The sequence below is a fragment of the uncultured Clostridium sp. genome (assembly GCF_947039605.1).
Lineage (GTDB): Bacteria > Bacillota > Clostridia > Clostridiales > Clostridiaceae > Sarcina.
In genome coordinates this window covers 1-46,050 of record NZ_CAMQZG010000028.1, presented here as the reverse complement: position 1 = coordinate 46,050, position 46,050 = coordinate 1, and the positions used below count along the sequence as shown (strand labels likewise).

The following is a 46,050-nucleotide window of genomic DNA, read 5'->3' as shown; positions in this document are numbered from 1 at the left end:
AAGCATAAAAACAAGCATAATGACTTAGAAAATAAGGATGCTAATAAAGATAAGAATGAAAAAAAATCTGAAAAAATAGAGCACAAAAGTTCAGGAGAGAAAAAAGAAAAAACTAAAGCAGAACTCGCAGGGGAAACTTTTTATGAAAAACCTATAAAGGGATATAAAAATTGTAAGCCTGTTCAAAGTACAACTAAACAATATTATTTAGATAAAGGATATATTGATTTTTTAGTTCAGTATGAGGGTGATATTGTTGGGAGGATTGAAAAATATAATGATTTTGCATCTGCATTTACAATAGATGAAAGTTATGCAATAGTTTCTGCAGTTCAAAGTAGAGTTGGGTTTATAACTAATCTACCTGAAATTATTTATGTAGATAGTGGTGGAGTATATACTATTGAGAAGATTACCCCTACAGAAGCATCAAAGGCTATGAGTTTTCAGTATAATCCTTATTTGAATTTAACTGGTCAAGGGACTTTAATTGGAATTATAGATACAGGGATAGATTATCTTAATAATGAATTTATAAAAGAAGATGGTACAAGCAATATAGTTAGGATTTGGGACCAAAGCCAAGAGGAGATTAATACGAGTGATGAAGTTGTTTTTGGTGTGGAATATAAAAAAGAAGATATTGATAAAGCATTACAACTTAAAGCACAAGGTAAAGACCCTCATTCTTTAGTTAGTGTAATTGATAGAAATGGACATGGAACATCTATTGCAGGTTTAATTGCAGGTAGAGGAAATGAGAGTGCTACTAAAGGGATTGCTATGGATGCGAGTATTGCAATGGTTAAGTTAAAGCCGGCAGATGAGGGCTTCAAAAAGTTTTATGCTAGTAATAAATATACGGAGTATCAATATAGGAATACTGATATTCTTCTAGGAATTAGATATTTATTTGGAGTTGCAAAAGAATTAGATAGGCCTATGGTAATTTATATACCTTTAGGGACAACTGTTGGGGGGCATGATGGAAGTTCTGTAATAGAAAGGTATATTGATGATTTATCTGATTCTAGTGGGATATTATTTGTGACATCTACTGGAAATGAAGGGATTGGAGAAAATCATACATCAGGAAAGATTGAAAAAGTTGGTGATAAAAAGAATATAGAATTAGAGGTTGGAGAGAATCAAGATTCTATTTTTATGACGATATATGCGAGTGCTCCAGATAAGCTTGGAATTTCGGTTACTTCACCCTCAGGAGATTTATTTGAAAATATAAATCCTAAGCAGAAAAATGGAGTTAATCTTAATTTTATTTATGAAGGTACTAGCATGACTATTTTATTTATTGAACCATCAGAACTTACAGGAGATCAAGTTATAGTTATTACGGCTGAAAATTTGAGACCGGGAATTTGGAGTTTTGAACTTATAGGTGAGTATATTGTTCATGGAAATTATGATTCATGGCTTTTGCAAAGAGAGCTTTTAGATACAAATACTAAGTTTTTAACTCCAACACCAAATACTACAATGACAATTCCATCAACAGCTTATAATATTATAAAAGTTTCTAGCTACAATCAAAATAATAATGCTTTAGTTTCAAGTTCTGGGAGAGGACAGACAAGAGATGGAAGGCAATGCCCACTTATTGCAGCAGGGGGAGTTCAAGCAATTCTTGGAGCACCAGGAAATTCTAAAAAAATGATGTCAGGTGGAAGTGTTGCTGGAGCTGTAGTTGCAGGGTGTTGTCTTCAACTTTTGCAGTGGGGGATAGTTGATGGAAATGATAGAAGTATGTATGCTACAAAAGTTCAAAGTTATTTGATGAGGGGGACTAATCAAAGAAGTGGTGATAAGTATCCTAATAATCAAGTTGGGTATGGAACCATAGATATGAAAGAGCTGTTTAATAATATGAGTGGGTCTGCACTTGGAAGTCCTAAAGATTTTTCAGATGCTGAATTTGGAATTAAACATCTTACTAGGAGTGAAAATATGAAAAATAAGGAGTTGTCTGAAAAGGAATTTAACTATGGAAAGTTATTTATTAGAAACTCAGAAGATTAATCACTCTTAAAATTAAAGTGCATAAGATAAATAGATAAAAATTTTTAGGGGATAGAAATTTGAGTAAAAAAGGTAGACTTAAATGTGAGTGTTATAATGGCAATTCTATAGAGCCACTTATTAATGCAAAAATAACTTTAAGTGATGATAATAAATCTATAAATAAGGTTATTTATACTAATAGTTCAGGAGGGACAGAGCCTATAATTCTTGATACACCAGATATTTTAGCTTCTCAAAAACCAGGCTCAACACCTTATAGCTTATATAATATTTTAGTGGAGAGAGATGGTTTTGCACCGCTTCAGGTAAATGGAGTACAAATCTATCCAAATAGAATAGGTATTCAAACTTGTAATATGACACAAACAGATCAAAGATGTGATAGAGCAGATGTTATAAATATAAAACCTAACAGACTTGTGGGGGGGGATTTTCCAAAAAAAATTCCAGAAGATGAAGTTAAACCTCTTCCAAAACCTTCTGATACGGTTGTTTTGCCAGAGCCAGTAATACCACAGTATATTGTGGTTCACACAGGGACTCCCAATGATACAGGAGCACCAAACTATACTGTGGCTTATAAAGATTATATTAAAAATGTCGCTTCAAGTGAAATTTTTGCTACTTGGCCAGCAGCTACAATTAGAGCTAATGTATATTGCATAGTTTCTTTTACTTTGAATAGAATTTATACAGAATGGTATAGAGGTAAGGGCAAAAACTTTGATATTACAAATGTAACTGCTTATGACCAAGCTTTTGTTTATGGAAGAACTATTTATGACAATATTAGTGATGTTGTAGATCAGCTTTTTGCTACTTTTGCAAAAAGATATAGTCAAAAGCAACCATTACTAACTCAGTACTGTAATGGAACAACTTCAAAATGTCCAGGGTGGCTTACTCAGTGGGGAAGCAAATATCTTGGAGATCAAGGAAAAACACCTTATGAAATTTTAACTCATTATTATGGGTATGATTTAGACCTCATAACAGCTAAAAAAGTTAAAGGGATTCCAAAATCTTTTCCAGGATATGCATTAAAACTTCATTATACAGGTGAACCTGTTAGGACTATACAAACACAATTAAATGCAATTTCACAGAATTTTCCTTACATAGGTAAGGTAGCAATTGATGGTATTTATGGACAGGGTACTCTAGAGGCAGTTAAGAGATATCAACAAACATTTAACCTTCCTGTGACTGGTATAGTTAATTATGGGACATGGTATTCAATTTCTAATAGCTATGTTGGAGTTACTAAAATTGCAGAACTTAGAGGCAGTGATGATTTAGATGAACATGGAATCTTTATTCCACCTATAATGACTGATTTTGCAGAGAATGTACCAAGAATAGAATATTAAAAAATAAGGGATGTGCTTTGACTAGCACATCCCTTTATATAAATTAAAAGTGAATTATAAATTAGTGTCCTTTCTTTAGGAAGAATCTAAAGCATTGGAATATAAATACCAAACTTAGACATCCAAAGATAGGATAGATAGTTTCTATAAGGTTAGAAAAACCAAATTGTGATATAGGAATTGCAAGTAGAACTATTCCTACAACAGCTTTTTTAAAATCTATGTTAAATGTTTGTTTTAGAGTTTGTCCTATTGAATAAACATCTGAAACTTCTGTAGAAAACATTTCTGCAAGAATTATTCCAAGAAGCATTATTTGAATAGGCTTACCAAATCTATCAGCTACATATAAAAGTGGAATTTCATACTCATAAATATATGGTTGATTGACTAAAAGTATAAGGTTTATGGCTATACATAGGAATGTTAAAATTCCAGCACCAAGACAAATACCTTTAAGCATGGTTTTTCTATTACCGTATTTTGTACTTATTGGGACAATCACTCCTGTGCAACACAAAACATTATAGCCAGCATAAAGAATTGTAGAAACTACCCAGCCACTTGAAGTATTAGATTCTGTTCTAAGAATTTCTAATGGATTTAAACTTTGACCAGAGAAAAATACATAAAGTATTGTAAGTGTTGAGATTACAAATATAAGTGCAGGAACTATAATTCCATTTATCTCTACAAGGCCATTTGTTCCTCTTAGTAATATTAAAATTGCTATAGTTGCCATTATAAGTGTTCCTATTATTTTTGGTATCCCAAAGAACTGATTTATAATTGCCCCACTTCCGGCAAGTATTATTGATGCACTACACATTAAGTAGATTGTAGTTACAATTCCTGTGAGTTTTCCAAATATATTAGGGCTTACAAGGTTCATAACATCACTATAAGATTCTAGTTTGTTTTCTATACTAATTTTTGAAATTATAGAGCAAAGTAGCATATAAAATAATCCTGTAAATATAATTCCAAATACACTTCTAACACCATAAGTTGTAAAGAACTCTGTTATTTCCTTACCTGAAGCAAGTCCTGCCCCAACTATTGTACCTATAAAAATCGTAGCTATTTGAAAGACTTGTTTTGCATCTTTCAATTTAATTCCCCCTTGATAAAGTATTACTACTCTAAATATACAATTACATAATTATCTTTATTCTTATTTTTTGTAAATAGTTTAAATTTTAGGAAGAAAAATTTTATGTATATCTAATATTGATTTATATTTTGGAAAATATGTACCTTAAAAGTGTAGTATAATAGAGTAGTTTAATAGAATAATAGATTCGAGTTTTGCTTAGAATCTTTGCATAAAGGTAAATAGAAAATAGAAAATAGAGATAAACACAAAGGAAGGTTTTTATATGATGAATGAAGATAAAAAATGGGGAGATAAAAGGTATAATAGCTTTAACTATTTCCTAAGAGATAAATTTGGTTCAAAAGTTTTTAAGATTAGTTTAGATGGTGGTTTTACTTGCCCGAATAGAGATGGTAAAGTTGCTAGAGGTGGTTGTACTTTTTGTAGTGCTAGAGGGTCAGGAGATTTTGCAGGTGAGAGAATTGCACCAATAAATGAGCAGTTTGAAGATGTTAAAATCATGATGAAGAAAAAGTGGAAATCAGCAGATAAGTATATTGCTTACTTCCAAGCTTACACAAATACATATGCACCAATTGATGAGCTTAGACAAAAATATGAGGAAGCTATTTCAAAAGAGGGTGTTGTTGCACTTGCTATAGGGACTAGACCTGATTGTATAAGTGAAGAGGTTCTTGATTTACTTGAAGAGATAAATAAGAAAGTTTATGTATGGCTTGAAATTGGACTTCAGACAATACACCAAGAAACAGCGAATGCTTTTAATAGAGGGTATGAGCTTGAAGTTTTTGATAAGGCTGTTGAAGGGTTAAAAAGTAGAGGTATAGACGTTGTTGTTCACTCAATCTTTGGACTTCCAGGAGAAACTAAAGAGATGATGATGGAAACTGTTGACTATATAGTTAAGAAAGATGTTAGGGGAATTAAGTTCCACCTTCTTCACCTTATGGAGAATACAGTTATGGTTAAGGATTATGAAGAGGGAAGACTTAAATTCTTAACACAAGAAGAGTATATAGATTTAATTTGTGAGGGTATTTCAAGAATACCTGAAGATTTAGTAGTTCATAGACTTACAGGAGATGCCCCAAGAGATTTACTTATAGGGCCAATGTGGAGTTTAAAGAAATGGGAAGTTCTAAATGATATTGATAAGACATTAGAAGATAGAGGGATTTATCAAGGTAAAACTTATAATCCTAATAAATAGAATTTAAAGGGAGGTATGCGAAGTGATTTGCATATCTCTTTTTTCATTTAACTTAATTGTATGTTAAAATTATTTTATAGATAATCAAAAGATAAATGGGGGCGTTAAAATGAAAATAGATGTAGTTATATCAGCTGATTATATTAATCAGGATTTGCTAAAAGGTAAGTCAGTAGTAGTTATAGATATGCTAAGAGCAACTTCTGTAATTACAACAGCACTTGCAAATGGGGCAAAAGAAGTTATTCCAACTTTAACTGTTGAGGAAGCTTTTGAAATTAAAAATAATATTGGTAGTAATGTTATTTTAGCTGGGGAAAGACAAGCTAAAAAAGTTGAAGGATTTGATTTATCAAATTCACCACTTGAGTTTAAGTCTGAAATTGTAAAAGATAAAATTGTTGTTTTAAGCACAACTAATGGGACAAGAGCTTTAACTCTTTCAAGTAAAGGTGATAGAGTATTTGTTGCTAGTGTTTTAAATGCTAAGATGGTTGCTAAAAAACTTTTAGAAGTTGGTAAAGATATAGTATTTATTAATGCAGGAACTAATGGAAACTTTTCAACAGATGATTTTATCTGTGGAGGATATGTTGTTTCTGAATTGTGTAAAGAGATAAGCTGTGACTTAACAGATATAGCTAAAATATCAAAAGAAATATACGAAAATAATTCTAATATCAGAGAGTATGTAAAAAAGGCTACTCATTATGAAGTCCTTAAGTCATTAGAACTTGAGGCTGATATAGATTTTTGTTGTAAAAAAGATATATTTGATATTGTACCTGAATTTATTGACGGAAAATTGAAATAAATATTTAATTAAGATAAAAGAAATTTAGGTTATAATGAATTTATATAAAATAAGATGAAATTTTAGGAGGGTATTTAATGTTTTTAAATGCGTTAAACAAGAAAGAATCAGTAGCTTTTGTAAATTTAATATCAGAGTTTGCAATAGCAGACCATAAGTTAAACTTAGAAGAGAAAGCTCTAATAGAAGAAGCTTGTGAAGAAATGGGACTTGCTGATGATGGTTTAGAGTCAATGGAACTTGAAGAGGCTATAAAAGCCTTTAAAGATAGTTCAGAGAGAGTTAAAAGAATAATTTATTTTGAGTTAACAAGATGTGGTCTTGTTGATGAGAGTTATGATATGACAGAAGTTGAGTTTTTAAATAATATTTCAGAAGAGTTAAATATAGCAAGAGCAGATAGATTTGCATTTGCAGGATATTTCTTTAAATATACAGATACAGACAGATTAAATTCAGATGAGGCAAGATCAGATGCCGCTGCAATTATAGATCATAGAAGATAATTTTTACTAGAGAAGATAGACTTAATTGTTTAGCTTCTTTTTTTTATATTGAATTTTAAAAAAATGGTATATAATGGAATCATAAGGTTTGAGGAGTGATAAATATGGAGTTTAAAAAGGTAAGCAATAGGTCTTGGTTAACTTTATTTGGGTTATATATGCTAGGGAATTTTATTGTTCAGGTCTTTTTTAAGGAGACTTTTATAGCAGATATTCCACTGTTAGGATTTGTTTTATTATTTGCTTTTTATGTAGTAGCTAATAAAGTTATTAATAAGTATTGGCCATAAATTAATTAAAGTTAAGGGGGTGATAGTAGTGTTTTTACTTGATATTGCAATTGCTATGATAATATTTTTTGCAACTCAGAAGTTAATTTATACGGAGAGTGTTTTAGCAAAAATAAAAAAATCTAAGTTTTCAAAACAAAAATATTTAGTAATAAGAACTGTTGTAATAGCAGGTGGTTTGGTGGTAATAAATATTTTGCTTATAAATGTGAATATGTATTTTTTAATACCATATATATTTATGTTTCTTGTAACAGTAGGTATTGAAATGAATAAGATTAGTAAAGAGATAGGTTAAAATAAGATATGAGTATAAAGTCTTAGTTATAAAAAATAACTAGGACTTTTTTGTATTAATAATTCTAAAAGTGATAAGATAAACTTAAAGAGAGATATATTTAGGGAAGAGGTGAATTTTATGAAAAGAAATGCAGCACAAAGAGAGTTTAAAAAGCTTCAAGGTCAGTTCAAAAAGATAGAAGAAATAGCTTATAATTCTGGGATAAAAGCATTGATTGAACAGGATATTTCTGTGAGAAAAAAACTTCAAGTTATTTTAGAGATAGAGGAATTTAATCTTAAAGGGTATGAAGATTTATATGAGGGGTATTTAGGGCTTTTAACTCATATTTCTAATAGAATTTTAGATGATTTTAATAAGAAAAATGATAGTCATTTTAAGTTTAAGGACGTAGTTAGAGAAAATTATAAAAATCTTATAAATTCAGGGATTAGAACAGTTTTAACTAAGGAGTATATTCCAAAAGTTATAGCAGAGGAATTTGATGATGCTTTTCCTGATAATCCAAAGGATGAATATCATTTAGCTAGAAGAATGCCAAGAAAGTTCTTTATCCATTTAGGTGATACAAATACAGGCAAAACTTATAATGCTATGCAAAGGCTAAAAGAAGCTAAAAAAGGGATATACTTATCTCCACTTAGGATTCTTGCTTTAGAAATCTATGAAAGACTAAATAAAGAGAATGTTGTTTGTAATCTTTCAACTGGTGAGGAAGAATATTTAAAGGATAATGCGACGCATGTGAGTTGTACTATTGAGAAGGCTAATATTAAAAAGCAGTATGATATTGCAGTTATTGATGAGATTCAGATGATTGATGATATGCAAAGGGGAGATGCTTGGACTAGGGCAGTTCTTGGACTTCCAGCAAGTGAGATTCATATTTGTGGTGCTTTAAACAGTAAAAAACTGCTTACTAAAATTCTTGATGCTTGTGGTGAGGAGTATGAAATTAAAGAGTATGTTAGACGTGTACCTCTTGAAATTGAGACAAAACCTTTTAGTATAAATGATGCCCTAGAGGGTGATGCTATAGTTCTTTTTTCTAAGAAAAAGGTGCTTGAAACTGCACAGACTTATTCAAAGATGGGAATTAAGGCAAGTATAATTTATGGTGATTTACCACCAGAGGTTAGAAAAAAACAGTACGAACAGTTTATAAATAAAGAAACTAAGATTATTATTACAACAGATGCTATTGGAATGGGAGTAAATCTGCCTATTAGAAGAGTTGTATTTTTAAATACTAAAAAGTTTGATGGTGAGGAGTTTAGAGAACTTAAATCACAAGAAGTTAAGCAAATTGGTGGTAGGGCTGGTAGAAAAGGAATTTATGAAACTGGCTATATAGCAACTATTCAGGGTTGGAGTAACTTTGTGAGAGAGAGAATAGAGGAAGTTGATGATGTTATAAAATCAGCAGTTCTTGGACCATCAGAGGCTATTTTAACTGTTGAGGGGCTTAGACTTCGTGAGAAACTTGCACTTTGGAAAGAGAAAGATACAAAACAAGATTATTATAGAAAGATGGATATTACAGAGTATCTATTGGTGCTTGATAAGGTTAAAAAGTATAAACTTACAGATAAAATTGAGTGGAAACTTTTAAAGGTAGCTTTTGATGTTTCACAGGATGATTTAGTAAATACATTTTTAAATTTTATTGATGAAGTATTTATTTTAAAATATGATGCACTTTTAAAACCTCAATGTTTAAGTGAGAACCTTACAGAATTAGAGTTTTACTATCAAAAGGTTAATATGTATTATTCATTCTCTAAAAACTTTAATTTAAAGATTGATATGGATTGGGTGGTATCAGAAAGAATGAGAGTTAGTGAGGAGATAAACAAGATTTTACTTGGATTATAGATAAAAATAAAGCAAAGAAGCACCTTTAGAGTAAGGTAGTTCTTTGCTTTATTCTATTTAGTGAATGAATTTATAATCATTCCAATAATTACAATGATGACTCCAACTAAGGCTAGTCCAGTTGGAAGACTTGATCCAATGAAAAGCATAGAACCTATTATAGTGAAAATAACAGTTCCCGCCTGAGTAGCTTCAACTCCTGCAAGTAATGACAGGTTATGTTTTGCTTTATCTGTTGCAAAGAAGAATAAAACAGTAGCTATAACACCAGAGAATATTGCAAGTATAAGGGCTTGTACAATGCTTTCTTTAGATAAAGCACCAGAATTATTGTAGCCTACGAATGCAAAGATTATTGCAAGTGGCATACTTACAAGTGCAACTCCAAAAGAACGTTGAAAACTATTTATATCTTTTCCAAAGGTAGCCATAAGTTTTCTATTTCCAAGAGGATAAAGAAAAGCAGCAATTATAACTGGTACAAATCCTTTTAGCATTTCTATTAATGTGATTGACTGAGATTCTGAGTATTGCATTAGTAAAACTCCAACTAAAACTATTCCAGAAACAAATAATCTTTTAAGTGGAATTTTACCTCTTATTTCTTTTTCACCATCAGAAGTTTTTACAATAGTGAAAAATAGTGGTGATAAAAGTAGTCCTGCAATTATAGTTGTTTGCCAAGTCCCTGAAACAAGCCAAGCAGGAGAAAATTCAGTAGCAAAACTTAGTAGTGAGTAAAAACCTATTCCAGCAAGGTTTCCCCAAAGCATCCAAGTCCAAAAATTATTTTTAATAGATGAAAGTATACCTTTAAGTTCTTTTCTGAAAAATACAATTAGAAATAAAAATGGAATTGCGAAAACAAATCTTAATGATGATGTCCATGCCCAGTTAGCACCACCAACTCCCATTATTTTAGTTACAACAAAAGTTGCAGAGAAGAATATAGATGAAATTAACCCAATTAATATAGCGACCATAAAATAACCCCCAATAATTTATTTTTCTTAATGTATATAATAATATACCTTTGATTAATACTTGTAAAGTATAATATACAAAATAATACTTAATGTATATTATAATTTACATTTAAATTGAGTTTTAGGTTGAAAAGATATATTATAGATATAAGAAGAGTTTGAAGTTTAAAAATAAGGAGAAATTAAATGATATTAGAAGAATTGTCATCTCAAAATTTTATATCAAGTATGGGAAAAGTCGTAAAGACAGTTAGATTAGAGCAAAATCTGAGTTTAGAAGAACTTGCTAAAAGAACAGGAGTAAGTAGACTTACACTCGCAAAAATAGAACATGGTGATGCTAATCCATCTATAAATATTATGTGGAAAATATGCAATACGTTATCTATCCAATTTACTGATTTATTTGATGTGAATGAAGAGATAGTTATGTCTAAAGCATCAGAAAGTCAAGGGATAGAAGCTGATGATAAGTCATTTAGAATAGAGTTTATGTTTAGAGAAGAAAGTAAAAGTCCTACGGAGTTTTTTAGAATATATCTATCTAAAAGCAAATCAATTTTAACAGAGAAACATAATAAAGGGTGTGTTGAGGTAGCTACTGTTATGAGGGGAAAGGTATTAATTAAAGTTGAGGATGAAGAATTTATTTTAAATGAATTTGATTCTTTAAAGTTTAATGCTGATAAAAATCATGAGTATAAAAATATTTCAGATGGTGAAGCTGTGATAAATACAAGTGTAATTTATAATAAATAACATTAATTGATGGTAGAAAAAACCAATTGAGGGTAGAATAAGAGTATAAAGTAAATTAAATTGGAGGATTTTAAGATGTTTAATAAATTTGCAGCAGATGCACTTGGTTTATCAGATATAGGGAAGATTATAGATTCAAAAGATTTTGATAAAGTAGAGTCGGATGATTATATTTTTAGTGAAGATGGAGAGAAGATATTCTTTCTTATAAAATCAAAGTCAGATGAATATTGTTTTACAGATAGAGCACTAATTCATGTTGATGGTGCTAGTGCAATTAGTAAAAAGAAAAATCTTTATAGATATGAGTACTTTTTACATGCAATATCAGAGGTTACACTTGAAACAGCAGGAACTATTGATTTAGATGTTGAAATTAAGTTTAGTGTTGGAGAAAAATATCTTTCAATTGATGTTGATAAAAAGCAACTAGAACAGTTAAAAGATTTATATAAAGCTCTTTTTGCAATATCAATGACTCAAAGAAGTAATAGAATTTATTTAGAAGAAAGTCATAAAAGTTTAGATATTGCAGTTAAATCTTTAGCAAATGCTAGAAATAATACTCAAAATATGGGTGTGGATTTTAAGAATATAAATGAATATGCTTTTAGTTGGATGAATGCTAATAGAGATGCATTTACAAAGAAAGATTATTCAGATATTTTTGAAAAATATCTGAATAACTAAAAAAAGGCAGCCGTAATGGTTGCCTTTTAAGATTAAAATAAAGCGACTAAGATAGAACCTACTCCAATCATTATAACTCCAAGCATAGCTTTTATTGATAAAGTTTCCTTAAAGAATAAAAATGCTATAACTACAGTTAAAACAACTGATAACTTATCTATTGGTGCAACCTGAGTTACCTTTCCATGCTTTAAAGCTATATTCATAAACCACCATGATAGTGCCCCACAAATACCTGTTAAAACTAAATATATTAAATCTTTTTTATGAGTTAAAAGGTCACCCATACTAGAAAAATCACCTTTAAAACTTGAAACGGCTATAAAAAATATTGCCATTATAATTGCTTTGATTGTCCCAGCTAGTGAGGGACTAAGGTTATGAACCCCAAGTTTTGTAAATATAGTTGCGAAACTTGCTGTCAATGCTGCAAGTAATGCGTAAATTAACCATGTCATAAATATTACCTCCGTATTAAAAACATTCTCTACTATACTCCTTTTAAACTAGCTTGTACATAATTTTGCTAGTAGAAATATATAGAAACACACATATATATGTTATTATTGAAGATAGAATTATTGTTAGAAAAGGATGATGAAAATGAATTTAATTACACTTGAAAATATAAGTAAAAGTTTCTCTGAGAGAATTTTACTAGATAAAATATCAATTGGTATCAATGATACTGATAAAATTGGAATTATCGGAGTGAATGGAGCTGGAAAGTCTACATTCTTAAAGATAGTTGCAGGCGTAGAAGAAGTAGACGCGGGAACTGTTGTAAAGGGAAATAGAGTTAGAATAGAGTATCTTTCACAGAATCCAGATTACGATGAAAATGCTACTGTTATAGAACAAGTTTTTAAAGGTAACTCACCTGAAATGAAAGTTTTAAGAGAGTATCAAAGCGTTTTAGATGAGCTTGAGAAAAATTATGATGATGAAAAGGTACATACAAAACTTATAGATATCCAAGTTAAGGTTGATGCTTTAAATCTTTGGGGAATTGAAGCAGAGGCTAAAATGGTTTTAACAAAGCTTGGAGTTAATGATTTCTCAGCTAAGGTTTCAACACTTTCAGGAGGGCAAAGAAAGAGAATAGCACTTTCTTCAGCACTTATAACTCCTTGTGAGTTATTAATCTTAGACGAGCCTACTAACCATCTTGATAATGCTACAATTTCATGGCTTGAGGAATATCTTAATGCTAGAAAAGGTGCTCTTTTAATGATTACTCACGATAGATATTTCCTTGATAGAGTTACTAATAGAATTCTTGAAGTTGATAGAGGTAGAGTATTCAGTTATGATGGTAACTACTCAATTTTCCTAGAGAAAAAAATGGAAAGAGTAGATAGAGAAAGAACTGTTGAGAGCAAAAGACAAAGTCTTCTAAAAAAAGAACTTGCTTGGGTTAGAAAAGGTGCGAAAGCTAGAACTACAAAACAAAAAGCTAGAATTCAAAGATATGATGATCTTGCAAGTCAGGAGAATTTCAAAGAATATGAAAATGTTGAAATTTCAGTAATGGGAACAAGACTTGGTAAAAAAATTCTAGAATTCCATGGAATTTCAAAGTCATTTGATGATAGAGAACTTATCAAAGATTTTAACTATATAGCTGTTAAGCAAGATAGAATTGGTATTGTTGGAGAGAATGGAATGGGAAAATCAACATTAATCAAAATGATTAATGAAGAGATGCTTCCAGATACAGGTGAAATCATAAAGGGTGAAACTGTTAATATTGGATACTTCTCACAAGATAGTGATGAAATGAATCCAAATATGAGAGCTATAGATTATATTAGAGAAGTTGCAGAATTTATTTCAACAGAAGATGGAACTAAAATTTCAGCTGGTGAAATGTGTGAGAGATTCTTATTTGATGGAACAATGCAGTATACACTTATAGAAAAATTATCAGGTGGAGAAAGAAGAAGACTTCAGCTTTTAAGAGTTCTTATGGGTGGACCTAATGTGCTTCTATTTGATGAGCCAACTAATGACCTTGATATCGAAACTCTTCAAATATTAGAAGATTATCTTGATGGATTTGGTGGAGTTGTTATGGTTGTATCTCACGATAGATATTTCCTTGATAGAGTTTGTAGAAAAGTATTTGCTTATGAAGGAAATGCTGTAATTAGAGAGTATACAGGGAATTATAGCGATTATTTAATTTGCAAAGAAATTGAAGATTTAAATAAAAAAGAAGAAATAATTTTAAAAGAGAAAAAAGATAGTAAGAAAGATAGTAAAAAAACTAAGTTTTCATACAAAGAACAAAAAGAGTATGATGAAATCGAAGCAGATATTGCAAAAATTGAGGAAAAGATAGAATCTTTAGATAATCAAATGGCAACATCAGTTAGTGAGTATTCAAAGCTTCAAGATATGATGAAATTAAAATCAGAGGCAGAAAAACAATTAGAAGTTAAGTATGAAAGATGGGAATATTTAAATGACCTTGCAGCTAAGATAGATAAAAATAAAAAAAATTAATAAATATAGATATAAAGCCACTTCGTAAGGAGTGGTTTTATTTTTTTACCATAAATTTATATAGTTAACTACTTAAAGGGGACACAAAAATATTATTTATAACATATAGAATATAGTGAAAACAAGAATACATTTATATTTTAATAAATATGTATTTTAATAAAGTATGAAAAAAAGAGGGAAAAAATTTTGCAAAGTTATAAGTATCCTAGATTTGTAGATAAAAAAAATATAGAGATGATTCAAGAAGAAAGAAGTGAAAGAATTTTCAAAATGTCGATACCTCTAAGTTTTGAGGGTGATAAGTCAGTTTTAGTTGTTACAAGAGCGCCAAGTATAGATATAGCATATAAAATATTGAAGTATGTAGAGTTAAAGAGACATGAGGAATTTATAGGGGTAAATAGAGTTGATATAGTATTTATATTTCCAGTTATTGAATATGACGAATATTATTTAGCTGAAAAACTAGAGGAAAGGGGTGAGAAATTTTTATTTGGTGATGATGGGTTTTATGATAATATGGGTAATCGAATAAAAAATGATGAGCTTATATTTTACTCAATGATGGAAGCAAGTTATATTGTATTTGCATGGGGAGATATTCCAAAAAGTATTATAGAAGTTGGAAATGAGAGGGTTAGATATATTTTAAAAGGTTATAAAATGATAAAAAATAATTGCCTTGATATAAAAGAAACTTATAGAATTGGTTCAAATAGAAATAATATTCCAAAGCACTGCATGATGTGGAGAAGGTGTGATGGAGTATTTAGATTTGATGTTTAAATATAAACGAAAAAAACATGAGTTGCACAAACTCATGTTTTTCTACTAATAGGGAGATACAAAATTAATTTAAAGGAATCAATTTTGTAATATATTAAAGATTTTTATTAGAATAATCTAAGATTAATTCTTCTATTTTATCTTTACATCTTGTGCCTTTGCATGATCCAATACCTGCGCCAGTAACTTTTTGTACCTTTTCGTAAGTATCTGCACCATTTGCAATAGCATCTTTAATTGTCTTTCTTGAAATTGCTCTGCATAAGCAAACTTTTGTAAGTTTATCAAGCACCGCTTGACGTAACTCTTCATTGTTATTATCATTCATACTTTTATTCTCCTAAAACTCACTTGAATTGTTTATAAATATTAATTTGTGAATACACTTAGTATAAGTGTTTTCTCTGAATTTTAAAAGTTTAAAGCGTTTTAATAAAGGGAAATGGAATTAATTTGTTATGTGCTAATTATAGTATACCCGATAGGAAAAGTCAACATTAAAATAATAACAAATACTAATAAATATTATCTATTCATTAGTATTTTAAAATCTTATTTTTACAATAGTATCTATAATAACTAATTAGTTATATAGATTTTTATATTATTAGGAAAATAAATTTAGCAAATTAAAAAATATTGTTCTGATAATGTTGATAATTTAAATTTGTTGTTATAAAATATAATAAGATTTAAATAAATTAAAAACGAAGAATAGGAAGAGTATTTAAAATAATCTTTTATAGAGAGCAATTGGTTGCTGTAAAATTGCAAAGATTTTTAAAGAAAATCACCTATGAGTTAGAAGCTGAACAAATTTTTTAGTAAGCTATCTCGTTAGCCTGCGTTAAAGGATAGAGTATGAAAGTACTTGAAATATAAATTATTATTATAGTTAATAATAATTTTGCCTTAGGTGGTATAACGATGCGAGCTTCGTCCTTTTGGATGGGGTTTTTTATTTATATAAACAATTATTTATTTGGAAAATTGAGAGGAGCGAGTTTTATGTATAAAAAAGTTTCAGCTGCTAATGATTTTGTAGCAATGGAAAAAGGCGTTTCTGAACTTTGGAAAAGCAGAAATGTAATCAAGAAAAACTTTGACTTAAATCAGGATGGAGAGTATTTCACATTTTATGATGGACCTCCAACAGCTAATGGAAGACCACACGTAGGTCATATCTTAACAAGAGTTATGAAAGATATAATCCCAAGATATAAAGTTATGAAAGGTTACAAAGTAATCAGAAAAGCTGGGTGGGATACTCATGGACTTCCTGTTGAACTTGAGATTGAAAAGAAACTTGGAATTTCAGGAAAAGAGAAGATAGAAGAGTATGGAGTCGAAAACTTTGTTACTGATTGTAAGGAAAGTGTTTTCACATACGTTAGTTTATGGGAAAAGATGACTGAGCAAATAGGATATTGGGTAGATATGGATGAGCCATATGTTACTTATCAGAATACTTATATAGAGTCAGTTTGGTGGGCTTTAAAAACAATGTGGGAGAAAGATTTACTATATAAAGGTCATAAGGTTATGCCTTACTGCCCAAGATGTGGAACAGGACTTTCATCACACGAAGTTTCACAAGGATACAAAGATGTTAAAGACCTTACAGCAGTTGCTAAGTTCAAAGTTAAAGGTGAAGAGAATAAGTATATCTTAGCTTGGACAACAACACCATGGACATTACCTTCAAATGTAGCTTTATGTATTAACAAAGCTTATACATATATTGAAGCTAAACTTGAAGATAGTGATGAAATATTAGTTCTTGCTAAAGATTTAGCGCCTAAAATGCTTGGAGAAAACTATGAAATAATCAGAGAATTCTCAGGAGCAGATTTAATAGGAACAGAATATGAGCAATTATTACCATTCCATACACCAACAGAAGGAAAAGCTTTTGTAGTAGTTCATGGAGATTATGTAAGATTAACAGATGGTACAGGAGTTGTTCATATAGCACCAGCTTATGGTGAAGATGATAGTTTAATTGGTAAGAAAAATGGATTAGCATTTATTAACCTTGTTGATGTTAAAGGGGAGTTTACTGAAGAAGTAACACCTTGGGCTGGAATGAATGTTAAAAAATGTGATGATAAAATCTGCGCTTACTTAGAAGAAGATAATAAATTATTCAAAAAAGAAAAGCATACTCACTCATATCCACACTGCTGGAGATGTGATACACCACTTCTTTATTACCCAAGAGAAAGCTGGTTTGTTGCTATGAGTACTTTAAGAGATAAGCTTTTAGTTAATAATGATAAAATAAACTGGTATCCTGATAATATTAGAACAGGAAGATTCGGTAATTTCCTTGAAAATGTTATTGACTGGGGAATTTCAAGAGACAGATACTGGGGAACACCACTTCCTATTTGGGAATGTGAATGTGGTCATAAAGAATGTATTGGTAGTATAGAGGAGCTTAAAACTAAGGCTCAAAACTGCCCAGAAGATATTGAACTACACAAACCATATATTGATAATGTACATTTAAATTGTAGTGAATGCGGAAAAGAAATGACAAGAGTTAAAGAAGTTATTGACTGTTGGTTTGATTCAGGATCAATGCCATTTGCACAGCTTCACTACCCATTTGAAAATAAAGAGTTATTTGAGCAAAACTACCCAGCTCAGTTTATCTCAGAGGCTGTTGACCAAACAAGAGGATGGTTCTATACATTACTTGCAATTTCAACTGCTTTATTTGATAGAAATCCATTTGAAAACTGTATAGTACTTGGACACGTTCTTGATAAGAAAGGTCTTAAAATGTCAAAATCAAAAGGAAATGTTGTTGACCCATTCGAAGTATTAGATGCACAAGGTGCAGATGCTACAAGATGGCACTTCTACACAGCTAGTGCTCCATGGCTTCCAACAAGATTCTCCGTTGATGATGTAGCAGAAGCTCAAAGAAAGTTTATAGGAACACTTTGGAATGTTTATTCATTCTACGTAATGTATGCTAATATTGATTCATTTAACCCAACAGAGCACAAAGATTTTGTGTCAGAGAATGTTATGGATAAATGGGTTATGTCTAAGCTTAATACATTAGTTAAAGATGTTGAAACTGGACTTGATGCATATGATATAACAAATTCAGCTCTTGAAATTGAAGAGTTTGTTGATGAATTATCAAACTGGTATGTAAGAAGAAATAGATCAAGATTCTGGTCAGAAGATTTAACAGATGATAAGATTGGTGCTTATATGACATTATATAGAGTATTAACTACTCTTTGTAAAGTTGCTGCTCCATTTATACCATTTGTAACTGAAGAAATATACCAAAACTTAGTTGTTGGTTTAGATAAAAATGCAGAAGAAAGCTTACACTTAACAATGTGGCCAGTAGTTGATGAGGCTGCTATAAATCCAGCACTAGAGGCTGAGATGGACCTTGCTGCAAAAATTGTTAAACTTGGAAGAAGTGCTAGAAATACTGCAAATAGAAAAAATAGACAGCCACTTTCAGAGATGTTAATTTCAACAAATGCTCTTCCAGAGTACTATGGTGAAATAATTAAAGAAGAGTTAAACATTAAAAATGTTGAATTCGGATCTGATGTTTCTAAGTATGTTAATTTTGAAATCAAACCTAACCTACCTGTTTTAGGAAGAGCGTTTGGTAAGATGATTCCTGGAATCAAAAAAGAAATAGCTGCTAGAAATCAAATGGAACTTGCACAAAAAATCAAAAATGGAGAAACTGAAGTAATAAATGTTAATGGAACAGAAATCGAATTAGATTCTGAAAAATTACTTGTTACTATGAGTGGACTTGAAGGATTTGGATTCGCAGGTGATGGTGCTGTTGGAGTTGTTCTTGATACTACTATTACAGATGAACTTAGAGAAGAAGGTCATGTAAGAGAGATGATATCAAAAATTCAAAACATGAGAAAAGAAAGTGGATTTGAAGTTTCAGATAAAATTAAGTTATACCTTGCTGATAACGACATGCTAATGGCTGTTGCTAAGAAATTTGAAAATAATATCAAGAAAGAAACATTAACTGTTGAAGTTAAGTATGGCGAAGAAGCTATAGCTTATGAAATAGTTAAAATAAATGGTGAAGAGCTTAAAATGTTTGTTGAAAAACAATAGTTTTTAAATATAAATCCTCTCTTATTTTAAAATAAGAGAGGTATTTATATATTACGAAAAAATAAGGATAAAATTAGTGTATCGTTAAAGAAAATGTGAATTTTTTAATATATTTAATTGAAAATTGAAATTATATTGAAAAAAGTATGTATTTTCAATATAATTAATAGTAAATAGGTAAAGTTATTAATTAGATAAGTTAAGAGATTTATAGATAAAAGTGAAAAATTTTAGAATGTGGGAGATGATAAAATGGCTACTTCAATCAAAGATGTTGCAAGAGAAGCTGGTGTTTCTATAGCGACAGTATCAAGAGTTCTTAATGAGATAGATGTTGTTAATGAAGATACAAAGAAAAAAGTTCAAGAGGCTATTAAAATGTTAGGTTATAGACCTAATATAGTTGCTAGGAGCTTAAAAACTCAAAGAACTAAAACTATAGGTATAATTGTTCCAGACATATCAAGTCAGGTTTATCCAGAAATAGTAAGGGGTGCAGAGGATGTTGCAAATATATATAAATATAATGTAATGCTTTGCAATTCAGACTGTGATGGAGAAAAGGAATTAGAATATTTAAGAGTTCTTAAAGAAAAAATGGTTGATGGAGTTCTTTATATGAGTTCTTCACTAGGAGAAGAAATTTTAGATTTAATTAATGAATTAAATATAAAGATAATTCTTGTAGAAACAGGTAATAAAGAGAGTGGACTTCCAAGTGTAAGTATTGATAATATTGCAGGTGCTTATGAGGCGACTAATCATCTTTTAGAAAAAGGAAGAAAGAATATTGCTTTCATGGGAACTTCTAAAAATGAGAAAAATGCTTGGGGAATGAGATTTGAAGGCTATGAAAAAGCTTTAAATGAAGCTGGAATAGAAGTTAAAGAGGAACTTTGTTTCTTTGAAAACTTAAAAATTAAAACTGGTAAGGATGGAGTTGCACAAATATTAGATAATGGATATAAAGTTGATGGAATCGTTTGTGCATCAGATGAAATAGCTATTGGTGCTATAAATGCATTAAGAGAAAATAATCTTAATGTGCCAGCAGATGTTTCAGTTACAGGGTTTAATGGAATTGATATGGCTAAAAACTTTTATCCAACAATAACTACAGTTGAACAACCTATGTATGATATGGGTTCAGTTGCTATGAGAATGCTTATAAAGTTACTTAATAATCAGGAACTTGATAATGCAAATTATGAATTACCTCATACTCTTATTGAAGGTGGAAGTTGCTAATATCAAACTAATTTAAATATTAAAAGTTCATCTTATTTTTAAGATGGGCTTTTTATTTTGCATAATAATTAGTGAATATTAATAAAATAATAAATAATTGATAATAAATTAAATATTTCCGTAATATGGTTATTTTGTTTGATATTATTAAGGTAATAAATCATTTTTTTAGGGGGTTAAATTAATGAATAATGGAACAGCGGTAATAGTAAATTCATGTTTCGGTGGAAAGATGGGATTTGTAGATTACCTTAAAAAAGTTTTTGGACTATTTAAGGATAACATAAAAGATTTAGCAATAATTAGTATACTTTCACAGATACCACTTATGATATTAGCTTTTTTAAATTTACCAGCTATAATAGTTCAAGTTATAGGTGTAGTAGTTCAAATCATATATATGATATCTATAATTAAACTTATAGATAATAGGGCTAAGGGGAATATGATAAGTGCAATAGGTGCAATAAAGTTAGTTAAAGAAAATTGGTTAGCTGCTTCAGGTGCTATATTGTTACAAGCTTTATTATTTGGAGTAGGAGGTAGGATTCCTTTTCTTCCTATTATAATTAGTGTGATTCTAGCAGTGTCAATTCCTATGGGAGCACTTCAAAATAAGTCAATACTTCAAAGTGCAGCAGATAGTTTTAAACTTATCAAGACACAAATGATAGATGTTTTAGCAAAACTTTTACTTTTATCAGCAATAAGTGGAATATTAATGTTTGGCCTTAACCTTATTTATATGGCAGTACCATCAACACTTTTAGTTGTTAATATTCTAACATCTATTTTAGCAACAGTTCAGATGATTTCAGCACTTGTTTTATTTTATAATTTACCAACAGTAAAATAATAAAATGAGATTTTAGGTGGTAACTTCTAGGTAGACAGCATTGTCTACCTAGTTTTTTTATGCAAAAGTTAATTTAATAAGGAACTAGTTTTAGTTTTTAAAATATATTAAAATATCTAATAATTTTTAGGGGGATTTATGGATAATAATAAGGAATTAGGAAGAGAGTCTATAATTAGACTTTTATTTAAATATTCTGTACCAGCAATTATCGCAATGATGGTAAATGCTTTATACACAGTCGTGGATAGAATGTTTATTGGGAGAATACCAGGTGTTGGAGCTATAGCAATGAGTGGTGTTGGAATGACAATGCCCATTATATGTATCATTATGGGAATAGGGATGTTAATAGGTGTTGGTTCAGCAGCAAGTATTTCTATTAAACTTGGACAACAAAAAAGAGCTATGGCAGAAAAAATACTTGGAAATGCAGTTACTTTAACAGTTATTTCGAGTGTAATTATAACTTTTCTTGGAATACTTTTTTCAGAAGATATTCTATCAATTCTTGGTGCTAGCAAAGAAACACTTACATACGCAAAACAATTTATAGACATAATTCTTATTGGTACTATTTTTAATATGCTTGGATTTTCTTTAAATCAGTGTATTAGATCAGATGGTAATCCTAAAATTGCTATGATTACTATGCTTATAGGAGCAGTTATAAATATAATTCTAGATCCAATTTTTATATTTGGATTTGGTTGGGGAATTGAGGGTGCAGCTTTTGCTACAATAGTTTCTCAATTTGTATCGGCTATTTGGATTATATTATACTTTATTACTGGCAAGTCTAGTTTAAAACTTAAAAAAGAGAATTTAGCTATAGATACAAAACTTGTTAAAGGAATTTGTGCTATAGGGATGGCACCTTGTGCTATGCAAATTGCAGCTAGTATGGTTCAAATAGTTTCAAATAAATCATTAATTACGTATGGTGGAGATTTAGCAGCCGGGGCTATGGCAATTATTTCATCTATATCAATGATATTTTTAATGCCGATTTTTGGTATGAATCAAGGTTCACAGCCTATTATAGGTTATAATATTGGTGCTAAAAATTATGGTAGAGCTAAAAAAGCAGTTTTTTATCCTGTAATTGGGGCAACTATTGTTGTTATGATTGCATTTTTAACAACTCAGTTATTTCCAGAAGCTTTTATTAAAATGTTTAATAATGATCCTAAACTTGTAAAACCAGCAGTTACAGGACTTAGAATATATCTTTGTATGTTACCGGTAGTTGGCTTTCAGATTATCTGTGCTAATTATTTTCAGGCTTCGGGTAAAGCAAAGATTGCTATGTTTTTAAGTCTTTTAAGACAAGTATTTTTCTTGATACCATTGATGCTTATATTACCAAAATTCTTTGGTTTAAATGGAGTTTGGCTTGCAGGACCCATAAGTGATTTAGCATCAGCTATTGTAACATCATTCTTTATTTATAAAGAAGTTAAGATACTTAATAAACTAGAGAAAATAGAAGAAAAAATAACCAATGTCATAGCTCAATAAATTACAAAAAGATTTCCGAATGTTTACAAAAACAAAGATGGATTATATAATTAAATTATATAATACAATCCTTAAATGGAAAATATGGGGGAAAAACAAATGAAGAAGATAGTAATAGGTATAATTATAGTTGCAGCATTAGGTCTTGCAGGGTATGTAGGATATGCAGGAGCAAATAGCTCAGCTAAAGATAAAGTAGCAAAGCCAGTAGTTACAAATACAACAGAGGCAAAGCCAGATACGCATGCGTCAACAGCTAGTGCTACTATTAAAACACCAGAGGAAGCTTTAAATTTATTGAAAGTTGGAAATCAAAGATTTGTAGAAGATAAGTCAACAGTTAATAATGTAAGTACTCAAAGAAGAAAAGAACTTGAAAATGGACAACATCCATATGCGACAATTATTTCATGTTCAGATTCAAGAGTAACACCAGCTCTTGTATTCAATGCAGGACTTGGAGATATTTTTGATATAAGACTTGCCGGAAATGTAGTTGATGATAGTGCACTTGGTTCAATTGAGTATGCAGTTGATCATTTACATACACCAGTTATAGTAGTTATGGGACATGAGAAGTGTGGAGCTGTTACAGCAGCTTACGATCAGGTTGTTAAAGGACAAGAAGCTCATGGACATGTTGAAGATTTAGTTGATGAAATAGAACCAGCAGTTAAGAAAAATGGAACTATAGATGAAGCTATAAGACAAAACGTAGTTGATGTTGTAGCTGAAGTTAAGAAAGATCCAGTTGTTGCAAAAGCAATAAAAGCTGGACAAGTTAAGGTTGTAGGAGCTTACTATGACTTAGATGGTAGAGTTACATTTAATAATTAATATAAAATAAGAGGTTAGCCAAAATGGCTAACCTCTTTTATTTTACTAAACTATAAAATACCTTCTTCTTTTAGAACATCCTCTAATTTCTGAACTTTTTCAGTTAATGAGATGAACTTACCTTTTAAAATATCTTTTGAAAAATCACCATTATCAATGCATTCTTCTAGTGATTCAATAGTTTTTAAAGCCTCATCTATATCTTCTTGTGCTAATTTTAAATTATTTTCGTTCATATTAAAAAATCTCCTTTATTATAGCTAGTGCCATAAAATTTTAATTTAAAGTATTATATATTTTTATGTTAACACTACTAAATTATAAGTGCAAGTCATATATTATACAGAAGTTATTATATGTAAAGGAGATTTAGGATGATTAATTACATATGGTTTGGAATTATAGGTATAGGAATAATAGTTGGTCTTTTAACAGGTCAGGGAGCTGAAATTTCAAATGGAATAGTAGAATCTGCTGAGGGTACAACAAAATTTATAATTTCTATGGTTGGAATAATGTGTTTCTGGTCTGGAGTTATGAAGATTGCAGAAAATAGTGGGCTTACAAATAAATTAGCTAACATATTAAAACCATTATTAAAGTTACTTTTTAAGGATGCAGGTAAAAATGATAAGGCTTTAGGTGCAATAGTAATGAACCTTACAGCAAATATGTTTGGGCTTGGAAATGCAGCAACGCCATTTGGGATTAAAGCAATGCAAGAACTTGATAAAATTAATCCTGAAAAGGGTAAGGCTACAAATGATATGGTTTTGTTTTTAGTTATGAATGCAGCTTGTATACAGTTGTTACCATCAACAGTAATTTCAATGAGAGCAGCAGCGGGTTCAAATAACCCTGCAAGTATTCTTGTTCCTGCTATTCTTGCAACTACGGGGGCTTTGTTTACAGGGGTTATAATATGTAAATTACTACAAAAGTATTTTTAGGAGGAAGATTTATGGGTGGTTTTAGTGATGCTCTTATACCTATAATAGTTTTGCTTATAGTTATTTATGGGATGTTTAAGGGAAGAAAAGTTTATGAGTGGTTTGTAGAAGGTGCAAAAGAAGGGCTTGAAGTGTGTTTCAAGATATTCCCAGCATTACTTGCAATGATTGTTGCAGTTAGAATTTTCAAAGATTCTAATATGATAAATTATATAAATCAGATATTAGAACCAGTTTTACAATTAATAGGCATGCCAAATGAAGTGATGCCTCTTGCACTAGTAAAGCCTCTTTCAGGTAGTGGGGCACTTGGGATTTTCACTGATATTTTAAGTACTGTTGGTCCAGATTCTAGAACAGGACTTATAGCTTCAGTTTTGATGGGGACTACAGAAACGGTATTCTATACTATAACTGTATATTTTGGAGCAGTTGGGATAAAGAAAGCAAGACATACTCTTTGGGCAACAACTATGGCTGATATGGTTTCAATAATTTTAGCAATTACATTAGTATCAGTCTTTTTCTTTTCGTAAAATTAATTTGTAAAAACAAAAAAAGCTTGTCTCACTTTTGTGAGGCAAGCTTTTTTTATCTATTATCTATTATTTATTAGCGTGTATTGCATTTAAATCTTCGATTGTTTGTTTAAGATCTTTCATGAACATCATAGCCATATTTTGACCCATATCAGCTCTGATAACAAGTCTTTGAATTGTAGTTTCTTTCATGTTAGATGGAAGTTTATAAGCTGGTACTTGCCATCCTTTCATTAAGATTCTGTCTTCTAAGTCATATAATGTCCAATTTACAGGAGCATTTTCTTTAAGTTTATAACAAACTATTGGAAGGTTATCTCCATCATTGTAAATTTCGAATAATCCCATTTTTTCGATTTCTGCTGAAAGGAACATAGCAACGTCTCTTGTTCTTAAGTGTATTTTTTTGAATCCATCGAATCCATATCTTAAGAATGTATAATATTGTCCAATAATTTGACTTGCTGAACGTGAGAAGTTGATAGCTATTGTTGGCATACTTCCACCAAGGTAACTTACTTCAAATTGTAATTCTTTAGGAAGGAATTTCTCATCTCTCCATATTATCCAACCGATACCTGGGTATACAAGACCATATTTGTGTCCTGAAGTATTTATTGATACAACGTTTTTAAGTCTGAAGTCCCACTCAAGATCTGGTTGTACGAATGGTGCAAACATAGCTCCTGAAGCTCCATCAACGTGGATATATACTTTATAATCAGTTGTTTTATTATATTCTTCTATAACATCATTTAATCCTTTGATGTCATCATATTTACCAGTGTAAGTTAATCCAAGAATTCCTACTACACCGATTGTATATTCATCAACGTAATCTAATACTTTTTTAGGATCAAGGTACATAGCTTCTTTTTCCATAGGTACTGTTCTTAATTCGATATCCCAGTATACACAGAATTTTTCCCAACATACTTGATATCCTGAAGAGATAACAATATTTGGTTTTTTAGCATTTATATCTAATCCTAATTTTATTGCATTATTTCTCCAAGCAAATTTCATTGCCATTCCACCAAGCATACATGCCTCAGAAGAACCAACAGTTGATGTACCTATTGTCTTTTCTGATGCAGAAGCATTCCAAAGGTTTGAGATCATATTTACGCAACGAGTTTCTATTTCAGTTGTTTGAGGATACTCTGATTTATCTATAGCATTTTTTTCTAATGTTTCTGACATTATTTGAATTGCTTCATCTTCCATATATGTTTGGCAGAATGTAGCAAGGTTTAATCTAGCATTACCTTCATTAAGTAATTCATCTTTGATTAATCTGTAAGCTATTTTTGGATCTATTGAATCTTCAGCCATAACTTCTGATGGAAGTGGCATATCACTCTCTCGGCTACCGAATATTGGAGTGAATGGATTTTCATTTGTATTTTTGTCATCTTTTGAATATAACATAATAATGCCTCCTAATTTTATCATTTGTATATAATACCTGATAATTATATAAATTATTTTGTTTTCTAAATTTGATTAAAATGATTTTTTTTATGCAACTGATTATTCTAAAAATTACTTGTTTTAATGATTAATTACTTAGGCAAATCAATCGATGTGTTAATTCTATTCTTTTTAATAAATAATAACAAATTTAAAAAAAATTAAAAAATGAGAAAAATCATGGGGGTTTTTGAAGGAAATCTTTCAAATGCTAGGCAATACTGAAAGATACTAAATAATGCTAAATAATTGATAAAGTTAGTAGATAATCCAATAATTAGTGATACTAGTGGAGTTGATTTTAATATGTAGTAATAAAAATACAATGAATTTGAGGAATTTTTATATTTTTAATTTTTTTGTGATTGTAAAAATAGCCTTTTTATTAGTCCAAAATCAAAAAAAAAGACAAATAAGAACAAAAATGGCTTTATTTTGTGGGGATAATATTAATAAAGAGTTAATAGATGATGAATAGTAGGTTAAATATGGTTTTTGAAATTTTTTTATAAAACTTTAAGTATATTAATAATATTTTGATTAGTTTTACTAATTTTAGCTTATCTAAATTAATGATATCTTAGGTATAATGTTTACACTTTTACATAAGTGTTAGAATACGAACAAAAAAAAGGGTTATTAAAAATGGAAGTTGAAAAATGGAAATTTTAATTAAGTTAGAGTTCACAACTTTAATAGAAGAAATTTATAGCTGTGTTTAAAATAAAATAAAATTTTAATTGAATTAATAAAGATTGGGTTAATTTACTTAGTCAATTAATTTTTGAATTAGAGTTGAAAACGTAGTACAGAAAAAAGATATTTTTGGTAAAAAAGATTACATACTATTAAATGGAAAATGAGAATATTATTGTAATATAAATTAGATTTAAATATTAAATATTAAAAATTAAAGCTAATTTTTATTAAAGTGATAAAAAAAGTGCCTTTATTTTAATAATTGATAATTTGCTGCTATAGATAATATTTTGACGTATATTTAAAGAAATATGTAATAAAGATGATTTTAAGATAGAAAACTAGAGAAATAAAGAGATAATTTACTTAGAATAGCATTAACGAGTTAATTTAGGGTTTAAATTGGTTTAAATGAGATTTAAAGAATTTTTTTAATAGTTATATAATCAGTTTAGAAACTTTTTTAAAACTAATTAATTTATAAATATGAGTATTTTAAAGCAGCTTCTATGTACAATTTAGTAAATTGTATTTAGTTTATTTTTTCGGAATTTGATGTATTTTATTTACTTATATGAAATAAATTGTAAAAATTAATAAAGGGGGTGTATTTAGGATGGATGTATTTGCACCGTTATTTACTATTAACATACTCGGTTATAAGGTCGGAAGTGCAATTGTAATTGAGTGGGGAGTTATGATCTTTCTAATAATAGTGTGTTCCATTCTTGCTAGAAATCTTAAGAAGGGTATTCCAACTAGATTACAAGCTACTCTTGAAATATTATATGAAGGTATTGAAAGTATGGTTGCTGGTAATATGGGGAAAGGTTACTCAGGGTATATTCCTTTTGTTGGAACATTAGCAATATATTTAGGAATTCTTAATTTATGTGGACTTATAGGGTTTGGACCACCAACAAGAAATTTAAGTGTGGTTATAGGCTTTACAGTTATTACATTTGTATTAGTTCACTACAATTCAATTAAGAGAAAACATATTGGTGGGTATTTAAAGGGATATGCAAAACCATATTTGCCAATGCTACCTATTAATATAATTGAGAAAGTAGTTTTCCCAGTTTCTCTTGCATTACGTTTATTTGGTAATATGCTAGCAGCAGCTATCGTTATGGGTCTAATTTATATGGGACTTGGACATATATCAATATTTGCTGATATGGGCTTATCTATGTTACCACAAATAGGATTGCCTATTTTTGCACATGCATTCTTTGATTTATTTGATGGTTGCATACAAACTGTTATATTTGTAATGCTTACTATTATAACAATTAAATTAGAGGCCGAAACAGAAGAAATTTAATTTTTGATTTAAGGAGGATTTAGTTATGGGAATCGGAATACTTGCAGCAGGGATTGCTGTTATGGGAGCAATAGGCGGAGGTATTGGCACTGGAATAGCGACATCAGCGGCTATTAAAGCTAGTGTTCAACAACCAGAAGCATCAGGAAAGATTCAAACTATATTCATCATGGCAGCTGGTCTTTGTGGGGCAACAGCTATTTATGGATTAATAATTTCAATAATTCTACTTTTTGTTAAATAAGAAAAATAAAAAAATTGGTATTAAAATAAAGGAGGAAAATATTATGGATCTTGGAATATTAGGAGCTGGATTCGCAGCCGTAACTTCACTAGGTGCTGGAATTGGTATAGGTATAGCAGCTAAAGGTGCTGTTGAAGGAATTGCAAGAAGACCAGAACAAAGCGGTAAAATTATGGGAACATTTATTCTTGGGGCAGGACTTGCAGAGGCGACAGCTATTTATGGACTTGTTGTTGCAATTATCATATTATTCGTTAAGTAAGATATAGGATTAGAAGGTTATTAAAATTGAAAAGCAAAATGAATTGTGATTCATAAACCTTTGGAAGGGGGTTGGATTTTAAGATGCATATAGAATTGAGTATAGTTATTGCAACTATAATAAACTTTATTATTTTATTCTTTGTACTTAAACACTTCTTTTGGGAAAAAATCAAAATAGCTATTGATGAGAGACAAAAAACAATAGTTGATACACTCAACGGTGCAGATGAGAAATTCAAAGAAGGTACAGAGTTTAGAGCAACTAATAAAACAATATTAGATGGAGCTAAAGAAGAAGGTAAAAAAATTACTGAAGCTAGAAAACATCAAGCAGATAAGATTTATGATGAAATTCTAGAGTCAGCTAGAGAAGAATCAAGTGTAATGAGAAATAGAGCTAAAAATGATATTGAAAGAGAACTTGATAAGGCAAGATTTGAAATTAAAGAACAAGTTATAGAACTTGCACTTATAGTTTCACAAAAAGCTTTGGATAAAACTTTAAATGAAACTGAGCATAGAAGACTTATTGATAGTTTTATTGATGAGGTAGTTTAGTATGTATGGATTTTTAGATAAAAGATATGCACTTGCGTTATATGAAATAGCTGAAGAACAAGGAAAAGTAATTGAGTTTATAGATGATCTGAGAGAAGTAAATACAATTATAAATTCAAATGATGGTTTCAAAAGTATATTAGAGAATCCTAATATCGGGAAACCAAGAAAAAAAGAGTTGATAATTGAAATATTTAAAGGAAAAACTTTTGAAGATGTAGTTTCATTCTTATGTGTTCTTGTAGATAAAGGTAGAATTCTTTATTTAGAAGAAAAGATAAGACAGATGGAAGTAATATATTTAGAAAGACATAATATATTAGAAGCTACAGTTAAGAGTGTAATTCCTTTAACTAATCAGGAGTTTTCTAAGTTACATGATAAGTTAGAAAGTAAATATGGAAAAAAAGTAATACTTACAAGAGAGATTGATCAGAGTATTATTGGTGGGCTTTTTGTAAAAGTGGGTAATGAGGTTATAGATGGTACTATAGCTGGAAAGTATAAAGAAATTAAAGCAAGTATGTTTAATAGCAAATAAAAAATATAGGGGTGGTGATCATATGCATATCAAACCAGAAGAAATTACTTCAATCATTAAAAGAGAAGTTGAAAGATACAAGAAAACATTAGAAACAGTTGACTCTGGGACAATTATTCAAATTGGAGATGGTGTTGCTACTGTTTATGGTTTAGATAAATGTGTTGAGGGAGAACTTTTAAAATTCCCGAATGATATTTATGGGATGGCTTTAAATTTGGAGCTTGATAGTGTTGGTTGTGTTTTACTTGGTTCTGAGAAAGGAATCAAAGAGGGCGATACAGTTGAAAGAACAGGTAAGGTTGTTGAAGTCCCAGTGGGAGATGCTCTTATAGGACGAGTTGTAAATGCTTTAGGAATACCGATTGATGGGAAAGGACCTATTAAGAATGATGGATTTAGACCAATTGAAATGGAAGCACCATCTATTATAGATAGAAGTTCAGTTAATGAACCATTACAAACTGGAATTAAAGCTATTGATTCAATGATTCCAATAGGAAAAGGGCAAAGAGAGCTTATTATTGGAGATAGACAGACTGGTAAAACAGCTATAGCTTTAGATACAATTTTAAATCAAAAAGGAAAAGATGTTATTTGTATATATGTTGCGATTGGGCAAAAACAATCAACAGTTGCAAATATAGTTAATACTTTAGAGAGTGCAGGAGCAATGGATTATAGTATAGTTATGGCAGCAACAGCTGCAGAAACAGCTCCACTTCAATATATTTCACCATATTCAGCATGTTCAATGGCTGAGTATTATATGTACAAAGGTAAGGATGTTCTTGTTATATATGATGATTTATCAAAGCATGCAGTTGCTTATAGAACAATGGCATTGCTTTTAAGAAGATCACCAGGTAGAGAGGCTTACCCAGGAGATGTATTTTATATTCACTCAAGACTTTTAGAGAGAGCAGCAAAACTTTCAGAAGAGTTTGGAAAAGGTTCAATAACAGCATTGCCTATTATTGAAACACTTGCAGGAGATGTATCAGCATATATACCAACAAATGTTATATCAATTACTGATGGGCAAATATTCCTTGAAACAGGATTGTTCAACTCAGGACAACGACCAGCTGTTAATGCAGGTATTTCAGTTTCAAGAGTTGGTGGAAATGCACAGATTAAGGCTATGAAACAAGTTACAGGTACACTTAGACTTGAACTTGCACAGTTTAGAGAACTTGCAGCATTCTCACAATTTGGTTCGGATTTAGATAAGGATACAAGAAGAAGGCTTGAAAAAGGTAAAAGACTTATTGAGATATTAAAACAAAATCAATATAATCCAATGGCAGTTGAACATCAAGTTATTATTTTCTATGCAGCAATAAATAATTTCTTAACTGATATTGATATTACAGATATTAGTAGATTTGAAAAAGAGCTTATAGAATATATTGATGAGAAAGATTATGCGGTAATTTCTTTAATAAAAGAATATAAGAAAATTACTGATGAGGTTAAAGTTAGTATAGAAGAAGCAATTAATGAATTTAAAAAAGTGTTTATAAAAAAATAATTCTATAAGTAGCTAGGAGGTGATAGTATGCCAGCAGCAGGATTGTTAGTTATTAAAAGAAGAATGAATAGTATTAAAAACACTCAAAAAATAACAAAAGCAATGGCGTTAGTTTCAACAGCTAAGGTTAAAAAAGCTAGAGATAAACTTTCTAGTAATAATATTTATTTTAGAAAACTTGAGATGATGAAAAAAGATGTATTTATGTTTGAAGAGGATTTTAAAGATAATACATTTATACAACCAAATGGTTCAGATAAAAAGCTTTATGTTGTGTTTACTTCAAACTCTGGTTTTTGTGGAGGATTTAATGGAAGTGGAGCAATTTATTTAAATGAAAAATTTGTTAGTAAAGAGGAAAAAGCGAAGATTGATACTTATGTATTAGGCGCTAAAGGTATTTCTTATTTAGGTAAGTATGGAATTAAAGTTAGTCATAAAGATACTTCAATAAAGGGTGATATAGATATCAAAACTGCAAGAAGAATCGTGGGTAAACTTATGAATATGTATGTAAATAAGGAATATGGAGAGATTTCTTTCCTTTATACAAGGTTTAAATCACCACTTGAACAAGAGCTTGTAGAGGTACCGGTTTTACCATTTAGAATAGATAAAACTGAGGAAGATAATAAGATAAATATATTTAATAGAGAGATACATTCAGATGAGCTTATTGAAAGTTTTATATATAGATATATAGAAGGGTTATTAATAAATGCAACTTATAGTGGAATGGCTAGTGAAGAAAATGCAAGAATGCAAGCTATGGACGGAGCTACTAGAAATGCAGGAGATATTATAGATAATCTAAATACAAAATATAATAGAATTAGACAAGCTGCTATTACTCAGGAAATTTCTGAAATAGTAGGTGGGGCAGAATCACAAAAATAGTTGAGGAGGGGAATATCATGGCTGATAATATAGGAAAAGTTGTTCAAGTTATAGGTCCAGTAGTTGATATAAAATTTGAATCAGGACATTTACCAGATATGTATAATGCAATAATAATAAAAAAAGATGGAAAAGAAATAGTTTGTGAGGTAGAGCAACATGTAGGTGATGATATAGTTAGAACTATTGCAATGGAATCTACAGAGGGGCTTGCAAGAGGTGTTGAAGCTTTAGATACAGGGGCTGCTATTTCGGTTCCAGTAGGTGAAGAGGTTTTAGGCAGATTATTTAATGTTCTTGGAAAAGCTGTTGATAATAAAGGGCCAGTTAATGCAGAAAAGTATTATCCAATACACAGAAATGCCCCAACATTTGAAGAACAATCAGTTGTTCCTGAAATGTTTGAGACTGGTATAAAAGTTATAGACCTTATAGCACCCTACCAAAGAGGTGGAAAAATTGGATTGTTTGGTGGTGCAGGGGTTGGAAAAACAGTATTAATACAAGAACTTATTAATAATATAGCAAAACAACATGGTGGACTTTCAGTATTCACAGGGGTTGGAGAAAGGTCAAGAGAAGGAAATGATTTACTTGGTGAGATGTCAGATTCAGGAGTTATAAATAAAACAGCTCTGGTATTTGGACAAATGAATGAACCACCTGGTGCTAGAATGAGAGTTGCACTTACAGGGCTTACAATAGCTGAAAGTTTTAGAGATAAAGGACAGGATGTATTATTATTTATAGATAATATATTTAGATTCTCACAAGCAGGTTCAGAAGTTTCAGCTTTACTTGGAAGAATTCCATCTGCTGTTGGATATCAACCAACTCTAGCTACAGAAATGGGTTCACTTCAAGAAAGAATTACATCAACTAAAAGTGGTTCTATAACTTCTGTACAAGCAGTTTATGTTCCAGCAGATGATTTAACTGACCCAGCTCCAGCTACAACATTCTCACACCTTGATGCTAAAACAGTTTTATCAAGAGCGATTGTTGAGAAAGGTATTTACCCAGCTGTAGACCCACTTGATTCATCATCAAGAATTCTTGATCCAAGAATTGTTGGAGAAGAGCATTATCAAGTTGCAACAAAGGTTAAAAATATATTAGAAAGATATACAGAACTTCAAGATATCATTGCGATACTTGGTATTGATGAGTTATCTGATGAGGATAAGCTTGTAGTATCAAGAGCGAGAAAAATTGAAAAGTTTTTATCACAACCATTTACAGTTGCAGAGCAATTTAGTGGGCTTCCAGGTAGATATGTTCCTGTAAAAGAAACTGTAAGAGGGTTTAGTGAAATACTTGAAGGTAAGCATGATAGTTTACCAGAGTCAGCATTCTTATTAGTAGGAACAATAGAAGAGGTTATTGAGAAAGCTAAAAAACTAGAAGAAATGGAGTAGGAGTGATATAAGATGAATACTTTTAAATTATCAGTTTTAACTCCCCATAGAAATTTTTTTGATGGTAATGTAAAAAAAATAGTATGCACAGATTTAAATGGAGAGTTTTCAATATTTGCAAACCACCAGAACTTTATAACAGCTACCTTGCCATGTGTAGTTAGTATAGAGGATGAAAACTCAAAAGAAATTGATATTTTTGTAGCAGGTGGAATTATAGAGGTTAGAGAAGGTGAAGTTAGTCTTTGTGTTGATACTTTAGAGACAAAGGAAGATATTGATATTCAAAGAGCTGAAAGAGCTAAATCAAATAAAGAGGAACAATTAAAAGAAAAAGAGATAAGTAAGGTTGATGAAATGTTAATGAAGCTATCTTTAAATAGAGCAATTGAAAGATTAAAATTTGCTAAAAAGTAATAATTTAAGGTTTATTTGGAGTGAAAAACAGATAGATCTTAGAATATTTTACTTAAAAAATAGCTAAAAACAATTTTTAGATGTGAAGTGTTTAACTAGAAGTGAATTTGTTAAAAATTTATTCATCATAAAATTGATAGAAAGTAAATAATAAATAATAGAAAAGGTTTACTTAATGATAAATTAATAATTTTATGCTTTTTAAATATGAATAAACCAAAAATAATACGAAATAATATAAAAAACACAATAAATCGACAAAAAAGTATTGCATAAAAATTCGTAATTATGTTAAAATATTATCAAACGCTAAGGCGAAAAATACATATCATTGAATAATATTGAAAATCAAAGGTAAGTAAAAACAGAACAAAGGCAAAATGATGAAAGGGAATCATAATTTAACTTTTAAGTTGTGATTTAAGAGGGTGGCATTAATGAAGGTAACAAACGTTGATGAATTAAGACTAAGACTTGAGCAAATTAGGGCAGCGCAAAAAGAGTATGCTACATTTAGCCAAGAAAAAGTAAATGATATTTTTAGAGCAGCAGCAATGGCAGCAAACAATGCTAGAATAGAGCTTGCTAAAATGGCAGTTGCAGAATCAGGAATGGGAATAGTTGAAGATAAGGTTGTTAAAAACCACTTCGCTTCAGAATATATATATAACAAATATAAAGATGATAAAACTTGTGGAGTAATCGAGAAGGATGAATCATTTGGAATAACAAAAATTGCTGAGCCGATTGGTGTAGTTGCAGCAGTAGTTCCTACTACTAATCCAACTTCTACAGCAATCTTTAAAGCGTTAATTTCTTTAAAGACAAGAAATGCAGTAGTATTTTCACCACACCCAAGAGCTAAAAATTCTACAATAGCAGCAGCTAGAATAGTTTTAGAAGCAGCTGTTAAAGCTGGAGCTCCAGAGGGGATTATTGGATGGATAGATGAACCATCAGTAGAATTATCACAAATATTAATGGCAGAAGCTGATATAACACTTGCTACAGGAGGACCTGGAATGGTTAAGGCAGCTTATTCATCAGGTAAACCAGCTATTGGAGTTGGAGCAGGTAATACACCAGCTATCATTGATGAAACAGCTCACTTAAAAATGGCAGTAAGTTCAATTTTATTATCTAAAACTTTTGATAACGGTGTTATCTGTGCTTCAGAGCAAACAGTTTTAGTTGTAGACTCAGTTTATGATGAAGTTAGAAAAGAATTTGCAGATAGAGGTGCGTATTTCTTAAAAGGAACAGAAGTTGATAAGGTAAGAAAAGTTATCTTAGTAAACGGAAATTTAAATGCTAAAATAGTTGGTCAATCAGCTTATAATATAGCTAAACTTGCAGGAGTTAAAGTGCCTGTAGATGCTAAAGTATTAATAGGCGAGGTTGAATCAGTTGAATTAGAAGAAGAATTCTCACACGAAAAATTATCACCAGTTCTTGGAATGTACAGAATTAAAGATTTCAATGAGGGTCTAGTTAAAGCTGAGAGATTAGTTGAGCTTGGTGGATTTGGTCATACTTCAGTATTATATACAGATGCAAAAATATCACAAGATAGAATTGAAAAATTTGGTGCGTTAATGAAAACTGGTAGAATAATCGTTAATATGCCTGCAACTCAAGGTGCTATAGGAGATTTATATAACTTTAAGTTAGCTCCATCATTAACACTTGGTTGTGGTTCATGGGGTGGAAACTCAGTTTCAGAAAACGTTGGTCCAAAACACCTTATTAACATTAAGAGTGTGGCGGAGAGGAGAGAAAATATGCTTTGGTATAGAGTTCCAGAAAAAGTTTACTTTAAATCAGGTTCACTAGGAGTTGCGTTAGGTGATCTTCAAGAACTTGAAAAGAAAAAAGTATTTATCGTAACAGATAGAGTTCTTTCAGATTTAGGATACGTAGATAAAGTTACTAAAGTATTAGAAGAAATGAATATAGATTTCAGAGTATTTAGTGATGTTACACCAGATCCAACACTTGCATGTGCTAAAAAAGGTGCAGAAGCAATGAAGAGTTACCAACCAGATGTAATTATTGCACTTGGTGGAGGTTCACCAATGGATGCTGCTAAGATTATGTGGGTATTATATGAGCACCCAGAAGTTAATTTTGAAGATTTAGCAATGAGATTCATGGATATCAGAAAAAGAGTTTATAAGTTCCCTAAAATGGGTAAAAAAGCTATGATGATATCAGTTCCAACATCAGCTGGTACAGGTTCAGAGGTAACACCATTTGCTGTTATCACAGATGAAGTTTCAGGTAAGAAATATCCATTAGCTGATTATGAGTTAACACCAAATATGGCTATCGTTGATGCAGAATTAATGATGAATATGCCAAAAGGTTTAACAGCAGCTTCAGGAATTGATGCTTTAACACATGCTTTAGAAGCTTATGTTTCAGTACTTGCTTCAGATTTTACTAACTGTCAAGCATTAGAAGCTATGAGATTAATCTTCAAATACTTACCAGATGCTTATAATAACGGAACAACAGATGTTAAAGCTAGAGAAAAAATGGCTCATGCTTCAACAATAGCTGGTATGGCATTTGCAAATGCATTCCTTGGAGTTTGTCATTCAATGGCTCATAAACTTGGAGCAGAGCACCATGTAGCTCATGGAGTTGCTAACGCAATATTAATTAACCAAGTTATTAAATTTAATGCTGTTGATAACCCAAGAAAGCAAGCGGCTTTCCCTCAATATAAATATCCAAATGCTAAGTGGAGATATGCTAAAGTAGCTGATTATTTAGAGCTTGGTGGAAAAACTGAGGATGAAAAAATCGCTAATTTAATGAAAGCTATCGACGAGTTAAAAGCTAAGGTTGGTATTCCAACAAGCATAGCTGCATGTGGAATTTCAAAAGAAGCATTCTATGCATCACTTGATAAAATGAGTGAAGAAGCTTTTGATGACCAATGTACAGGAGCTAACCCAAGATACCCATTAATCAGTGAGATTAAAGAAATGTATATTAATACATTTGAAGGCAAAGTTAAAAACGTATAATAAGTTTTTATATAGACTGTGTAGAAGAGTAATCTCTTTTGCACAGTTTTTTTATTTTCAATAATTATATATGCAAAAATAGTTAAGTTTTTAAATTTAAGAAGAAATTTTTTTTGAAAATATATAGAAAGTTATTTTTACTAGCGAATCTGACTATTGTATGTAAAATATATTAGAGTAGAATATGATATAATTTTTATATACTATATCGGAAATTTAGAGAGGGGAAATATAAGATGATAAATACAATTTTTAAAAATAATAGAGAGAATTTAGCGAAGATATTAGAAGACAATTCTATTTTAGTTATGTTTGCTAGTGAGGCTAAATATAAGTCAGCAGATGAGAGATATAATTTTACACCTAATAGAAACTTCTATTACTTAACAGGGGTAGATGAGGAAAAAGATATTTTACTTATTAAGAAAGAAAATGGTGAGGTCTCACAGACTTTATTTATAAGTGAGCCAGATGAAGTTATGGCTAAATGGGTAGGTGCTACTTTTACAAAAGAGGAAGCAAAAGAAAAATCAGGAGTTGAAAATATTGCATATCTTGGTTCATTCCTTAGTTCAGTAAATACAATGCTTGGATCAGATGAAATTGAAAATATCTATCTTGATTTAGAGAGACGAGATTTTGATGAGGCACAAAGAGAGTCAGGAATTTTTGCAGATAATATAGTAAAAAGATATCCACAGGCAAATGTTAAAAATGCTTTTAATATAATTTCAGAATTAAGACTTAGAAAAAATGAAGCAGAACTTACAGAGATGAGAAATGCTGTTGCTATTACAAAAGGTGGAGTAGAGCTTCTTATGAAAAGTTCAAAAGCTGGAATGATGGAGTATGAACTTGAGGCTTATTTTGATTTTTATTTAAAACAACATGGAGTTAAGGATTTTGCCTTTAAAACAATAGCTGCATCAGGAAAGAATGCTGCAACTCTTCATTATCATGAAAATAGTAGTGAGATGAAAGATGGAGATTTAATTCTTTTTGATTTAGGTGCACAGCTTAATTATTATAATTCAGATGTTTCTAGAACTTTCCCTGTAAATGGTAAGTTTAGTGATAGACAAAGAGATTTATATCAGGCTGTTCTTGATGTTAATATAGCTATGATAGATATGATGAAGCCAGGTGTTACAATGAAGGCAGTTAATGAGGCAGCAAATGATATGCTTGCACAAAAATGCTTAGAACTTGGTCTTACAGAGAAAAAAGAAGATTTTAGAAAATACTATTTCCATTCTATAGGACATAGTCTTGGTCTTGATACACATGATGTTGGGAAAAGACTTGGAGTTTTAGAGGAAGGTATGGTTTGGACTATTGAACCAGGTCTTTATATTCCAGAAGAAAATGTAGGAATTAGAATTGAAGATGATGTTCTTATAACTGCTACTGGTCATGAAGTTCTTACAAAAGGAATTATAAAATCAATTGAGGATATAGAAAAATTTATGGCTAAATAAAAATTTTAAACCTAGCATTTTAGTGCTAGGTTTTTATTTTTAAAAATAGATAAAATATTAAAAGTGTTAATAAATAAAAAATTAATCAAAAGATCTATTGTAAAAAATTGAGAATTAATGTATAAATATAATTATAAGAAAAGTGAATATGATTAAGAGGTAGAGGTGCGAGTACTAAGAGTAGCTAAATGGAGCAGAAGTGTGATGAAGTTTAGTAAAAGGAGTAATCGCCGAAGATTTATAAATATACTTAAAGATTTATATTTCTGGGTTTGTATATAATATATACAAGACTGTCACAAGTTTTTGTGGAGTGCTACATCAAGGATTTTCATACGATAGAATTTTGATTACATTGTATTTGTTATCCTAGGTGTTAAGCCTAGGATTTTTTTATTTTGTAAGCAAGCCTCTTTAATTATTTTCAAAAATATTAAGGGGGCTTTTTATATGAGAAAAAGATTAGGAATTTTTTCAATGACATTAGTGTTTAGTTTATGTTTAGTTTCTACTTTGGCTTTTGCACAAGGGGATGTTGCAGCAGTTAATGCAGAAAAGTTTGGTTTTTGGACAATCATACCACCACTTGTATCAATAATCTTAGCATTTCTTACTAAGAATATTGTTATATCACTATTTACTGGGGCGTTTATAGGGTGTTTAATGTTGTTTATTACTGACCATAATATATTCTTAGCTTTAATTTTTGGATTTATGGATTTAGTTGAAAGATTACTTGCTTCACTTGCTGATAAGTGGAATGCAGGAATCGTGTTACAGGTTTTAGTAATTGGAGGAATCATTCATCTTGTTGCAAAGATGGGTGGAGCTAGAGCTATTGCACAGGCACTTGCTAAAAGGGCGAAGACAGTTAGAAGTGTTCAAATAACTACATTTTTACTTGGACTTGCAGTATTCTTTGATGATTATGCAAATTCATTAATAGTAGGACCAATTATGAGACCAGTTGCAGATAAGATGAAAATTTCAAGAGAGAAGTTAGCATTTATTATAGATGCTACAGCAGCTCCAATAGCCGGACTTGCTATTATCTCAACATGGATAGGACTTGAGGTTGGTTTAATAGGAGATGCTTTTACTAGTATTGGGCAAGAGGTTGATGCTTTTGGAATTTTCCTTCAAACTATACCATTTAGATTTTATAATATTTTAATTTTAGTGTTTGTTATTATTTCAGCTTTTACTTTAAGAGAGTTTGGACCTATGTATAAGGCTGAAGTAAGAGCGAGAAAAGGACAAGTTGTTAAGCCTAAGACTAGCAAGTTATCTAATGAAGAGATTGATGAGGTTATGCAAGATTTAGAACCCAAAAAAGGTGTTAAACTTTGTATATGGAATGCATTAATTCCAATAGGATCACTTATAGTATTTTCACTTGTAGCATTTTATTATAGTGGATATTCTTCAATAATGGGTGGAGAAGATACAGCACTTATAGGGATTCTTCAATCATCACCATTTAGTTTTGAGGCTATACAAGAAGCATTTTCAGCTTCAGATGCTTCAATAGCATTATTCCAATCAGCTTTAATATCTTCAGTAATTACTATTGCACTTGCAGTTGGTAGAAAGATATTTACAGTTTCAGAGGCTATTGATACTTGGGTAGAAGGATGTAAAAGTCTTTTAATTACTGGTGTTATATTACTTCTTGCATGGAGTTTAAGTTCAGTTCTAAAAGAACTTGGAACAGCATCATATTTAGTAGAACTTTTATCAGGTTCAGTTCCAGCATTTTTATTACCATCACTTATATTTATACTTGGCTCTATAATAGCTTTCTCTACAGGGACAGCTTATGGGACAATGGGAATATTAATGCCACTTGCAATTCCACTTGCTAATACAATTTCAGGTGGAGATATGAATCTTATAATAGTTTCAACTTCAGCAGTTTTAACAGGAGCAATATTTGGAGATCATTGTTCTCCAATTTCAGATACAACAATTCTATCTTCAACAGGAGCAAGTTGTGATCATATAGAACATGTAAGAACACAACTTTGGTATGCATTATTTGTAGCTGGGGTTACAGTAGTGTTTGGATACCTTCCAGCAGGGCTTGGATTGAATGTTTGGGTATGTCTTGGACTTGGAGTAGTTGCAATATTTGTAGTGCTTATGATCTTTGGTAAGAAGGTACCAGATGCATCTGAATTAGAAAATACAGTAATAGAGGAAACAGTTTAGTTTAATATATATAAGGAGGGTAGCTATAGTTTTTTAGCTACTCTCTTTTTAAAGTTCCATAAAACATCTTATGTTTAGTGGTGTTATATTATATGTAATTTAGAGAAAAATAGAATTGTATACTTAGTATAGATAGGAGCGTGATAATATGAATGAAGAACAGTTATTTAAAGAAGTAGAAAGACATCTTTTAGAGGATGATAAACCATCAAAATATTTGAGAAGTAATCTTCATAAACTTAAAAATAGTAATCTTAAAGTTATTACAGCTCTTGAAAAAATAGAGCAAAATATAACTTATCATCCAGAGGGAAACGTTTTAAATCACACGTTATTAGTTATTGATGCAGCGGCGATTGTCAGAGTATATGCACATGATAAAAGAAATTTAATGTGGTCAGCTATGTTTCATGATTTTGGAAAATTAAAAGCTACTAAAGTGAGAAGAGGAAAAATTACAGCTTATGACCATGATACGATTGGTTCAAAAGAAGTGAGTGGACTTTTAAATAATTATGATTTCCTAGGAAATGAATTTAAAGAAGAAGTTGAAAATTTAGTTAAGTATCATATGCATAGTCTATATATTAGTAGAAAATTACTTTTCGCAAATTCTGAGCAAATGATTTTAGACGTTGATATGCATGATATGGCTTTATTATTTTTTGCAGACAAACTAGGTAGAGGTGATTTTTCAAAGTCAGAAATTCAAAGAGTTATTGCAGAGGTTATAGATGTGCTTGATGAGTTAGAGGCAAAGTATAATATTGATATGAAAGAAGTAACTGATAAGTTTATGGAACTTTATAAGATGGAAAGAGATTTTAATAAATAGTATAATATCAATATCTGTATTTATAGGGAGTGATTGATATTAGTAAGGATGATTTAGATCCGAAAATTAAAATGACAATTAATATGGGAAAAGGCTTTATACTTGCTCTTTTTGTTATATTAAATTATGTTTATTTTAATCTTAATAGTTATGTTTTTTTAGGGCTATTTATTGGATTAATAGTAGTCATGGAAGTAATATTTAATTTTATGAAAAAGAAGTTTTATTGGTAATATAAAAAGCGTTGAATCAATTCTGATTCAACGCTTTTCTATATAATATGGCTTGGCCATAAATTTTAATTATTTTTGAACTGTTGTATTAAATGAAGCTAATGATTTTTGGAAACCAGCTTGAGCTTCATTGTTAGTTTTAGCAGCTGAGTCTATAGACTTAGTCTGACTATTAACAGCATCTTTTAATTTATTTATATCTGACGCTTGAGATGCATTCTTAGTTTTTTCTGTAGCTAATTGTGCTTTAAGTGAAGTAACTTGTCCTTCTAAAGTAGCAACTTTTTTATTAGCAGTAGCTAATGAAGCGTTAGCAGTTGCTAAATCATTTTGTAACATACCAACAGATGTGTTAGCAACCAAAAGTTGATGTTTAACTACGGCAACTTCATCAATATAAACCTGAGTAGTTGCCTCTGAGAATTTTAATTTCTTTTGTAAATCTGTTACTTTAGCTTGCTCTGCAGCTAATTCTTTCTTTAATGTAGCAGTATTATTACCAGCTTCCATTAAGTCATTTTGTAGTTGACCAACAGCTGTGTTAGCAACCCAAAGTTGATGTTTAACTACGGCAACTTCATCAATATAAACCTGAGTAGTTGCTTCTGAGAATTTTAATTTCTTTTGTAAATCAACTATATTAACATTTTTAGCAGCTAATTCTTTTTCTAATTTAGCTATTGTTATTTGTTGTGTAGAAACATTTTTTTTAACTGCTGAAAGATTAACACTAGTTTCTTGTTGTTGCTTAGATATAGTACTTATTTTATCATTTTGATTAACGATAGTTTTTTGTGCTGTATCCATTGCTCCAGAAGCAAGTCTTAAATCACTAGTTGATTGAGTTATTTGTGTAGTTGCTTTTTGTGTATTTGAATTTATTTGAGATACAACTCCTGCTATAATTCCACCACCAGTAACAGTTCCGGCTAATATTAAACTTATTAATTTTGTTTTTATCATGTGTAAATATCCTCCTAATTTAAGTTACCTAATTGCAGAATTATTGTTACATAGGTAACTGCTTTACTAATTTTACAAAATTTAAGTATTAGTAACAAATAGAAAAAAATATTATGTTTTATATAAAAACTCATACAAAATATTAAAATAATAATAAAAAAGTATTGAAATTGCTATAAGTGTTATAAAAAGGAGTTTTTAAGTTGTTAAAAGAAAAAGCTTTTAATATTTTAATAATTTAATTGAATAAATTATTAAAATACGATAAAAAAAGGATATTTTCAGTATTTTAAAATATTTAGTAACACTATTAGATTTTGATAAATATTATGTAGTATAGGTGGTGATTTTATAATGCGCAATAGAAGAAGAACTTGCTCAAGATGTTGTGAACCAAAGTGTTATCAACCTGATTGTTGTGAAAATCAAAATCAAAATATTATGATGCCTACTCCAGCAGGGGCACCTACAAATTTATTTACACCATTCACTCCTATGTCGGGTGGTACAGATCCAACAAGTTATGCTACATTTTGGAATACTTGTCCAACCACAGTGGATGTTGGTGATGATTTTGAATTTAATCAAGCTGGTGTTGGAACATCAGATGTAACATTAATTAGTCAGGGAACTATTAGAGTTTGTAGAGCTGGTGTTTATCATATAACTTATAGGGTAAATGTAAGCCTTCAGGGAGTACCTAATTCTACAGAGCTTATTAGAAATAGAGTTAGCTTATATATAAATTGTATGCAACAACCCAATGGACAAGCTGGATTTTCAATTCAAACACCTGATATAACAAGCTGTATGCCAATAAATGGGGATGCATTAGTTTTTATACCAGCAAATTCATGTTTGAATTTAGTAAATGAGAGTCAGTGTATTATAGGAAGTTCTATAACAACTTGTACTAGTGGTGGAAGCCCTGTAAATATAAGTCTTCATCGGGTTAATTAGTAACTCAAAGCAACTGAATGAGCAAGGTACAAAGCACTCAACTTTTAGTGAGTGCTTTTGGGTTATAGAGATATAATATATTATTGTAGTCTTTAGTAATTTAATTTTTAATTTTTATTATATATATGTAATCAAAAAAATTCTCGGCTGAATTTTGAAAAATAAAAGTACTAATTCAAAATAAAATCAGCACTTTTGTATAATTTAAGCATTTTTCTTTTTAGGTGGCATAATATAGACATTTACCCCTACGGCTATTATTATTCCAATGAATGTTTCAATAATTCTGCTAAATGTATAAATATAATTTGAATAATCTCTATTTAAAAGTAAATTAGCAAGCAATACAATACAAGCTATTGAAACAGAGCCAGGTTTTTTTAAAATAGTACAAACATAAATAACAAACACTGTAAATAAACAAATTAGAATTGTCCTAAGTAGCGTTGTATCATATTTTGAAAGAATTATAGTTGCAATCATACCAAAAGTTCCACCAATAACAGTTCCAATCATTCTATTAATCCCCATTTTTATTGAGGTATCACAAGAATCTGTAAGACATATTACAGAGGCAATACAAGCATAAAATGGAGAGTCAAATCCAAGTAGATTAAGAATAATTATACATAGAAATATTGATAATGCAGTTTTAAAGTTTCGTGCACCTATTTTAGGTAAATGATTAGTAAACATCAAATTATCCCCTTAATATATAACATTTAAATTTTACTATATTATACCATATGAAGAAGAAGCTTTTAATAATCGATAATTATAGAAAAAAATTTGAAAATTATAATATACTTGTTAGAATTTATATAGTATTTAATGATAGAATATTCTAAGAGTTAGGGGGCGATTTAATTTGCATGAGAAAAATTATAAGTTAGAAGAAAATTCATTATATATTGAAGTAAAGAATAGTGCGAAAAAATCATTTGAAGAATATTATTATTCATTTTGGTTTTTAAGCGTATTTATAATAGGAGCATTTGCTTTATATATATCTACAAGGGTATCAAGAGGGATTTTTATAATAATAGATGTAGTTCTTATCTATAAAATATCAAGAAGTTTATATGAGCTTAAAAGAAATAAAAATAGAGAACATCTAGCATTAGAATACCAACTTAAATTTTTAAATAGAATTTATATGTATAGTGGGATTTTTTTAGTTGAATCAATAGTTAGGCACTTTCTAAGTTTTAACATAACAATTTTTAGCTATATTGGTATTATGGCAATTATTTATGGGATTGCTTTTGCAATATATAAAGTAGCTCGAATATATATGAAGAGATATTATATAAGAATGCTTGAGGAAAACAATTATAAGAAAATAGTAGAATGGAAAACTTTAAAGCATAAATTGCTAGTTATAATATCATTTTTTATATTTGTAATTTTAGTAATATCGACTTTTATGAAAATTGTAAAAGGAGATGCTTTAGTTTATATAATGACATTTATGTACACTATTCTTTTAATAATTAATATAGAAATTAAGTGTGATTTAGAAATAGAGGAAGAATTATTATTTAAAGAAGGAAGTTTTGATTTTGAAAAATATGAATTTAACTAAAATTTGAGAGAATTCTCCCATCTCTACAGGTGGTGAGATGAATC

The 46,050-nt window shown here is 30.1% G+C and carries 42 protein-coding genes, 1 riboswitch and 1 other annotated feature; of the genes, 34 read left to right on the top strand and 8 right to left on the bottom strand.

Going from position 1 to position 46,050, the window contains the following annotated elements; genetic code table 11:
• Window positions 1-2,037: S8 family peptidase (locus tag Q0V24_RS11330; protein ID WP_297521550.1), on the top strand; the 2,037-nt coding region annotated here is incomplete at its 5' end.
• Window positions 2,038-2,096: 59 nt separating this feature from the next.
• Window positions 2,097-3,410: a peptidoglycan-binding protein gene (locus tag Q0V24_RS11325; protein WP_297521548.1), complete on the top strand. Its 1,314-nt coding sequence runs from the start codon at window positions 2,097-2,099 to the stop codon at window positions 3,408-3,410.
• A 61-nt stretch (window positions 3,411-3,471) separates the two neighbouring features.
• Here Q0V24_RS11325 and Q0V24_RS11320 read toward each other — a convergent pair whose 3' ends face one another.
• Window positions 3,472-4,521, bottom strand: coding sequence for a transporter (locus Q0V24_RS11320; protein WP_297521546.1), 1,050 nt, complete (start codon window positions 4,519-4,521; stop codon window positions 3,472-3,474).
• 271 nt (window positions 4,522-4,792) lie between these two features.
• Here Q0V24_RS11320 and Q0V24_RS11315 point away from each other — a divergent pair, with 271 nt between their 5' ends.
• The 6 genes from Q0V24_RS11315 to Q0V24_RS11290 all read left to right on the top strand — a co-directional run bounded on the left by Q0V24_RS11315 (window position 4,793) and on the right by Q0V24_RS11290 (window position 9,523).
• On the top strand, window positions 4,793-5,737 hold the full coding sequence (locus tag Q0V24_RS11315) for a TIGR01212 family radical SAM protein (protein ID WP_297521554.1): 945 nt from the start codon (window positions 4,793-4,795) through the stop codon (window positions 5,735-5,737).
• 109 nt (window positions 5,738-5,846) lie between these two features.
• Window positions 5,847-6,551 carry a 2-phosphosulfolactate phosphatase family protein gene (locus Q0V24_RS11310; protein ID WP_297521544.1) on the top strand — a complete coding sequence of 235 codons (705 nt, stop codon included), beginning with the start codon at window positions 5,847-5,849 and terminating at the stop codon, window positions 6,549-6,551.
• Between the two features lie 77 nt (window positions 6,552-6,628).
• The gene (locus Q0V24_RS11305) at window positions 6,629-7,057 is read left to right on the top strand and encodes a hypothetical protein (protein ID WP_297521542.1); all 429 of its coding nucleotides are present in this window, start codon (window positions 6,629-6,631) and stop codon (window positions 7,055-7,057) included.
• 104 nt (window positions 7,058-7,161) lie between these two features.
• The gene (locus Q0V24_RS11300; RefSeq protein ID WP_297521540.1) at window positions 7,162-7,347 is read left to right on the top strand and encodes a hypothetical protein; all 186 of its coding nucleotides are present in this window, start codon (window positions 7,162-7,164) and stop codon (window positions 7,345-7,347) included.
• Between the two features lie 28 nt (window positions 7,348-7,375).
• The gene (locus Q0V24_RS11295; RefSeq protein WP_297521538.1) at window positions 7,376-7,645 is read left to right on the top strand and encodes a hypothetical protein; all 270 of its coding nucleotides are present in this window, start codon (window positions 7,376-7,378) and stop codon (window positions 7,643-7,645) included.
• Window positions 7,646-7,765: 120 nt separating this feature from the next.
• A complete protein-coding gene (locus Q0V24_RS11290) occupies window positions 7,766-9,523 on the top strand; it encodes a helicase-related protein (RefSeq protein WP_297521536.1) in 1,758 nt (585 codons plus the stop codon).
• A gap of 53 nt (window positions 9,524-9,576) precedes the next feature.
• Here Q0V24_RS11290 and Q0V24_RS11285 read toward each other — a convergent pair whose 3' ends face one another.
• The gene (locus Q0V24_RS11285; RefSeq protein WP_297521534.1) at window positions 9,577-10,506 is read right to left on the bottom strand and encodes a multidrug resistance efflux transporter family protein; all 930 of its coding nucleotides are present in this window, start codon (window positions 10,504-10,506) and stop codon (window positions 9,577-9,579) included.
• A gap of 189 nt (window positions 10,507-10,695) precedes the next feature.
• On the opposite strand from Q0V24_RS11285, the gene Q0V24_RS11280 reads away from it, so the two are divergent.
• Both Q0V24_RS11280 and Q0V24_RS11275 read left to right on the top strand, forming a co-directional pair.
• Window positions 10,696-11,268, top strand: a complete 573-nt coding sequence (locus Q0V24_RS11280; protein WP_297521532.1) for an XRE family transcriptional regulator — start codon at window positions 10,696-10,698, stop codon at window positions 11,266-11,268.
• A 75-nt stretch (window positions 11,269-11,343) separates the two neighbouring features.
• Window positions 11,344-11,958, top strand: coding sequence for a PH domain-containing protein (locus Q0V24_RS11275; protein WP_297521530.1), 615 nt, complete (start codon window positions 11,344-11,346; stop codon window positions 11,956-11,958).
• A 32-nt stretch (window positions 11,959-11,990) separates the two neighbouring features.
• Here Q0V24_RS11275 and Q0V24_RS11270 read toward each other — a convergent pair whose 3' ends face one another.
• The gene (locus tag Q0V24_RS11270) at window positions 11,991-12,416 is read right to left on the bottom strand and encodes an EamA family transporter (protein WP_297521528.1); all 426 of its coding nucleotides are present in this window, start codon (window positions 12,414-12,416) and stop codon (window positions 11,991-11,993) included.
• A 145-nt stretch (window positions 12,417-12,561) separates the two neighbouring features.
• On the opposite strand from Q0V24_RS11270, the gene Q0V24_RS11265 reads away from it, so the two are divergent.
• Together Q0V24_RS11265 and Q0V24_RS11260 are read left to right on the top strand one after the other, a co-directional pair.
• On the top strand, window positions 12,562-14,466 hold the full coding sequence (locus tag Q0V24_RS11265; RefSeq protein ID WP_297521526.1) for an ABC-F family ATP-binding cassette domain-containing protein: 1,905 nt from the start codon (window positions 12,562-12,564) through the stop codon (window positions 14,464-14,466).
• Window positions 14,467-14,655: 189 nt separating this feature from the next.
• Window positions 14,656-15,255: a hypothetical protein gene (locus Q0V24_RS11260; RefSeq protein WP_297521524.1), complete on the top strand. Its 600-nt coding sequence runs from the start codon at window positions 14,656-14,658 to the stop codon at window positions 15,253-15,255.
• Window positions 15,256-15,349: 94 nt separating this feature from the next.
• Here the strand turns inward: Q0V24_RS11260 and Q0V24_RS11255 are convergent, their stop codons facing one another.
• On the bottom strand, window positions 15,350-15,583 hold the full coding sequence (locus Q0V24_RS11255; RefSeq protein WP_297521521.1) for a (2Fe-2S)-binding protein: 234 nt from the start codon (window positions 15,581-15,583) through the stop codon (window positions 15,350-15,352).
• Between the two features lie 373 nt (window positions 15,584-15,956).
• Window positions 15,957-16,202 (top strand) — a binding site (T-box leader).
• 61 nt (window positions 16,203-16,263) lie between these two features.
• Between Q0V24_RS11255 and ileS the strand changes: the two genes are divergently transcribed.
• The 5 genes from ileS to Q0V24_RS11230 all read left to right on the top strand — a co-directional run bounded on the left by ileS (window position 16,264) and on the right by Q0V24_RS11230 (window position 23,845).
• Window positions 16,264-19,383, top strand: a complete 3,120-nt coding sequence (ileS, locus tag Q0V24_RS11250; RefSeq protein ID WP_297521519.1) for an isoleucine--tRNA ligase — start codon at window positions 16,264-16,266, stop codon at window positions 19,381-19,383.
• A gap of 252 nt (window positions 19,384-19,635) precedes the next feature.
• The gene (locus tag Q0V24_RS11245; RefSeq protein ID WP_297521517.1) at window positions 19,636-20,631 is read left to right on the top strand and encodes a LacI family DNA-binding transcriptional regulator; all 996 of its coding nucleotides are present in this window, start codon (window positions 19,636-19,638) and stop codon (window positions 20,629-20,631) included.
• A gap of 184 nt (window positions 20,632-20,815) precedes the next feature.
• The gene (locus tag Q0V24_RS11240; RefSeq protein ID WP_297521515.1) at window positions 20,816-21,487 is read left to right on the top strand and encodes a hypothetical protein; all 672 of its coding nucleotides are present in this window, start codon (window positions 20,816-20,818) and stop codon (window positions 21,485-21,487) included.
• Between the two features lie 138 nt (window positions 21,488-21,625).
• Window positions 21,626-23,008: an MATE family efflux transporter gene (locus tag Q0V24_RS11235; protein WP_297521513.1), complete on the top strand. Its 1,383-nt coding sequence runs from the start codon at window positions 21,626-21,628 to the stop codon at window positions 23,006-23,008.
• A gap of 99 nt (window positions 23,009-23,107) precedes the next feature.
• Entirely contained in the window at window positions 23,108-23,845 is a 738-nt protein-coding gene (locus tag Q0V24_RS11230; protein WP_297521511.1) for a carbonic anhydrase, read from the top strand.
• A gap of 50 nt (window positions 23,846-23,895) precedes the next feature.
• Here the strand turns inward: Q0V24_RS11230 and Q0V24_RS11225 are convergent, their stop codons facing one another.
• Window positions 23,896-24,081, bottom strand: coding sequence for a hypothetical protein (locus tag Q0V24_RS11225; protein WP_297521509.1), 186 nt, complete (start codon window positions 24,079-24,081; stop codon window positions 23,896-23,898).
• Between the two features lie 138 nt (window positions 24,082-24,219).
• On the opposite strand from Q0V24_RS11225, the gene Q0V24_RS11220 reads away from it, so the two are divergent.
• Together Q0V24_RS11220 and Q0V24_RS11215 are read left to right on the top strand one after the other, a co-directional pair.
• Window positions 24,220-24,795 (top strand): nucleoside recognition domain-containing protein, encoded by a 576-nt coding sequence (locus Q0V24_RS11220; protein ID WP_297521507.1) that lies wholly within the window; start codon window positions 24,220-24,222, stop codon window positions 24,793-24,795.
• A gap of 11 nt (window positions 24,796-24,806) precedes the next feature.
• Entirely contained in the window at window positions 24,807-25,331 is a 525-nt protein-coding gene (locus Q0V24_RS11215; protein ID WP_297521505.1) for a nucleoside recognition domain-containing protein, read from the top strand.
• A 69-nt stretch (window positions 25,332-25,400) separates the two neighbouring features.
• Here Q0V24_RS11215 and Q0V24_RS11210 read toward each other — a convergent pair whose 3' ends face one another.
• Complete coding sequence (locus Q0V24_RS11210) at window positions 25,401-26,765, bottom strand: glutamate decarboxylase (RefSeq protein ID WP_297521503.1); 1,365 nt, start codon at window positions 26,763-26,765, stop codon at window positions 25,401-25,403.
• 1,357 nt (window positions 26,766-28,122) lie between these two features.
• Between Q0V24_RS11210 and Q0V24_RS11205 the strand changes: the two genes are divergently transcribed.
• The 13 genes from Q0V24_RS11205 (at window position 28,123) to Q0V24_RS11145 (ending at window position 42,265) form a co-directional block, all read left to right on the top strand.
• Window positions 28,123-28,833, top strand: a complete 711-nt coding sequence (locus Q0V24_RS11205) for a F0F1 ATP synthase subunit A (protein WP_297521500.1) — start codon at window positions 28,123-28,125, stop codon at window positions 28,831-28,833.
• A gap of 25 nt (window positions 28,834-28,858) precedes the next feature.
• On the top strand, window positions 28,859-29,077 hold the full coding sequence (atpE, locus tag Q0V24_RS11200) for an ATP synthase F0 subunit C (RefSeq protein ID WP_297521498.1): 219 nt from the start codon (window positions 28,859-28,861) through the stop codon (window positions 29,075-29,077).
• A gap of 43 nt (window positions 29,078-29,120) precedes the next feature.
• A complete protein-coding gene (gene atpE / locus Q0V24_RS11195; protein ID WP_297521496.1) occupies window positions 29,121-29,339 on the top strand; it encodes an ATP synthase F0 subunit C in 219 nt (72 codons plus the stop codon).
• 83 nt (window positions 29,340-29,422) lie between these two features.
• Window positions 29,423-29,899 carry a F0F1 ATP synthase subunit B gene (locus tag Q0V24_RS11190; RefSeq protein WP_297521494.1) on the top strand — a complete coding sequence of 159 codons (477 nt, stop codon included), beginning with the start codon at window positions 29,423-29,425 and terminating at the stop codon, window positions 29,897-29,899.
• 1 nt (window position 29,900) lies between these two features.
• Entirely contained in the window at window positions 29,901-30,440 is a 540-nt protein-coding gene (locus Q0V24_RS11185) for a F0F1 ATP synthase subunit delta (protein ID WP_297521492.1), read from the top strand.
• Between the two features lie 22 nt (window positions 30,441-30,462).
• Complete coding sequence (gene atpA, locus Q0V24_RS11180; protein WP_297521490.1) at window positions 30,463-31,974, top strand: F0F1 ATP synthase subunit alpha; 1,512 nt, start codon at window positions 30,463-30,465, stop codon at window positions 31,972-31,974.
• Between the two features lie 27 nt (window positions 31,975-32,001).
• Window positions 32,002-32,871, top strand: a complete 870-nt coding sequence (atpG, locus tag Q0V24_RS11175; RefSeq protein WP_297521488.1) for an ATP synthase F1 subunit gamma — start codon at window positions 32,002-32,004, stop codon at window positions 32,869-32,871.
• Between the two features lie 17 nt (window positions 32,872-32,888).
• Window positions 32,889-34,289 (top strand): F0F1 ATP synthase subunit beta, encoded by a 1,401-nt coding sequence (gene atpD, locus Q0V24_RS11170; RefSeq protein ID WP_297521486.1) that lies wholly within the window; start codon window positions 32,889-32,891, stop codon window positions 34,287-34,289.
• Window positions 34,290-34,301: 12 nt separating this feature from the next.
• On the top strand, window positions 34,302-34,706 hold the full coding sequence (gene atpC / locus Q0V24_RS11165) for an ATP synthase F1 subunit epsilon (protein WP_297521484.1): 405 nt from the start codon (window positions 34,302-34,304) through the stop codon (window positions 34,704-34,706).
• A gap of 437 nt (window positions 34,707-35,143) precedes the next feature.
• Window positions 35,144-37,741 carry a bifunctional acetaldehyde-CoA/alcohol dehydrogenase gene (gene adhE, locus Q0V24_RS11160; protein ID WP_297521482.1) on the top strand — a complete coding sequence of 866 codons (2,598 nt, stop codon included), beginning with the start codon at window positions 35,144-35,146 and terminating at the stop codon, window positions 37,739-37,741.
• Between the two features lie 236 nt (window positions 37,742-37,977).
• Complete coding sequence (locus Q0V24_RS11155; protein WP_297521480.1) at window positions 37,978-39,219, top strand: aminopeptidase P family protein; 1,242 nt, start codon at window positions 37,978-37,980, stop codon at window positions 39,217-39,219.
• A gap of 152 nt (window positions 39,220-39,371) precedes the next feature.
• A riboswitch (Lysine riboswitch) is annotated at window positions 39,372-39,546 on the top strand.
• Between the two features lie 93 nt (window positions 39,547-39,639).
• Window positions 39,640-41,430 carry a Na+/H+ antiporter NhaC family protein gene (locus Q0V24_RS11150; protein ID WP_297521552.1) on the top strand — a complete coding sequence of 597 codons (1,791 nt, stop codon included), beginning with the start codon at window positions 39,640-39,642 and terminating at the stop codon, window positions 41,428-41,430.
• Window positions 41,431-41,578: 148 nt separating this feature from the next.
• On the top strand, window positions 41,579-42,265 hold the full coding sequence (locus Q0V24_RS11145) for an HD domain-containing protein (RefSeq protein WP_297521478.1): 687 nt from the start codon (window positions 41,579-41,581) through the stop codon (window positions 42,263-42,265).
• Window positions 42,266-42,567: 302 nt separating this feature from the next.
• Here Q0V24_RS11145 and Q0V24_RS11140 read toward each other — a convergent pair whose 3' ends face one another.
• On the bottom strand, window positions 42,568-43,461 hold the full coding sequence (locus Q0V24_RS11140) for a hypothetical protein (RefSeq protein ID WP_297521476.1): 894 nt from the start codon (window positions 43,459-43,461) through the stop codon (window positions 42,568-42,570).
• 354 nt (window positions 43,462-43,815) lie between these two features.
• On the opposite strand from Q0V24_RS11140, the gene Q0V24_RS11135 reads away from it, so the two are divergent.
• Window positions 43,816-44,421: a hypothetical protein gene (locus Q0V24_RS11135; RefSeq protein WP_297521474.1), complete on the top strand. Its 606-nt coding sequence runs from the start codon at window positions 43,816-43,818 to the stop codon at window positions 44,419-44,421.
• 204 nt (window positions 44,422-44,625) lie between these two features.
• On the opposite strand, the gene Q0V24_RS11130 is transcribed toward Q0V24_RS11135, so the two are convergent.
• A complete protein-coding gene (locus Q0V24_RS11130; protein ID WP_297521472.1) occupies window positions 44,626-45,117 on the bottom strand; it encodes an aromatic acid exporter family protein in 492 nt (163 codons plus the stop codon).
• A 172-nt stretch (window positions 45,118-45,289) separates the two neighbouring features.
• Here Q0V24_RS11130 and Q0V24_RS11125 point away from each other — a divergent pair, with 172 nt between their 5' ends.
• Window positions 45,290-46,006, top strand: a complete 717-nt coding sequence (locus Q0V24_RS11125) for a hypothetical protein (protein ID WP_297521470.1) — start codon at window positions 45,290-45,292, stop codon at window positions 46,004-46,006.
• Window positions 46,007-46,050: the final 44 nt, after the last annotated feature.

What these genes read in the sequence shown, in the direction of transcription:
- Q0V24_RS11315 (WP_297521554.1), top strand. Translation starts at nt 4,793, where the DNA reads ATGAATGAAGATAAAAAATGGGGAGATAAAAGGTATAATAGCTTTAAC.
- Q0V24_RS11310 (WP_297521544.1), top strand. Translation starts at nt 5,847, where the DNA reads ATGAAAATAGATGTAGTTATATCAGCTGATTATATTAATCAGGATTTG.
- Q0V24_RS11305 (WP_297521542.1), top strand. Translation starts at nt 6,629, where the DNA reads ATGTTTTTAAATGCGTTAAACAAGAAAGAATCAGTAGCTTTTGTAAAT.
- Q0V24_RS11300 (WP_297521540.1), top strand. Translation starts at nt 7,162, where the DNA reads ATGGAGTTTAAAAAGGTAAGCAATAGGTCTTGGTTAACTTTATTTGGG.
- Q0V24_RS11290 (WP_297521536.1), top strand. Translation starts at nt 7,766, where the DNA reads ATGAAAAGAAATGCAGCACAAAGAGAGTTTAAAAAGCTTCAAGGTCAG.
- Q0V24_RS11285 (WP_297521534.1), bottom strand. Translation starts at nt 10,506, where the DNA reads ATGGTCGCTATATTAATTGGGTTAATTTCATCTATATTCTTCTCTGCA.
- Q0V24_RS11280 (WP_297521532.1), top strand. Translation starts at nt 10,696, where the DNA reads ATGATATTAGAAGAATTGTCATCTCAAAATTTTATATCAAGTATGGGA.
- Q0V24_RS11275 (WP_297521530.1), top strand. Translation starts at nt 11,344, where the DNA reads ATGTTTAATAAATTTGCAGCAGATGCACTTGGTTTATCAGATATAGGG.
- Q0V24_RS11270 (WP_297521528.1), bottom strand. Translation starts at nt 12,416, where the DNA reads ATGACATGGTTAATTTACGCATTACTTGCAGCATTGACAGCAAGTTTC.
- Q0V24_RS11265 (WP_297521526.1), top strand. Translation starts at nt 12,562, where the DNA reads ATGAATTTAATTACACTTGAAAATATAAGTAAAAGTTTCTCTGAGAGA.
- Q0V24_RS11255 (WP_297521521.1), bottom strand. Translation starts at nt 15,583, where the DNA reads ATGAATGATAATAACAATGAAGAGTTACGTCAAGCGGTGCTTGATAAA.
- ileS (WP_297521519.1), top strand. Translation starts at nt 16,264, where the DNA reads ATGTATAAAAAAGTTTCAGCTGCTAATGATTTTGTAGCAATGGAAAAA.
- Q0V24_RS11245 (WP_297521517.1), top strand. Translation starts at nt 19,636, where the DNA reads ATGGCTACTTCAATCAAAGATGTTGCAAGAGAAGCTGGTGTTTCTATA.
- Q0V24_RS11240 (WP_297521515.1), top strand. Translation starts at nt 20,816, where the DNA reads ATGAATAATGGAACAGCGGTAATAGTAAATTCATGTTTCGGTGGAAAG.
- Q0V24_RS11235 (WP_297521513.1), top strand. Translation starts at nt 21,626, where the DNA reads ATGGATAATAATAAGGAATTAGGAAGAGAGTCTATAATTAGACTTTTA.
- Q0V24_RS11230 (WP_297521511.1), top strand. Translation starts at nt 23,108, where the DNA reads ATGAAGAAGATAGTAATAGGTATAATTATAGTTGCAGCATTAGGTCTT.
- Q0V24_RS11225 (WP_297521509.1), bottom strand. Translation starts at nt 24,081, where the DNA reads ATGAACGAAAATAATTTAAAATTAGCACAAGAAGATATAGATGAGGCT.
- Q0V24_RS11220 (WP_297521507.1), top strand. Translation starts at nt 24,220, where the DNA reads ATGATTAATTACATATGGTTTGGAATTATAGGTATAGGAATAATAGTT.
- Q0V24_RS11215 (WP_297521505.1), top strand. Translation starts at nt 24,807, where the DNA reads ATGGGTGGTTTTAGTGATGCTCTTATACCTATAATAGTTTTGCTTATA.
- Q0V24_RS11210 (WP_297521503.1), bottom strand. Translation starts at nt 26,765, where the DNA reads ATGTTATATTCAAAAGATGACAAAAATACAAATGAAAATCCATTCACT.
- Q0V24_RS11205 (WP_297521500.1), top strand. Translation starts at nt 28,123, where the DNA reads ATGGATGTATTTGCACCGTTATTTACTATTAACATACTCGGTTATAAG.
- atpE (WP_297521498.1), top strand. Translation starts at nt 28,859, where the DNA reads ATGGGAATCGGAATACTTGCAGCAGGGATTGCTGTTATGGGAGCAATA.
- atpE (WP_297521496.1), top strand. Translation starts at nt 29,121, where the DNA reads ATGGATCTTGGAATATTAGGAGCTGGATTCGCAGCCGTAACTTCACTA.
- Q0V24_RS11190 (WP_297521494.1), top strand. Translation starts at nt 29,423, where the DNA reads ATGCATATAGAATTGAGTATAGTTATTGCAACTATAATAAACTTTATT.
- Q0V24_RS11185 (WP_297521492.1), top strand. Translation starts at nt 29,901, where the DNA reads ATGTATGGATTTTTAGATAAAAGATATGCACTTGCGTTATATGAAATA.
- atpA (WP_297521490.1), top strand. Translation starts at nt 30,463, where the DNA reads ATGCATATCAAACCAGAAGAAATTACTTCAATCATTAAAAGAGAAGTT.
- atpG (WP_297521488.1), top strand. Translation starts at nt 32,002, where the DNA reads ATGCCAGCAGCAGGATTGTTAGTTATTAAAAGAAGAATGAATAGTATT.
- atpD (WP_297521486.1), top strand. Translation starts at nt 32,889, where the DNA reads ATGGCTGATAATATAGGAAAAGTTGTTCAAGTTATAGGTCCAGTAGTT.
- atpC (WP_297521484.1), top strand. Translation starts at nt 34,302, where the DNA reads ATGAATACTTTTAAATTATCAGTTTTAACTCCCCATAGAAATTTTTTT.
- adhE (WP_297521482.1), top strand. Translation starts at nt 35,144, where the DNA reads ATGAAGGTAACAAACGTTGATGAATTAAGACTAAGACTTGAGCAAATT.
- Q0V24_RS11155 (WP_297521480.1), top strand. Translation starts at nt 37,978, where the DNA reads ATGATAAATACAATTTTTAAAAATAATAGAGAGAATTTAGCGAAGATA.
- Q0V24_RS11145 (WP_297521478.1), top strand. Translation starts at nt 41,579, where the DNA reads ATGAATGAAGAACAGTTATTTAAAGAAGTAGAAAGACATCTTTTAGAG.
- Q0V24_RS11140 (WP_297521476.1), bottom strand. Translation starts at nt 43,461, where the DNA reads ATGATAAAAACAAAATTAATAAGTTTAATATTAGCCGGAACTGTTACT.
- Q0V24_RS11135 (WP_297521474.1), top strand. Translation starts at nt 43,816, where the DNA reads ATGCGCAATAGAAGAAGAACTTGCTCAAGATGTTGTGAACCAAAGTGT.
- Q0V24_RS11130 (WP_297521472.1), bottom strand. Translation starts at nt 45,117, where the DNA reads ATGTTTACTAATCATTTACCTAAAATAGGTGCACGAAACTTTAAAACT.